The sequence below is a fragment of the Paraburkholderia sediminicola genome (assembly GCF_046030555.1).
GTDB classification, from domain to species: Bacteria; Pseudomonadota; Gammaproteobacteria; order Burkholderiales; family Burkholderiaceae; genus Paraburkholderia; species Paraburkholderia sediminicola_E.
In genome coordinates this window covers 1-57,671 of record NZ_JAQQCH010000028.1, presented here as the reverse complement: position 1 = coordinate 57,671, position 57,671 = coordinate 1, and the positions used below count along the sequence as shown (strand labels likewise).

The 57,671-nt window shown below is 62.1% G+C and carries 49 protein-coding genes; 19 read left to right on the top strand and 30 right to left on the bottom strand.

From position 1 onward, the window contains the following. Positions 1-59 precede the first annotated feature (59 nt). A complete protein-coding gene (locus tag PQQ52_RS29570; protein WP_408219469.1) occupies positions 60-419 on the bottom strand; it encodes a hypothetical protein in 360 nt (119 codons plus the stop codon). A gap of 195 nt (positions 420-614) precedes the next feature. Here PQQ52_RS29570 and PQQ52_RS29565 point away from each other — a divergent pair, with 195 nt between their 5' ends. The 3 genes from PQQ52_RS29565 (at position 615) to PQQ52_RS29555 (ending at position 4,181) form a co-directional block, all read left to right on the top strand. Beyond that, entirely contained in the window at positions 615-1,259 is a 645-nt protein-coding gene (locus PQQ52_RS29565; RefSeq protein WP_408219466.1) for an HD domain-containing protein, read from the top strand. 114 nt (positions 1,260-1,373) lie between these two features. Continuing rightward, a complete protein-coding gene (locus PQQ52_RS29560; RefSeq protein ID WP_408219463.1) occupies positions 1,374-2,072 on the top strand; it encodes a hypothetical protein in 699 nt (232 codons plus the stop codon). A gap of 102 nt (positions 2,073-2,174) precedes the next feature. Next, positions 2,175-4,181, top strand: coding sequence for a bifunctional DedA family/phosphatase PAP2 family protein (locus PQQ52_RS29555; RefSeq protein WP_408219460.1), 2,007 nt, complete (start codon positions 2,175-2,177; stop codon positions 4,179-4,181). A gap of 246 nt (positions 4,182-4,427) precedes the next feature. Here PQQ52_RS29555 and PQQ52_RS29550 read toward each other — a convergent pair whose 3' ends face one another. The 3 genes from PQQ52_RS29550 to PQQ52_RS29540 are packed head-to-tail and all read right to left on the bottom strand — an operon-like array spanning position 4,428 to position 8,657. After that, on the bottom strand, positions 4,428-5,894 hold the full coding sequence (locus PQQ52_RS29550) for an efflux transporter outer membrane subunit (RefSeq protein WP_408219457.1): 1,467 nt from the start codon (positions 5,892-5,894) through the stop codon (positions 4,428-4,430). Positions 5,895-5,911: 17 nt separating this feature from the next. Further along, positions 5,912-7,522: an MDR family MFS transporter gene (locus tag PQQ52_RS29545; protein ID WP_408219454.1), complete on the bottom strand. Its 1,611-nt coding sequence runs from the start codon at positions 7,520-7,522 to the stop codon at positions 5,912-5,914. Next, a complete protein-coding gene (locus PQQ52_RS29540; RefSeq protein ID WP_408219451.1) occupies positions 7,515-8,657 on the bottom strand; it encodes an HlyD family secretion protein in 1,143 nt (380 codons plus the stop codon). Before PQQ52_RS29540 ends, PQQ52_RS29545 begins: the two co-directional genes overlap by 8 nt. Before the next feature lie 204 nt (positions 8,658-8,861). Between PQQ52_RS29540 and PQQ52_RS29535 the strand changes: the two genes are divergently transcribed. The 3 genes from PQQ52_RS29535 to PQQ52_RS29525 all read left to right on the top strand — a co-directional run bounded on the left by PQQ52_RS29535 (position 8,862) and on the right by PQQ52_RS29525 (position 11,307). Continuing rightward, the gene (locus PQQ52_RS29535; RefSeq protein ID WP_408219448.1) at positions 8,862-9,623 is read left to right on the top strand and encodes a CerR family C-terminal domain-containing protein; all 762 of its coding nucleotides are present in this window, start codon (positions 8,862-8,864) and stop codon (positions 9,621-9,623) included. Positions 9,624-9,856: 233 nt separating this feature from the next. Further along, complete coding sequence (locus tag PQQ52_RS29530; RefSeq protein ID WP_408219445.1) at positions 9,857-10,159, top strand: ArsR/SmtB family transcription factor; 303 nt, start codon at positions 9,857-9,859, stop codon at positions 10,157-10,159. A gap of 86 nt (positions 10,160-10,245) precedes the next feature. After that, entirely contained in the window at positions 10,246-11,307 is a 1,062-nt protein-coding gene (locus PQQ52_RS29525) for an alkene reductase (RefSeq protein WP_408219442.1), read from the top strand. 200 nt (positions 11,308-11,507) lie between these two features. On the opposite strand, the gene PQQ52_RS29520 is transcribed toward PQQ52_RS29525, so the two are convergent. Further along, complete coding sequence (locus PQQ52_RS29520) at positions 11,508-12,035, bottom strand: GNAT family N-acetyltransferase (protein WP_408219439.1); 528 nt, start codon at positions 12,033-12,035, stop codon at positions 11,508-11,510. A gap of 149 nt (positions 12,036-12,184) precedes the next feature. Here PQQ52_RS29520 and PQQ52_RS29515 point away from each other — a divergent pair, with 149 nt between their 5' ends. Continuing rightward, positions 12,185-12,832: a VTT domain-containing protein gene (locus tag PQQ52_RS29515; RefSeq protein ID WP_408219437.1), complete on the top strand. Its 648-nt coding sequence runs from the start codon at positions 12,185-12,187 to the stop codon at positions 12,830-12,832. Here PQQ52_RS29515 and PQQ52_RS29510 read toward each other — a convergent pair. The 7 genes from PQQ52_RS29510 to sauS all read right to left on the bottom strand — a co-directional run bounded on the left by PQQ52_RS29510 (position 12,826) and on the right by sauS (position 20,366). Then, positions 12,826-13,323, bottom strand: a complete 498-nt coding sequence (locus tag PQQ52_RS29510; protein ID WP_408219434.1) for an SRPBCC domain-containing protein — start codon at positions 13,321-13,323, stop codon at positions 12,826-12,828. The genes PQQ52_RS29515 and PQQ52_RS29510 overlap by 7 nt on opposite strands. Further along, a complete protein-coding gene (locus tag PQQ52_RS29505) occupies positions 13,320-13,658 on the bottom strand; it encodes an ArsR/SmtB family transcription factor (protein ID WP_408219432.1) in 339 nt (112 codons plus the stop codon). Before PQQ52_RS29505 ends, PQQ52_RS29510 begins: the two co-directional genes overlap by 4 nt. Positions 13,659-13,661: 3 nt before the next feature. Continuing rightward, entirely contained in the window at positions 13,662-14,123 is a 462-nt protein-coding gene (locus PQQ52_RS29500; RefSeq protein ID WP_408219430.1) for a VOC family protein, read from the bottom strand. Positions 14,124-14,248: 125 nt separating this feature from the next. Further along, a complete protein-coding gene (locus PQQ52_RS29495; protein WP_408219427.1) occupies positions 14,249-15,499 on the bottom strand; it encodes a phosphatidylserine decarboxylase family protein in 1,251 nt (416 codons plus the stop codon). Between the two features lie 218 nt (positions 15,500-15,717). Further along, complete coding sequence (locus PQQ52_RS29490; RefSeq protein WP_408219424.1) at positions 15,718-17,100, bottom strand: MFS transporter; 1,383 nt, start codon at positions 17,098-17,100, stop codon at positions 15,718-15,720. 141 nt (positions 17,101-17,241) lie between these two features. Further along, a complete protein-coding gene (locus PQQ52_RS29485; protein WP_408219421.1) occupies positions 17,242-18,924 on the bottom strand; it encodes an AMP-binding protein in 1,683 nt (560 codons plus the stop codon). Continuing rightward, complete coding sequence (gene sauS, locus PQQ52_RS29480; protein ID WP_408219418.1) at positions 18,921-20,366, bottom strand: acylating sulfoacetaldehyde dehydrogenase; 1,446 nt, start codon at positions 20,364-20,366, stop codon at positions 18,921-18,923. The genes PQQ52_RS29485 and sauS overlap by 4 nt, the downstream gene beginning before the upstream one ends. Before the next feature lie 201 nt (positions 20,367-20,567). Between sauS and PQQ52_RS29475 the strand changes: the two genes are divergently transcribed. Together PQQ52_RS29475 and PQQ52_RS29470 are read left to right on the top strand one after the other, a co-directional pair. Beyond that, positions 20,568-21,332: an IclR family transcriptional regulator gene (locus PQQ52_RS29475; protein WP_408219415.1), complete on the top strand. Its 765-nt coding sequence runs from the start codon at positions 20,568-20,570 to the stop codon at positions 21,330-21,332. A gap of 226 nt (positions 21,333-21,558) precedes the next feature. Beyond that, on the top strand, positions 21,559-22,311 hold the full coding sequence (locus tag PQQ52_RS29470; protein ID WP_408219412.1) for an IclR family transcriptional regulator: 753 nt from the start codon (positions 21,559-21,561) through the stop codon (positions 22,309-22,311). 113 nt (positions 22,312-22,424) lie between these two features. Here the strand turns inward: PQQ52_RS29470 and pdxR are convergent, their stop codons facing one another. After that, positions 22,425-23,951 carry a MocR-like pyridoxine biosynthesis transcription factor PdxR gene (pdxR, locus tag PQQ52_RS29465; protein ID WP_408219409.1) on the bottom strand — a complete coding sequence of 509 codons (1,527 nt, stop codon included), beginning with the start codon at positions 23,949-23,951 and terminating at the stop codon, positions 22,425-22,427. Positions 23,952-24,250: 299 nt separating this feature from the next. Between pdxR and tauA the strand changes: the two genes are divergently transcribed. The 6 genes from tauA (at position 24,251) to pta (ending at position 31,945) form a co-directional block, all read left to right on the top strand. After that, positions 24,251-25,309, top strand: a complete 1,059-nt coding sequence (gene tauA, locus PQQ52_RS29460) for a taurine ABC transporter substrate-binding protein (protein WP_408219406.1) — start codon at positions 24,251-24,253, stop codon at positions 25,307-25,309. A gap of 32 nt (positions 25,310-25,341) precedes the next feature. Beyond that, a complete protein-coding gene (locus tag PQQ52_RS29455; RefSeq protein WP_408219404.1) occupies positions 25,342-26,157 on the top strand; it encodes a taurine ABC transporter ATP-binding protein in 816 nt (271 codons plus the stop codon). Next, entirely contained in the window at positions 26,150-27,070 is a 921-nt protein-coding gene (locus PQQ52_RS29450) for an ABC transporter permease subunit (protein WP_408219401.1), read from the top strand. Before PQQ52_RS29455 ends, PQQ52_RS29450 begins: the two co-directional genes overlap by 8 nt. 230 nt (positions 27,071-27,300) lie before the next feature. Beyond that, a complete protein-coding gene (phnY, locus tag PQQ52_RS29445) occupies positions 27,301-28,758 on the top strand; it encodes a phosphonoacetaldehyde dehydrogenase (RefSeq protein WP_408219399.1) in 1,458 nt (485 codons plus the stop codon). A 171-nt stretch (positions 28,759-28,929) separates the two neighbouring features. Beyond that, on the top strand, positions 28,930-30,732 hold the full coding sequence (gene xsc / locus PQQ52_RS29440) for a sulfoacetaldehyde acetyltransferase (RefSeq protein ID WP_408219396.1): 1,803 nt from the start codon (positions 28,930-28,932) through the stop codon (positions 30,730-30,732). 172 nt (positions 30,733-30,904) lie between these two features. Beyond that, a complete protein-coding gene (gene pta / locus PQQ52_RS29435) occupies positions 30,905-31,945 on the top strand; it encodes a phosphate acetyltransferase (protein WP_408219393.1) in 1,041 nt (346 codons plus the stop codon). A gap of 106 nt (positions 31,946-32,051) precedes the next feature. Here the strand turns inward: pta and PQQ52_RS29430 are convergent, their stop codons facing one another. The 4 genes from PQQ52_RS29430 to PQQ52_RS29415 form a co-directional block, all read right to left on the bottom strand. After that, positions 32,052-33,929 carry a cobaltochelatase CobT-related protein gene (locus tag PQQ52_RS29430; protein WP_408219391.1) on the bottom strand — a complete coding sequence of 626 codons (1,878 nt, stop codon included), beginning with the start codon at positions 33,927-33,929 and terminating at the stop codon, positions 32,052-32,054. Beyond that, on the bottom strand, positions 33,929-34,918 hold the full coding sequence (locus tag PQQ52_RS29425) for an AAA family ATPase (protein WP_408219388.1): 990 nt from the start codon (positions 34,916-34,918) through the stop codon (positions 33,929-33,931). The genes PQQ52_RS29430 and PQQ52_RS29425 overlap by 1 nt, the downstream gene beginning before the upstream one ends. 167 nt (positions 34,919-35,085) lie before the next feature. Then, on the bottom strand, positions 35,086-36,390 hold the full coding sequence (locus PQQ52_RS29420; RefSeq protein WP_408219385.1) for an MFS transporter: 1,305 nt from the start codon (positions 36,388-36,390) through the stop codon (positions 35,086-35,088). 184 nt (positions 36,391-36,574) lie between these two features. Further along, on the bottom strand, positions 36,575-38,236 hold the full coding sequence (locus PQQ52_RS29415; RefSeq protein WP_408219383.1) for a GMC family oxidoreductase: 1,662 nt from the start codon (positions 38,234-38,236) through the stop codon (positions 36,575-36,577). 220 nt (positions 38,237-38,456) lie between these two features. Between PQQ52_RS29415 and PQQ52_RS29410 the strand changes: the two genes are divergently transcribed. After that, positions 38,457-39,308, top strand: a complete 852-nt coding sequence (locus PQQ52_RS29410) for an IclR family transcriptional regulator (protein WP_408219381.1) — start codon at positions 38,457-38,459, stop codon at positions 39,306-39,308. Between the two features lie 99 nt (positions 39,309-39,407). Here PQQ52_RS29410 and PQQ52_RS29405 read toward each other — a convergent pair whose 3' ends face one another. The 8 genes from PQQ52_RS29405 to PQQ52_RS29370 form a co-directional block, all read right to left on the bottom strand. Next, positions 39,408-40,835, bottom strand: coding sequence for an amino acid permease (locus PQQ52_RS29405; protein ID WP_408219378.1), 1,428 nt, complete (start codon positions 40,833-40,835; stop codon positions 39,408-39,410). 241 nt (positions 40,836-41,076) lie between these two features. Then, on the bottom strand, positions 41,077-42,492 hold the full coding sequence (locus PQQ52_RS29400; RefSeq protein ID WP_408219376.1) for an NAD(P)/FAD-dependent oxidoreductase: 1,416 nt from the start codon (positions 42,490-42,492) through the stop codon (positions 41,077-41,079). 19 nt (positions 42,493-42,511) lie between these two features. Beyond that, entirely contained in the window at positions 42,512-42,916 is a 405-nt protein-coding gene (locus PQQ52_RS29395) for a nuclear transport factor 2 family protein (protein ID WP_325043974.1), read from the bottom strand. Between the two features lie 314 nt (positions 42,917-43,230). Beyond that, a complete protein-coding gene (locus PQQ52_RS29390; RefSeq protein ID WP_408219373.1) occupies positions 43,231-44,196 on the bottom strand; it encodes a CobW family GTP-binding protein in 966 nt (321 codons plus the stop codon). Then, on the bottom strand, positions 44,189-45,850 hold the full coding sequence (locus tag PQQ52_RS29385; RefSeq protein ID WP_408219370.1) for an amidohydrolase: 1,662 nt from the start codon (positions 45,848-45,850) through the stop codon (positions 44,189-44,191). The genes PQQ52_RS29390 and PQQ52_RS29385 overlap by 8 nt, the downstream gene beginning before the upstream one ends. A gap of 38 nt (positions 45,851-45,888) precedes the next feature. Beyond that, entirely contained in the window at positions 45,889-47,274 is a 1,386-nt protein-coding gene (locus tag PQQ52_RS29380; protein ID WP_408219367.1) for a sodium:solute symporter family protein, read from the bottom strand. 18 nt (positions 47,275-47,292) lie between these two features. Next, positions 47,293-47,502 (bottom strand): DUF3311 domain-containing protein, encoded by a 210-nt coding sequence (locus PQQ52_RS29375; RefSeq protein WP_408219364.1) that lies wholly within the window; start codon positions 47,500-47,502, stop codon positions 47,293-47,295. 256 nt (positions 47,503-47,758) lie between these two features. Beyond that, positions 47,759-48,490, bottom strand: a complete 732-nt coding sequence (locus PQQ52_RS29370; RefSeq protein WP_408219361.1) for a sulfite exporter TauE/SafE family protein — start codon at positions 48,488-48,490, stop codon at positions 47,759-47,761. Positions 48,491-49,048: 558 nt separating this feature from the next. On the opposite strand from PQQ52_RS29370, the gene PQQ52_RS29365 reads away from it, so the two are divergent. Next, complete coding sequence (locus PQQ52_RS29365) at positions 49,049-49,594, top strand: transcriptional regulator (protein WP_408219358.1); 546 nt, start codon at positions 49,049-49,051, stop codon at positions 49,592-49,594. A gap of 127 nt (positions 49,595-49,721) precedes the next feature. Next, the gene (locus tag PQQ52_RS29360) at positions 49,722-51,260 is read left to right on the top strand and encodes a tetratricopeptide repeat protein (RefSeq protein WP_408219355.1); all 1,539 of its coding nucleotides are present in this window, start codon (positions 49,722-49,724) and stop codon (positions 51,258-51,260) included. Between the two features lie 37 nt (positions 51,261-51,297). Here PQQ52_RS29360 and PQQ52_RS29355 read toward each other — a convergent pair whose 3' ends face one another. From PQQ52_RS29355 to PQQ52_RS29335, 5 genes are all read right to left on the bottom strand, one after another. Continuing rightward, a complete protein-coding gene (locus tag PQQ52_RS29355; protein ID WP_408219352.1) occupies positions 51,298-52,131 on the bottom strand; it encodes a quaternary amine ABC transporter ATP-binding protein in 834 nt (277 codons plus the stop codon). Between the two features lie 30 nt (positions 52,132-52,161). Beyond that, entirely contained in the window at positions 52,162-53,130 is a 969-nt protein-coding gene (locus PQQ52_RS29350; protein WP_408219349.1) for an ABC transporter permease, read from the bottom strand. Between the two features lie 104 nt (positions 53,131-53,234). Further along, positions 53,235-54,272, bottom strand: a complete 1,038-nt coding sequence (locus PQQ52_RS29345) for an ABC transporter substrate-binding protein (protein ID WP_408219346.1) — start codon at positions 54,270-54,272, stop codon at positions 53,235-53,237. A 94-nt stretch (positions 54,273-54,366) separates the two neighbouring features. Further along, positions 54,367-55,593, bottom strand: a complete 1,227-nt coding sequence (locus PQQ52_RS29340) for a M24 family metallopeptidase (RefSeq protein ID WP_408219343.1) — start codon at positions 55,591-55,593, stop codon at positions 54,367-54,369. A gap of 39 nt (positions 55,594-55,632) precedes the next feature. Continuing rightward, complete coding sequence (locus PQQ52_RS29335; RefSeq protein ID WP_408219340.1) at positions 55,633-56,520, bottom strand: HalD/BesD family halogenase; 888 nt, start codon at positions 56,518-56,520, stop codon at positions 55,633-55,635. Between the two features lie 121 nt (positions 56,521-56,641). Between PQQ52_RS29335 and PQQ52_RS29330 the strand changes: the two genes are divergently transcribed. Beyond that, positions 56,642-57,556, top strand: coding sequence for a LysR substrate-binding domain-containing protein (locus PQQ52_RS29330; RefSeq protein WP_408219337.1), 915 nt, complete (start codon positions 56,642-56,644; stop codon positions 57,554-57,556). Positions 57,557-57,671: the final 115 nt, after the last annotated feature.

The window sequence follows — 57,671 nt, the reverse complement described above, 5'->3', positions numbered from 1 at the left end:
AACCAACTTTGGAACCACCTGACTTTAATCTTCAGCGCGCCATCCGCACTACTCGCGAACTATCGCGGTGCGGGTGCTGTACCTGAGACGTTCGGCGCTCGGGGATTCGGGTTCATATTCAGGCTGGTGCCGTTCGCTCGCATGTTGTTGAGCACAGGTCCCGATCCAATGCCGCCGCCTCCGCCAGTCACAGGAGAGCCACCCACCATGCCCGCGCCCGGCAGTGGGCTCGGGCTTGCCGCGCCCGTGCCCAAACCTGTTCCCGGCCCTGTTCCCAGCCCCATTCCCGCACTATTGGCCCCGCCCGCCTGCAAGCCGTTCGTACCATTGGCGCCAAGGTTTGCCGACTGGGCATACGCCATACCCGTCAGACCTATCATCAGCGCCGAAGTAAAAATCACCTTAGTCACGATTTTCATAGCCCACTCCGTCATGCCGTCGAATTGCCCGACCGAAGCACTCACACCATCGTAGCGATGTCGAGCGAACGACGCTCATCAAGGCACCCGGTCAAACAGTAAGACTGGTTGCCAGCCGCATTTGTTCACCACTGACAATCAGGGATTGATCGACAATCGGCGATAATCTGCGGCTTCTTTGCTCGCCTGACACTCATGATGAAACCCGCCTTCGCCCCCTTTCAAGACCTGGCCACAACCTTGTTGCCCCACGCGTACGACGACAACGGCGACGGCTCCCATGACACCTCACATCTGCAGCGTGTCTGGAAAAACGCGGCGGCCATCCAGGCAGAAGACGGCGGTGATCCAGAGGTACTGTTCGCGTCGACACTACTGCATGACTGCGTGGCAGTAGAAAAGAATTCGCCCCTGCGTGCGCAGGCTTCGCGCCTGTCGGCGGAAAAAGCCACGCGCCTGTTGACGTCGCTTGGCTGGCCGGACGCAAAAGTTCAGGCCGTGGCGCACGCAGTCGAGGCACATAGTTTTTCAGCCGGCGTTGCGCCGACCACGCTGGAAGCAAAAACGCTGCAGGACGCCGACCGCCTCGATGCGATCGGCATGCTGGGCGTCGCGCGTTGCTTCTACGTGGCCGGCCGCATGGGCCGCGCCTTGTACGATCCGGCCGACCCACACGCGGCGCATCGTCCTTTGGACGATACGGCGTACACGCTCGACCATTTCCACACCAAACTGCTGAAGCTGGCGTCCGGTTTCCGGACGGTGACCGGCGCGCGGCTGGCAAAGATCCGCCACGACCGCTTACAGCGTTTCCTCGACGAATTTACCGACGAAATCTGAGCAGGCCAATCCCAATCGGCAAGTTGTACAAATGCTTACAAAGCAGCGTGCGTCTGACGTGCACCGCCCGCGCTGCTGCGGCGTTATTGCAGGCATCTACCCGCGGAGCCCGCAATGAACAACACGAACCTCACTTCCAGCAATCCGCAACGCAACCGCATTCACCCCCTGGTTGCCGGCGCGGCAGTGGCTGTCATTCTTGCGAGCGCCACCGGCATCGCGGCGATGACAGGCCTTCTGCCGACCTCGCACGCGATTACGGCGCCCGCACTCCCCGCCACGACGGTCGCGGCGCAGGTCGCGAGCGCGCCGGTCGTCGTGCCCCAGGCGAGCCCGGTTCAGCAAACCGTTCAGCAGGCAGCCCCGCCACGGCCACGCGCATATCACACGCATAGCGCGCCCGCAGCGGAGTCGCCGAGGTACGCAAACAATCAGGGATACCAGGCACCGTATGAATCCGCGCAGAGAAGGCCGGTCGCCGACCCTTATGCGGGTGAGGTCGTCGCCATCAACGCGGTCCAGGCGCCTGAGCCGACCACCGGACTCGGGGCACTGGGTGGCGCGGTCGCGGGTGGTCTCGTCGGCAATCAGATTGGCGGCGGACGCGGCAAGATTTTCACCACCATCGCGGGCGTTGTCGGCGGCGGGCTCGCCGGCAATGGAATCGAGCACGCAGTGCGCAAGCAGACCACCTATCAGGTCCAGGTGCGCATGCAGGACGGCAGCTACCGCAACTTCAGCTACCCGACGCAGCCGGATGTGCAGATCGGCGAGCGGGTCCACGTAGCTGGCGATTCGCTGACGGCTTCGTGAGATCTTGCGCCGGCATCTCGCCCGATGCCGGTTTGCGAAAATGTGAGGCAACGCCGTGCGCGTTATGATCAACCGTTACGCCAGAACGGCTGATCGCGCACGATGGAGCACGCCTACATTCACCTTTTGCATCTGCTTGCCGGCCATTCGGCGTGGACGCTCACGGTCATCTTTCTTGCGGCCTTCCTCGAGGCCATCGCCGTCATCGGCACCTTCGTCCCAGGCAGCACGGCGATGTTCCTCGCCGGCGCGCTGGCCGGCACCGGCTCGCTGAGCCTCGGCTGGGTGTTCCTGTGGGCGATCGCGGGCGCCATCGCCGGGGACGGCATGAGCTTCTGGATCGGCCGTCGCTACAAGGCCAGGATCATCCAGCTCTGGCCGTTCCGCACGCACCCGCAGATACTCGACGCCGGTCAGCGCTTCTTTCAGAAACATGGCGCCAAGAGCGTCGTGTTCGCCCGCTTCATCGGACCATTGAGAGCGATCGTGCCGGTGGTGGCAGGCATGCTGGGTATGACGCCGTTGCGTTTCTACGCGATGAACGTCCTGTCGGCGCTGCTATGGGCACCCGCGCATATCCTGCCGGGCGTGGTATTCGGCGCCTCGGTGCTGCTGGCCGGCGCCGTGTCGTTCCGCCTCGTTGTCATCATCGCGTTGCTGGTGGGGATCATCTGGCTAAGCTATCGCACGATGCGTTTCCTGCTTTCGCATGCCAGCGCATGGTCGAGCGCGGCGGGCCGCTATCTGGGCGGCTGGGCTTGCCGCCACCCGGGGCCGTTCGGCCGTCTCGCGCGGCGGCTGCTCGACCCCGAACAGCCGGATGCCAGCAGCATCGTGGTGACGTCGCTGATCGTGCTGGTGGCGGGTGCGCTCTTCTTCGGGGTCCTCGACGACGTCATCAGCGGCAATCCACTGGTCAGCGTCGATCTATCCGTCTATCACTTCCTGCGATCGGTGCGCACGCCCTGGAGTGATACCGTTCTCGCAGGACTGGCGACCCTCGGCAGCGTCGCCACGCTGACAGCGCTGATCGTGACGGTGGTGGTGTGGATGCTGCTGGAACGGCGTTGGCGCACCATCGGCTACTGGCTCGCCGCGGTCGTGTTTTCGCAATTGCTGATCTTCGCCCTGCAGTTCGCCATGCATCGCGCGCCGCCCAATGAACTCATATCCGGCGCCTACGTGTTTCCGAGCAATCACGTCGCCGCGACGGTGATCGTCTACGGCTTCCTCGCGTTTCTGCTCGCGCGCCGGGTCGGCATGCTGGAAGGTTTGCTGGTGGCGACCGTGAGTACGGTTGTCGTGATCGTGGTCGCGCTGGCGGGACTCTACTTCGGCAGGTACTGGGTCTCCGACGCGATCGGCGGCGCCGCGCTCGCGTACATCTGGGTGGCGATCGTTGCGCTGACGGCGATGTTGCGGCATCCGGAAGTGCCGCCCGCGCGCCGCCTCATGCCCGTTGTCGTTCTGGTGGTGATGCTCGGGAGCGTAGGCGTGCAACTGGGCATCAATCCACCGGCGCCGCCACCGGACAGCACGTTGCGCCCGCTGCCCGTGCTGGTCACGCAGGCAGAGTGGACCGCGTCGCTGTGGAAGCGACTGCCATGCTATCGCTCGGATATGGGCGGCGACTACAAGGAGCCGCTTACCCTGCAATGGGTGTCGAACCTCGATTCGATCAGAGGACAACTGCGTGCCCAGGGATGGGTCGAGGGCACGGACCTGTCCGCACACAGCCTGCTCTCGCTTGCCTCGCCGAACGTCGCGGCGACATCGCTGCCGGTATTGCCGAAGCTGAACAACGGTGTGCCTTCGTCGCTGGTCTTCATGCGTCCTGGCGACACCCGCGACGAACGCGATGTCCTGCGCTTCTGGCCGAGCGGCTATGCCGTGGAGAATGGCGTATCAGCCGCGCCGCTGTGGGTCGGCGCCTTCGCACACGAACGGCTCTCCCGGAGATCCTGGCCAATCAACATTCTGCGCGTCGACAGGGAGGTGTCCTCGTTCGAGGCTCACACCACGATGAGCACCGGCCTCGGCGCCGCGCTCGTGGCGAGGGTGAGTTGCCATGGCGTCCCGGTGTCGCTGCTGGCCGCTCCAGTGGAATGAGCGGCGCATTGACAGCGGTCTGCCTGGATGCGCGCGTTCGCCGCATCAATCAGGAAATCGCTCTGCGCTCAATCACTTGGCGGGTTTGGCCAGGACTTGTCCACAAGGATATGAACATTTTCTGTGGATAAGCTTGGCGATGCGATCCGCACTTTCCTCGGGAAGCACCAGGCGCCCTCGCATCCCGGTCACACTGAAACGCACTGCGCGGCCAGGCCGTGCTTTGACAATGCCCGCGTCCGAGCGCTAACCTTGCTGCGTTTGCCAGCCAGTGCCAAGGCTCTTCTGCAGCGACACAAAGTCTTTCAGCAACTCAGCCCGACCCGCAACGACATTCTGCTGCGCGGTGAATTCCTGGCGCTGCGTGTCGAGCAAATCGATCAGTGTGGCGACACCGGCGGAATAGCGCTGCCGCATCAGCGTGGCCGAGTGAGTGGCTGACGCTTCCACCTTTTGCAACGTCACGACATGCTCGCGCTGATGGCCATAGCGCGAGAGCGATGAATTCGCGTCCTGCAGCGCGCCGAGCACGGCCTTCGTATAACGGGCCTCGGCCTCGTCACGCGACGCCTCCGCAGCATGGACAGTACCCAGCGTGCGACCGAAATCGAACACATTCCATTGCAGGTACGGCGCGCCGATCCAGCTGAAATTGCTCTTGCGCACCAGATGACCCGGATCGCTCGCGCTGAAGCCGATATCGCCAAGCAGCGTCACCTTCGGGAAAAAGTCCGCAATGTGTTCGCCGATCTGCGCATTGCTCGACGCGAGCCGCCGTTCCGCTGCACGAATATCGGGGCGCTGCTGCAACATCGCCGACGGATCGCCGATCGCCACGGTCTCAGGCAATGCCGGCAACGGTCGCGTGCCGGCGAGCTGTTCGTCCAGCGCGCCGGGCTCACGACCGGTCAGCACGGCGAGGCGGTCGAGCGAATCGGTCAGTTGCGCGTCGAGTGGAATCAGCGTGGCGCGGGTGTTCTCGACCTGCGTGTTCAGGCGTTCGACGTCGATATCCGCTGCCGTGCCGCGCTCGCGGCGCTGTTGCGTGAGCGTCAACATTTTCTGTTCGGTCTCCGCCTGACGCTGCGCGAGTTCAAGCCGCGTCTGCTGGTCGCGCAGTTCGATGTAGGTCTGCGCCACCTCGGCTGCGAGCGATACCTGCGTGTCCGCGAGATCGGCGTCGACGGCCTCCGCATCCGCCGAGGCCGCTTCGATGGCGCGCCGCGTGCCGCCAAACAGGTCGATTTCCCACGTGGCGTCGAAGCCCGCGGTATAGAGTTGCAGCGGGCCGCGACCCGACGATGCGCTGCTGCCCGACGCGCTTCCCGAACTGAGCGAACTCAGATCAGGCTCGCGCATGCGCAGCGCGGCTGCATCCCCCGACACCTTCGGCAACGCGTTCGCGCGTTGCTGCTGCAATTGCGAACGCGATTCCCGCAGCCGCGCCTGCGCGATATGCACATCGGGACTGTGTGCAAAGGCGGCGGCGATGAGGTCGTTCAACTGCGAGTCGTTCAATGCGAGCCACCACTGGCTCGGCGCAGGCGTTGCAGTCGTGCCGGCGGCCGGCGCACGCACGAAAGTCGCGTTGCTGTGAGCGTCCTGCGCAAGCGGCGGCGCGCCGTGATAATCCGGGCCGACCGTGCAACCCGACAGGGCAAACAGAAGCGCGGCGGCGGCCAGTGCGAAACACGAGGGACGGTTGGACATCATGGTGAGATCAAAAGACATTAGTGTCCAGCGGACGAAGGCGGCGGCGCATTCCTGCGCGGCGTTTTCAGAAACAACGCAAGCGGAATGCAGGCGAGCAGCGCGATGCCGAGCAGATAGAAGGTTTCCGAATAGGTCATCACGATGGCCTGTTGCGTAATCTGCGCGCCGAGTTGCCCGAGCGCGCGCATCTGCGAATAGGCCATGTCTCCGGTATGGGCGAACCAGTTCCCAGCGTTTGCCGCAAGACTCTCCTGGCCGATCAGCGAATTGGCGCTAACCGACTCGCGGATCATCGCGGTATGAAACGTCGTGCGCCGATCGATTACGGTACCGATGATCGCAAGGCCAATCGACCCGCCGAGGTTGCGCGCCATGTTGTAGAGACCGGCGGCGTCGCCGGAATCTTCGCGCGACACGGCCGCCATCGACGCCTGATTAAGCGGCATCATCGCCAGCATCTGTGCAGTGCCGCGGATCAGTTGCGACCACATGAAATCGTGCCCGACGCTCTGCGCCGTCAGGTTAATGTCGATCATGCAACTGATCGCATACAACAGAAGCCCGGTGATCACCAGCACGCGGAAATCGAATTTGCCAAGCAGGCGCGGCAGCACCGGCATGATCAGGAAAGCGGGCAGCCCGGAAAGCAGCATGATCGCGCCGGACTGTTCCGCGTTGTAGCCCGCGACAATCCCGAGAAACTGCGGCAACAGATACGACACGCCATACAGCGCTGCGCCGACTGCGGACACGATCACGATCACGCTCGCGTAATTCGGGTTGCGCATCAGGCTCAGGCGCACGATCGGCTTCTTCGCGGTCATCTGCGAGGCGGCGATCAGGAGCATGCCGAAGACCGACACGCAGGTGAGCGTCACGATCATCGGCGATTCGAACCAGCGCTCGCGCTGCCCCTCCTCGAGCACTACTGTGAGCGAACTGAGGCCGATCGCGAGACCGACGATGCCGAGCCAGTCCGCCTTGAAAAACGCCTCCCAGTGCGGCCGGTCCGACGGCAGGCCGACAATCAGCAGGGTCATCAGCGCAAGGCAGATCGGCAAGTTCATGAAGAAGCACCAGCTCCAGCTGATGTTCTCCGCGAGCCAGCCGCCGACAACCGGTCCAAGCAGCGGCCCGAGCAACACGATCAGACCGAACATGGTCATGCCGACCGGCAACTGCGATAGCGGCAGGCGCGTGCGGATGATGGTCTGCGCTGTGGGGATCAGCGCGCCGCCCGTGAAGCCCTGCCCGATGCGGCCGGCGATCATCATGGGCAACGTGTGCGACCAGCCGCACATCATCGAAAATGCAATGAAAAGCGCTGAGTTAGTCAGCAGGAAATTGCGCAGGCCGAATACGCGCGTGAGCCATGCCGCCAGCGGAATCATCACGATTTCCGACATCAGATAGCCGGTCGAAATCCAGGTGCCCTCAGTACCGGTGGCGCCGATTTCGCCCTGAATCTGCGGCAGCGCGGAGTTCGTGATCGAGATGTCGAGCGTTGCCATCAAGGCGCCGAGCGCGCCTGCCGCGACGGCGATCCAGTCGCCGACACTGGCACGCTCCTCACCACGCGGCGCGGCCGGCGCCGCAGCAGCGGGCGTAGTGGTTCCCGGTTCAGCCACGATGGTTCTCGGTGTCGATGCGCGCGTCACGATCGCGGGCGGAACGCGTGTCGACATCCACGGTCACCGACAGCCCCGGCAACAGCACACTACGCGTCTCCGCTCCCGTGTTGATCCGGATCCGCACGGGCACCCGCTGCACGATCTTCGTGAAATTGCCGGTGGCATTTTCCGGCGGCAGCAGCGCGAATTGCGAGCCCGTGCCGGGCGAGAAACTGTCGATCACGCCGTGCAGCGTATGACCGGGCAACGCGTCGACCTGCATGTCCACTGTCTGACCAACGCGCATCCGACCCACTTGCGTTTCCTTGAAATTGGCCAGCAAATAGGTACTTTGGACCGGCACGACGGTCAGCATCCGCGTGCCGGGTTGCACGTACTGACCGACGCGCACGGTACGATCGCCGACCTTGCCGCCGAGGACGCTGCGCACCACGGTGTTGTCGAGATCGAGTTGCGATTGCTGTGCGCTTGCCTCGGCCGCTTCGAGTTGTGCGCGCGCCTGCGCGAGCTGCGCGGTGGCCGAGCCGATCTGCGAGCGTGCTGCATCAACCGCCGCCGAGTTCGCGGCGAGCGTGGCATTTGCCTGATCGCGACTGCTGGTCAATTCCGCCAGCCTCTCACTGCTTTCAGCACCGGTTGCGACGAGCGGCGCATAGCGCCGCACTTCGTCGCTCGCATGCTGTGCGCTCACGCGCGCCACCTGCTGCTGCGCCTGGGATTGCGCAATGTTGGACTGCTGCTGTTTGATATCGGCCTGCGCGCGTTCGATGTCGGCCTTGCGCGCATCGATTGTGGCCCGCGCCTGGTTGAGCGCGACCTGATACTGACGGGCGTCGAGATGGACAAGCGGATCACCGGGCTTCACGACCTGATTGTCCACGACGTAAACTTCCGTGACGTAACCGGCGATCTTGGGAGCGACCGTGACGCTGTCAGCCTGCAGATAGGCATCGTCTGTACTTTCGATGAAGCGTCCCACCGTCCACCAGCGGGTGAACCAGACCGCGCCGACAATCAGCGCGACGATGCCGAGTGCGATCAGCACCGTTCGCCGGGTAGGACGCCTCGTGCCTGACGCAGGCGCGTCTTCGGCGGGTATCGGGCGGGAGGGAGAGCCTGCGGTTGCTGACATCGTATGGGTCCAATTGTTTCCGGTTGGCACAATTATTCCACCCGATACAATTGTGTCAAGTGATATATTTCGGAAGATATCCCCAAAGTGGATTTCCTTCGGGCGTCGCTTCCCCAAAGTGGACTTCTTGCGGGGGCGTCCCCCAGAGGACTTCCTTCGGGGCGTAATGAAGAGAAATGCGAAGAGAAATGCGGAGAGAAATGCATGAACACCGCAAAGAGGCTGCGCCGTCCGCCGGAGGGCGGTTATGCACGCGGCGACGAGACGCGTCTCCGGATCATCGAGGCGGCGGTCGAACTGTTTGGCGAACACGGTTTTGATGGTGCGTCGACGCGCGACATCGCGGCTCACGCCGGCGTCAACGCGCCCGCGCTGCAGTACTACTTCGAGAATAAGGAAGGTGTGTATCGCGCGTGTGTCGAAATGCTCGCCGACGATGCATGGAAAACATTCGGGCCGCCCGTCGAGCATGCGCAGGCAGTGCTGCGCGAAAACGCCGATACCCCGACGTTGATCGATGCCTTTATCCGCATTCAGGAAGCGATCGCGGACAGCGCCTTCGCGAAAGCGAACAATCCGGGCCGGCGGCTTTTCTTCGCGCGCGAGCAGGCCGGTTACGAACCCGAAAGTGCGACGCGGATTCTGAGCTGCCGGATCCGCGAACCGCTAAACGATGCGAGCGCGGCGCTGGTGGCACGAATTTCCGGACGTGCCACCGACGATCCCGTCACGCGAATCCGCACCTTCAGTCTGCATGGGCAACTGGTGATTTTTCACGTCGCGCACCGCTCGACGTTGTCGCTGCTCGGCTGGAAAAACATCGACGCAGAGAAGGCCGAACAGATCAAGTCGACCATCCGTGGACAGACGCGCATGCTGCTTGAACAATGGAACCGGGAACGTGACGGCGGGGACACACCCGAAGTGCAAACCGCGGGCAGAGGAAAGTCACGCAAGCAGCCGTGATTTCGTCACCATAACGAGGCGATCACGGGGACGCGCGCCCGGCCTTGCCTCGCCGCGAGCGACGCATTGGCGGCCTCCTCCTCGATCAACAACGCCTATCGACCCCATAGACAGTAATGGTTTCAGGCATATCGTCAAAATCCGATATATGATTCGTCTTGTAGCGATGCAGATGCGTGGCCGCTAACTGGCGCTACGCCTGCCTGTTGTCGATGACCTGAAAACTGACTCACATGACGCTCGATATCGACGCGATTCACAAAGCGCTTGCCAACCCTGTACGGCGGGAGATTCTCGGCTGGCTGCGCGAGCCGTATGCGCATTTCTCCGACCAGGACCTGCCGCTCGACTATGGCGTGTGCGCCGGCAAGATCGACGCCCGCTGCGGCCTGTCGCAGTCCACCGTGTCGGCGCACCTCGCCGCTTTGCAGCGGGCGGGTCTCATCACGTCGAAGCGGGTCGGCCAATGGGTGTTCTTCAAACGCAACGAAGCCGTCATTCAGGCGTTTATCGAGCACATGAACACCGGGCTCTGAACGTGTCATCCGCATCGCCGCGCTTCTTTCATCACGCAGTTTTTTTAAGGCTCGGGCCACGTGCCCGCCACCCAAGGTGAACTCATATGCCGACTCTTTTTGACCCGCTCCAGATTGGCGACATTACGTTGTCGAACCGCATCATCATGGCGCCGCTCACGCGTCAACGCGCTGAAGAAATCCGCGTGCCGAACGCGCTGATGGCGAAGTACTACGCCGAACGCGCCACGGCAGGGCTGATCATCAGCGAAGCCACTTCCGTCACGCCGCAAGGTGTCGGTTACGCCGACACCCCGGGCATCTGGTCGCAAGAACAGGTCGAAGGCTGGAAGGTCGTTACCAACGCCGTGCACGCAGCCGGCGGCAAGATATTCCTGCAACTGTGGCACGTCGGCCGTATTTCGGACCCGCTGTTCCTGAACGGCGAACTGCCGGTCGCGCCGAGCGCCATCGCAGCTCAGGGTCACGTGAGCCTGGTGCGTCCGGAGCGTCCGTACGTGACGCCGCGCGCACTCGAACTCGACGAGATCGCCGGTGTGGTCGACGCGTTCCGCAAGGGCGCCGAAAACGCAAAAGCGGCAGGTTTTGACGGTGTGGAAGTACACGGCGCGAACGGCTATCTGCTCGACCAGTTCCTGCAGGACAGCACCAACAAACGTACCGACGCCTACGGCGGCCCGATCGAAAACCGCGCCCGCCTGCTGCTTGAAATCACGGACGCCTGTATCGACGTCTGGGGTGCAAACCGTGTCGGCGTCCACCTCGCGCCGCGCCGCGACGCGCACGCCATGGGCGATTCGGATCCGGCGGCCACCTTCGGTTACGTGGCACGCGAACTCGGCAAACGCAAGATTGCGTTTATCGCCGCTCGTGAAGCGCTCGGCGACGACCGCCTCGGCCCGCAATTGAAGAAGGCGTTCGGCGGCCCGTACATCGCGAACGAAAAGTTCACCAGGGAAACCGCGCAGCACGTGCTCGACGCGGGTGAAGCGGACGCAGTGGCGTGGGGTCAACTGTTCATCGCGAATCCGGACCTGGTGCGCCGCTTCGAGACGAACGCACCGCTGAACAAGCCGAATCCGGCGACATACTATGCGCGCGGCGAAACCGGCTACGTGGATTATCCGACGCTGGAAACCGTCGAATAAGGACTTGAGGCTAGCGGAGCATCAGCCGCCTCGTTAAAGCGGCAAGCTATCCGTAGTACGCTGCAAGACCACGCGGCGGGTGTGGCCGGGACGTTATCCGGTCACACCCGCCGCACTTTTTTATGCGCTGAACCCTGCGCGCGGCGCACATGGCCCGCGCCATACCGCACCACAAGCAAGCCAGGCCATCGCGCCCGCCGTCATGCCAGATCACGCCGCATGAACACGCGCTTCGATTCGTCGAGTCCTCGTGCGATATGCGCGGCGCGCCGAGCGATCAATGCTTCATCGAGATCGGCCTCTTCGATATCGCGAAAGCCGAGCCGCCGATAGTACGGCGCGTTCCACGGCACCTCGCGAAACGTCGACAGCGTGAGTTGCGTGACCTGTTGCGCAAGCGCGCGTTGTGCGACCTGCTCGATTAGTGCCGCACCGATGCGTTGCCCGGCATGCGACCTCAACACATCGACCTCCTGAACGTAGAAGCGCGCGGGCTGCGGCTCGAACATCACGAACCCCACACAGGTCGCATCCGCATCCACGGCGACGACGATCTGCTGCGCCCCGATCTTGTGGTAGACGAGTTCCAGCTCCATCGGCGGGGCATCGGCGATACCGGTCATGCCAACGCTGACGAAGCGCTGGCCTGCCTCGAATTCGATCGCGCGGATGGCGTCGGCATCGTGAGGCTCGGCGAGGCGGAATGCGAGGTTAGAAGCGTATTGCATAAGCGTTTCGTAGAGATTTTTCAGACGGGATTCTGGAACGTGGTTCGGACAGACAGGCCCCGATCTTGACATCACCACCGCGAAATAAACAAGTGCCCGCGCCGCTACGGGACTAAACTCCTGAACACCTAAATCCCTTTCGAACCAAGATGGATCTCATGCATGTGCTGCAGGTCGCCCTGCACTTCGACCAGCACCTGAGCGGTTTGATCGTGCAATATGGCACGGCCGTCTACGCGATGCTGTTTCTCGTCGTGTTCGTCGAGATCGGCTTCCTGCCGCTATTCTTTTTACCGGGCGATCCACTGATTTTCATTTGCGGGGGGCTGGCCGCAACCGGTGCGCTGAATGTGTGGCTCGTAGTCCCCGTTCTGTTCGCCGCCACCGTGGCCGGCAGCATCGTCGACTATGCGATCGGCCGCGCGATTGGCGACAAAGTCTATACCGCCGACTACCGCTGGCTCGACAAGAATGCATTGCGTAAGGCGCACGCGTTTTACGAAGCGCGCGGCGGTCTGACCTTTCTGCTGTCGCCGTTCATTGCCGTCGTGCGTACATTCGCGCCGTTCGTCGCCGGCGTTTCGCGCATGACGTTTGCACGTTTCGTGTCATTCGTCACGGCGGGCGCGGCGCTGTGGATTGGGTCGCTGGTGGCGGCCGGCTATCTGTTCGGCAATGTGCCGCTGGTGCGCGATCATATGAGTTCGATCGTGCTGCTGGGGGTCTCGCTCGGTGTAGGATCGTTGCTGGTGAGCGCCGTGTGGCGCTTCGTCAACCGAAGGTTGCGCGCTCATTGAAGCGGTGCAGCGGCTTGCACCTCTGAACGTAGAGACGCCAGCAAAGCCTGCCACCACTCGCCGTGCCGCAACAGAAACACGCGCTCGGGAAAATGGTGGCGCGCCACATGCTCCTGTGGCACCGTATCCCAACCGCGATGCTCGACCGTCACGCGCGTTTCGTCGCCCACCGCTTCGAAACGCACCTCGACATCCGTATGCTGCGCATCGGTGAAACTGGCCTGACGCCAGCCAAATGCCAAACGCTCACCCGGCTCCCAGGCTGTGACTCTGCCGATCTCGAACACACTGCCGTCCGGTTGCGTTTCGACGAGGCGCCTGTGTTCGCCAGGCGCTGACGACGATTCGAACGACAGCATGCCCGCGCCTTGCGGCGTGAACTGAAACAACCCGTTCGGCCGCCACCATCTGCCGATCTCGCGCGTGAACACATCGAATGCGCGCAGCGGCGTTGCCGCGACGCGTAGCGACACCTGCACGCGCGAACTCATTCCTGCTGCTCCAGATGCGCCTTGAACGACAGTAGTTGCTCGGACCATAGGGCTTCGGTCTGTTCGAGCCATGCCTTCAGTTCGCTCATCGGCGCCGATCGCAGCACGTAGAGACGCACGCGTGCGTCGAGACCGTCATGCGATTCTTCGATCAACTCGCTCGAACGCAGCACGCGCAAATGCCGGCTCATGGCCTGCGGTGAAAGGCCAGTGGCTTGCGCGAGTTCACCCGCGCGCATCGGCTGCTGGCTGAGCAGGTCGATCACCTGACGCCGGTTCGGATCGGCTAGCGCGGCCAACGTGCGGTCGAGCGAGACGCTGGCTGGCAATCCCATTGGCTATCCCCACCCTTCGATTTTCAGGCCGCTCACGCGCTCGGCTTCTTCGCGCGACACCTTGCGAACCGTCTGACCGAAGCTCCAGACGTGCCCTTCCGGATCGCTTGCCGCATACACGCGGTCGCCGTAAAACTGGTCCGCCGGCTCGCGCGTAATCACGGCGCCCGCGGCGCGCGCGCGGGCGCAATGTTCGTCGATACCCTCGCGCAGCTGCACGTGCACCGATTGCGTATTCTTGCCACCGATCGAAGCCGGGCTCGCCGCGTCTTCCGACCATTCGCGGCAGATCATCACGTAGCTGTCGCCGAAACGCATTTCCGAGTGGCCCAACTGGCCGTCGCTATCCGTGATCACCATCTGACGCTCGAAGCCGAACGCTTTCTCGAGCCAGTCGAGCGCGGCAAATGGGTCCTTGTAGTACACCGACGCACCCAGCGAAGGACGATGAAGCGGCTCACTCATGATTGCCTCCTTTTTATAAACCTTTCGGTTGATATTTAACATTGTAGTTAAATAAATTGGAAAAGCAAGGAGGGATTTTCGTGTCAGCGGTTGTTTTCCATCGTTAGCCAGAAATCTGCCTGCGATTATCGTGCCGTTGCGAGTTGCGCATTCACCTTGAGCGGGGGCGCCTCGTCGTTAAACGGCGCGTGCGGCACAAAGCTTCGAACCACATCTGGCCGGAAGACAAGGCAGTAGGTCGAGCCCCCGTACTGAAAGTAGCCGAGTTCATCGCCTTTTCTGACCCATTGTCCCGGGAGCGCGTCGATGACACATGAGGAGACATCGGCCATGCCGACGAATATGCAGCCAACAAGCCCAATTTCGGGGTCATCACAGTCGATGACAATAACCGCTCGCGCAGCGACCGCCGTGGTGTAACCCTGTGAATCGTTGAGTCCGCCCGGGTCGATGCCCTCCGATTCGGCGTCAGAGTAGTAGCTGCCACCGACGTGGTATGCCTTCACAATTCTGCCGCTAACCGGCGCGTGCCAGCGATGGTAGTTGAATGCGCTGAGGAAGGCCTGGTACACACTCCCACCGACGAATTTCTCTGCCAGTTCACGTTGGCTCGCAGTGAACATTTCCTGCAGCGAATAAGGCTGGGACTTGATCCAGAACGCGTCACGAAGCTTAACGTCATGCTGGATGTTGTACGGGGAAGCCTCACATGCGCTGACTATGACCTTGCTGTTATTGGGCTCTGCGACCGGCCGGGCACCGGAACGGAAGTGCCGCGTGAAAAAGCCGTTCCACGATGAGAATCCCCAATAGGGCTTGTCCGGATCGCAGACAAACTGGGATATGTCCAGCTGTTTCTGTGCTTCAGGAGAGAACCAACCTTCGGGGGCAGATGTGTTCAGGTGCGCGCGTGAGTGAGGGCCGTTCAGAAATCCGCACCAGACGTTAAGCACTCGCTTGAGTTGAGCGTTAAGCGCGGGGTCACGAAATAGCGCATAGCCGGACGGCATGCACATTGGCCAGTCAAGCACTGCATTCAAGGGGCAGTGAATCAAACTCGCCTCGCTGAAGCGCGGGGCGTAGGTCATCAGATAGTCGACGATATCCATTAACTCGTCGATGGTGGAATAGCCAAGTTCGTACCCGGCTTCGATAGCGTCACCAATGGCCCGGGTCAGGTCCATGCGAAGGACCGGGTCGCCGTTAATCAGCGCCGCCAGTTCCTCCACGGCGCTAACCCGCGGAGCCTGGCCAGACCGTTCCTGCGCCTGCTTCGCCAGGTCCTTTCTGAACGCCACCAGTTCGGCTTCTTTGCGCGGCAACCAGCCACCAAGTCGACGGCGCTCTTCGAGAGGATTTTTCAGGTTATCAGCCATGCACTGCTCCTTGAGTCTTCGACTAAAGAGCTGTCAGCAAGATACCTGCCCGGAAGTGCGTTGACGCGCAGATTCCCGGCCCAGGCTAGATGACTGTCGCCATCAGTAACGCGGTTATGCCAACCAGATCACAATCCGCGAGCGCGGCGGCATTGGGCAAGGTTCCCTTCTGGCCGAACTCGGGCTCACGAGCGCGGAGCCCGCCCCTTAAGCCCACCCTATCTGCGCCAGCGCAACGGTCGGCGCAGATGGTGCCGCTCCAGCCGCACCCCGGCGCTCGCCGGAATAAATGCGGGCATGCCGTTCATCTGGCCGCCTTCGAGCCGCTCGCGCTCCTCGTCGGCCTCGACCGTCCTCGCCGGATCGATGAAAAGCGCGGCCACGATCCCCACCGCCAGCAGACATGCGGAAATCGTGAACGGCACGTTATAACTGCCGGTTGTCTCAATCAGATAACCGAACACCACCGGCGATATCATGCCGGCGACGCCGAAGCCCGTGTTCATCATGCCGCCCGCCGTACCCGCGTAGCGACCGCCGATGTCGAGCGGCAAGGTCCACAACACGGGATTCGTGATCTCGAGAAAGAAGAACGACGCCGACAGGAACACCACTGCCATTAACGGATTGGTCGCGGACACCATCGGCAACAGGAACGCGAGCGAGCCGCCCATGCCCACCACCAGCACTGCACAGCGCGCAAAGCGCAGCCGGCCGGTGCGCTTGTAAAGACGGTCCGAGACGACGCCACCCAAGGTATCGCCAATCACGCCCGCGAGCAGCGGCAACGCCGTGAACAGCGCGAGTTGCTTGAGATCGAAGCCGCGGGCCTCCTTCAGGTACGAAGGCAGCCAGGTCAGATAGACCCACAGCAGCCAGCCGTAACAGAAGTCGACGAACGTGACGAGCCACATACGACGAATCAGTTTTCGCCACGGCGTGGCCGCACGCTTGGCGCGTTCGCAGTCGCCGGCACGATAGCCGATTTCCGCCGTTTCCTCGGGCGTCACGCGCCGGTTCTGCTCCGGCGAGTTCGTAAAGACGCAGAGGTACAGCACGGTCCACGCAAGACTCGCTACGCCAAGCAGAATGAACGCGTCGCGCCAGCCGCCCGCCACGACCACCGCGAGCACGAGCGGTGGCGTCACCGCGCCGCCGAGGCGGGCGAAGCTATGGGTGATGCCTTGAGCGAAGCCCCGCTCCGCCACCGGCATCCAGTAGGTAAATGCACGCGTCGCCGTCGGGAACGCGCCGCCCTCGCCGATGCCCAACGCGAACCGCAGCGCGACGAGCATCGCCACACTGCCGGCGAAGCCGGTGGCGAGCGTCGCCGCCCCCCAGATCAGCGACAGCACCGTTAGCACCAGCTTCGGCCCGTACTTGTCGGACAGCCAGCCGCCGATGACCTGCATGAACGCGTACGGATAGGCAAAGGCCGAGAACACGAGGCCGAGCTGGACCGTCGTCAGTCCCATTTCATGGCGGATGATGGGGCCGGCCACGGCGATGTTCACACGGTCGATGTATGAGATGAAATACATCAGACACATGACGGCCAGGATGATGTGGCGCGTCTTCACACGCCGCTTGTGCGTTTGCATGCTGTCTCCTGTCTCTCTTATGTGACGCCGATGGCGTCTGCAGTCGTTCGATCCGTACGTCGTACTGCGTCGAGTCGTGCGCGTCGACGCGCGCCCTCCTGGCCCTGCCGGCGCAAACCGGCCACGCCGATGCACGCGCCGTCAGGTGGGCACGAGCTTCAGGCGCTGCACCTTGCCAGAGGGTCCGCGAGGCAGTTCCGCGACGAAGCGAAACTCCTTCGGCGTCTTGTAGCGGCCCAGTTCGCGCAGACAGTGCTCATGCAGATCCTCGATGTCGAGCGCGCCCTGCCCGTGCGCCACACGAGGCACGATGAACGCAACGATCTCCTGCCCGTACGCGGCATCCGGCATGCCCACCGCCGCCGCATCCAGCACGCCGGGGTGTTTGAGCAACACTTCATCGATCTCGCGCGGGGCGATGTTTTCGCCACCCTTGATGATCAGTTCCTTCGCGCGGCCATTGATGTAGAAATAACCGTCGCTGTCGCGATAGCCGAGGTCACCGGTGCGCAGCCAGCCGTCGGCGGTGAAGGCCGCACGCGTTTCCTCAGCGCGCTTGTAATAGCCGCGCATGACCTGCTCGCCACGCAACACCAGTTCGCCGCACTCGTTGGGTGCGCATTCACGTCCATCACGGTCGATCACTTTCGCCTCGCTGCCCGATGGCAGGCCGATACTGCCAATTCTTCGACGCTCTGACTCGTATGGATTGCTGAACACGGGCGCGGCGGTTTCGGTCATCCCCATCGTTTCGATGATGCCGACGCCGAAGCGCGCCTCGAACGCGCGATGATGATCAACGGGGAGCGCTGCCGACGCGCTGCGACAAAATCTCAGCGCGGACAGGTCGAACGTGCAGGCTTCATCGTTGTTGAGCAGATAGGCGACGATCGTCGGCACCACGTTGATCCATGTGCAACCGTGCCGCGCGACATCGCGCCAGTAGGTGCGGGCGGAAAAGCGCGGTGTCATGACAACCGAGCCGCCATGAAAGAGCGGTGCAAGCAGCGTCACGACGAGACCATTGATGTGATACAGCGGCAACGCGGCGAAGACCCGGTCGCCGGTGCCGAGCCGGTGTTCGTGCGAGATGTTGCGAGCATTGGCCAGCAGGTTCCGGTGGTCCAGCAGGACGCCTTTCGGTGCACCCGTGGTGCCGGATGTGTACATCAGCAGCGCCACATCGCCTGCATCGGGCTCACCGCTTGACGACACTTTGGAATCCCAGGCGGTGACAGATGGCCCATAGCGCGAATCATTGGCCGATTCCGATTCCGGTTCCGCTTGCGCAGCGGCAACACCCGCCGTTTCCACCAGCGCGGGTTCGGCGCAAGCCGGCACTGAAGCCAGCACAGACGCAACGGTCGCATCGGGCTCTGTACGAATCAGCGCGACAGTGCGTGTGATGCCTTGCTCGCGCAACCCGGCGATCGCGCTCGACATAGCCGCGTGCGTATCGGCGCAAACAAAGACCATGCGCGTGTCCGAATGCTCCACGATGTAGCGCAACTGCGACGGCTGGCACAGCAGATTGAGTGGGTTGGCAACGAGCCCGCTGTACATCGCCGCGAGCAGCAACCTTGCGGTATGGATACCGTTGCCCATGAAGACCGAAACAACATCGCCGGCCCGCAAGCCCGCTTCGTGAAAGACCGTCTCAAGCGCGCGGCAGTCGTCGCGCAACGCCGCGAATGTCAGCGCTTCGGCAGGCGCAGAAGCGCCACCGTTCTCATCGCATTCAGCGGCAGCCAGCAGGAACGGCTTGTCGGGATATTGTGCGGCGCGCGCGTCGATCAGCGCGCGGATCGTATGCAGCGCCTTCATTTTCCATACCTCCCGAAGAAATCCCCGAGTACGTCGTCCAGTTCGGGAACGCGCTCCTCGATCGGGTAGGCCACGCGCGTGATGTTCAGGTAATGATGAAAGTTGAGATTGCTCGAGAAATTGTTGCGGCCCCACGTTCCGCATCCCATCGAAAGCGAGAATGGCAGGCCGTTATCGAAGTTGCCGCCGGTCGCGAGGCAATGCGCCTGATTCACGATCACGCGCGCAACCGGCAGCGTCGAACCGAGTTGCACCGCCTGCCCCGAGTCGGCGGAATGCAGGCCGACCGAGTGCCCGGCGCCCATGTATGCGTAGATGCCGCGCACGATGTCGGCCGCGGCATCGAAAGTTTCCGCGCGATAAACGGTCAGCACCGGCGCGAGCTTCTCACCCGAGAATGGGTAGTCGGCGCCAAAGCCGGTTTCCTCCACCATCAGAAACGCAGGCTCACGGGCGGCTATGTCGTCGAGGCCCGCTGCACGTGCAATCGACGCGGCCGAGCGTGCGGTGCAGTGTGCCGACAGCTTGCCGTTCGACCACAGGGCGGCCTGCAGTCGCGCTTTTTGCGCGGCGTCGAGCATCACGCCACCGCAATCCGTCAGTTCCGCCAGCACCTCTGCATAGACCGCGCCTTCGATAACGACGCTGTTTTCCGATGAACAGCTCGTGGCGTTGTCGAACGTTTTCGAGCGTGCAATCTTGTGCGCTGCATCGTGCAAATCGGCCGACGCCGTGACGATCGAAGCAACGTTCCCCGCGCCCACGCCGAACGCGGGCGTCCCGCTTGCGTAGGCCATCCGCACATTCGCCTGAGACCCGGTCGCCACGACCAGATCGCACTGCCGCATCAGTTCAGCAGTGGCCGCCTTGCTGATCGGCGCGGGCAACATCTGGACGAGATCGGCCGGGAGCCCGACTTTGGCGAATTGCGCATGGATAAACTCGATCAGCAGCGCGCACGACGAATAGCCCTTGGGAGAAGGCGCCACGATGACGGCGTTGCCGCATTTGAGGGCGTTGACGATCTTGTTGATCGGCGTGGCCGCCGGATTGGTGGACGGCGTGATCGCCGCCACCACGCCGACTGCTCGCGCGATCTCGACAATGCCCGTGGCGTCATTGCGCTCGATCACCCCCGTGGTCTTCTGCCCGCGCAGATCGCGCAACAACCCGAGCGTCTTGCGATAGTTCTTGCGGAACTTGTCGTCCGCATTGCCCAGACCCGTGTCGCGTACCGCCAGCTCGGCAAGCTGCCGGTTGCGCGCGGGCTCCATGATCGCCCACGCCGCGGCGTCGGCGGCGGCATCGAGCATGGCTTGTCCCGCCACCTCGAATCCGCGTTGCGCGGCGCGGGCACGCGCAACCGTCGACGCAACGACGCGTTCGACTTCACTCTGTGCCTTAGCGTGCGTGGCTTCCGCTTCTGTGGCCCTAACATTCATACGGTTCACTCCGGACTGGAAAGATTGGCGTTGGTACCAATCTAGTGAGCCGTGCCTGTTTCGGAGTCCCGTTTTTTGAACTATCCCTCGCGCTGAGCCGGCGAGAATCGAAAAGTGCGAAATTCGGGACTTTCCATAGTCCCGAAAACTAAACAGACCGATGCACAATCCAACTTATAACTACGACATTGAGGAGACAGTGTGTCGACTTCGAATCAATCGAATGCGGCGGCCGTGCGCGCATTTCGCGTACTCGAAACCTTGGCTGAGGCAAGCGGCCCGCTTTCGATGACGGATCTCGTCCATGCCCTCGAACTGCCCAAGCAGACGGTGCATCGCATCCTCGTGCAGTTGATGGATGCGTGGCTTGTCACGCGCAGCGCCGGTGACCGGCTCTACGAGTGCTCGCCGCGCGTACGGATGCTGGCGGTCAATGTGCTGATGCATGCGGGTCCGGCAGCTGCCCGGCATGTGCTGCTTGAACAACTGGTGGCCAAAATCGGCGAGACCTGCAATCTCACGATGCTGGCCGGCAATGACGTGGTCTATGTGGACCGGGTGGAAACCGAGTGGCCGCTGCGCATGCACCTGCAACCCGGCTCGCACGTGCCGCTGCACTGTTCGGCGAGCGGCAAGCTATTGCTCAGCTTTCTTCCCAAAGACAGGCGCGAACGGGTCATCGAAACCTTGCCGCTGCGTGCTTATTCCGAGCGGACGATTACGGATCGCGGCGAATTACGCAAGGAATTGACCGCGACGCGGCGGCGCCAGCTCGCAATCAATAATCAGGAACATTTGCAGGGACTCATCGCGATCGCGGTGCCAGTCATGCTGGATCGCAATCGCGCCTGCGCGGCCATTGCCGTGCAGGCGCCGGTTGGACGGGTCGTACTCGACGATCTGCTGGCCTTCCTGCCCGATCTGCGCCTCGCCGCCGAGGAGACAGCCAAAACGTTCAGGCAGTAGTACAGACGAAAAATCAGCAGTGGCCCGGGACGCGCGGACCGAAAACGGGTCCGCCATCAGTTCGAACGGGCATTCACGTCCTCCTGACGCAGCGCAGGATAGCATTCCGAAAAACGGGATGATCTGCACTGAAATTGCGCACCGAAAGCACCACAAACCCGCCAAAACCTCGACAAACAAAGGCGCACGTTACAATGATGCCGATCCATTTTCCGGAACGGCACACATGACTAAGGCGGATACTCCCACCCTGCGCGCGTTCGCGCTACTGGAACATCTCGTGCGTGCGGAAGGTCCGGTGTCGCTGGCCGACATTGCCCAGGACGTCGACCTGCCGAAGGCTTCGCTGCACCGCATGCTGGCTTCGCTCGAAGCCGGTGGTCTCGTGATCCGCGAGCCGGGACAAAAAAACGCCTACGTGATCGGCCCGCGCCTCGCGCAACTCGGTCTTGGCGTCATGATGCATTCGGGTGCCCGCCGGCTGCGGCATGCGATCCTGGCCCACCTGGTCGCCGATCTCGGCGAGACCTGCAACCTCACGATGCTGCACGAAACCGAGGTGCTCTATCTCGACAGGCTCGAAGCGCCCTGGCCGTTGCGACTCGATCTCAAGCCCGGCTCGCACGTGCCGGCGCATTGCAGCGCGAGCGGCAAACTGCTGCTGGCCATGCTGCCGCGCGAACAACGCGCTGCCCTCGTCCGCACGCTGAAGCTCGAACGCTTCACGCCGAATACCATCACCGATCCCGAACTGCTCGAAGCGGAACTCGACCGCACCGCGCACAAGCGCATCGCCATCGACAACGAGGAATTTGTCGCCGGCATTGCGTGCGTGGCCGCGCCGGTGATGGATGAGAACAACACCTGTATCGCGGCAATCGCCGTTCATGCGCCGGTTTCACGGGCGCCGCTGTCGCGCGCGCTCGAGTTCGTGCCACGCCTGCAGGAAGCCGCTCAACAGCTCGCCAAAACGTTCTAGCGCGCTTTGGTGGTCGCTTATGCCGTCGCTTGTGCCGTCGCGGGCGGCACCGCTTCTGCCAGCGGTTATGCCGTCGCCTATGGCACCGCTTGTGACATCGCCTGGCCCGCCGCCTAGTCCTCGGGCTGCTGCGCGCGCACGAGCTCCGCGAGCAGCCGCACGCCCTCATCGATCTTTTCGAGCTTGATGGCCGAAAAGCCCATCCGGAAGCAGCGGTTCTGCTCCAGCCCGGTCATGAAGAAGACCCGCCCCAGTTCGATCAGAATGCCGTGTGCCTGCGCATCCGCGGCAAGGCGTGTCGCATCGAGCCACGGCGGCCCCTCGACCCAGCACGACGCGCCGCCGCCCACCGGCAAATAGCGCGCTTCGGGAAGATGCGTGTCGAGCGCAGTCATCAATACCTGCGCGCGTTCCCGATAGGCGTGGGCGAGCCGCCGCAACAATGCATCGTGGTGCCCGAGCGCCAGAAAGGTGGCAAACGCCCGCTGAATATAGGCTGCAGGGTGGCGCACCATCAGACGCCGCAGCGCGCGCAATTCGCGGACCAGTTCACGCGGCCCGACGATATAACCCAGCCGCAAACCAGGCGCGAAGGTCTTCGACAGGCTGCCGATGTAGATCACCCGGTCCGCTGTATCCAGACTCTTCAACGCAGGATGCGGCGTGCCCGAGAAGTTGTTTTCACTCTCGTAGTCGTCTTCGATCAGGACGAAGTCGTGGGCCTGCGCCTGTTCCAGCAGCGCATGGCGCCGCTCGATCGGCATGGTGGCCGTGGTCGGGCACTGGTGGCTCGGCGTCACATAGACATAGTCGCATTGTGCGAGCAGATCGGCGTCCTCGACCGGGCGCACGCCGCCGCCATCGACAGGCAGCGGCTGCAACCGCGCATTGCGGTTCTCGAAGATATTGCGGGCATCCGGATAGCCGGGATTTTCAAAGCCAATCGTGGTCCGCTCGCTCGCCAGCAGGTCCGCGATCAGATAGAGCGCCTGCTGACAACCGATCGTCACGACGATCTCGTCCGGCATGGCAAACACGCCGCGCCGCGGCAGCACGCGGGTGCGGATCTGCTGGATCAGCGTATCGTCGTCGCGCTCGATCAGGTCGGGCGCCCAGTTGCGAATCTCCATGACCGACAGCGCTTTCATGCAGCATTCGCGCCAGTCGTTGGTCGGAAACAGCGACTGGTCGAACTGCCCGTAGATAAAAGGGTATTCGTAGCTCAGCCAGTTGCCCGGCTTGACGATGTTGCGCTGCGACGACGGCCTTCTTCTGACACGCTGGTCCCAATCCGGCCGCGCGAGAGCTTCGTTGGCGGCCTGCGTCGGGACCGTTTGCAGCGGCGAAAATGCATGTCTCCCTTCGAGGATGGCCGGATTGACGAAATGCCCGCTGCGCTCGCGCGAGATCAGATAGCCCTCCTCCACCAGCTGCTGATAAGCGAGTACGACCGTATTACGGGCAACGCTCAACTGGTCGGCCAGCTCGCGGCTCGATGGCAACGCGTGATGCGGCAGTAGCTGACCGTCGAGAATCGCGGCCACCAGCATCTGGCGAATCTGGCCCTGGAGGCTCATATTCGACTCGGGTGAACGCTGGAATCGCTGGCTCCAAAGAGCCACCGAGGTGCGACTTGCCATGCTTTCTCCTGATTTTTGTAGGCGGAGCCCGCCCGCGCGAAGGCGGACACCGGCATTGTGGATGCGCAAAAAAACGCCTGCCAGCCGCCCCGGGGCGGCTGCCGGCGGGACCGGCGCGACAGCCCATGCTGATGCAGCGGTGTGGACTCAACGATCAGCCACGTCTGGCCCTAACCCGCATTATTTTTTACTGACGATACTCGCATCACCCCATTGTCGGCGATTGGGACAAGCCCCCGTCGGCGGGCGTTGGATTCACGTGTACTCGCGTACCCACAAGGCCATTCTGGAGACCTACAATGAAAAGCGACAAACAACCGAAGTTGTCCCGCTGGTTCGGCGCTTTGACACGCCGCGTGACAGTGGCGGCATTCGCTGCGCTCGCCTGCATGGTGGCGCAACCCGGCTACGCGCAGGACAAGGAGGTCACGATAGCCTATCAGCAGATCGTCGACCCATGGGTCGTGGCGATCGCCAACGGCTCCATCGAGAAAGAGACGGGCTACAAGATCAACTGGCGACAATTCGAATCCGGCGCGAAGGTCGCGACCGCCATGGCCTCGGGCGACGTGAAGGTCGGCGTGATCGGCTCGAGCCCGCTCGCAGCGGCGGTCAGCCAGGGGCTCGACCTGCAGCTCTTCTGGATTCTGGACAACATCAACCAGGCCGAAGCCATGGTGGTACGCAATGGCTCCGGCATCACCAAACCGGCTGATCTGAAGGGCAAGACGATCGGTGTGCCGTTCGTGTCGACCACGCACTATCACACCATGTTCGCGCTGCAGCATTGGGGCATCAATCCGTCCGAGGTGAAGATCCTCAACATGCAGCCGAACCAGCTGGTCGCGGCATGGGAGCGCGGCGACATCGACGCCGCCTACGTCTGGGACCCGGCGCTTGCGCAATTGAAGAAGAGCGGCAAGGTCCTGATTACCTCCGGTGACCTGTCGAAGCTCGGCAAACCGACATTCGACGGAATCGCCGTCGATCGCCAATGGGGCGAGGCGCATAAGGACTTCATGGCAAAACTCGTGAAAGCCATCGCCGATGCGGACGATCAGTACCGCAAGAATACGGCGCAGTGGAATGGCACCTCGCCGCAGGCCGCAGCCATCGCCAAGATGATCGGCGGCTCGCCGGCCGACGTACCCGACTCGCTCTCGCTTTACGCGTTCCCGACGCTCCCGGAACAGGCCTCCTCGCAATGGCTGGGCGGCGGCAGTGCGGGCCGCGCGACTTTCGCACTGAAGGACACGGCCAACTTTCTGAAGGATCAGAAACAGATCAGCGCGGTGTTGCCCGATTACTCGAAGTTCGTGACCCCGGCTTATGCCGAAGCGGCAATGAAACTCAAATGACGTAGTCCGGCTCCGTTGAATCAGGAGGCAGCATGGAAAGCATGAGAGTCAAGAATGTGAGCGTGGTCTTTCCAGGGCGCAAGCCGGGCCAGACGGTGCACGCGCTCGACAACATCAATCTGACGGTCAACTCGGGCGACTTCGTGGTCGCGCTCGGTGCGTCGGGTTGTGGCAAGACCACCTTGCTCTCGCTCATGGCGGGCTTCATTGCGCCGACCAGCGGCGAATTGCTGCTCGGCGGCACACCGATCGCGGGACCGGGTTCGGACCGTGGCGTCGTGTTCCAGAAGCATGCCCTGTTGCCGTGGCTCAACGTGATCGACAACGCCGAGTTCGGGCTGAAGCTTCAGGGTGTGCCGAAAGCGCGGCGGCGCGAGATCGCCGCGCGCAATCTTGAGCTGGTCGGCTTGCAGGACTTTCACAAGCACATGATCTATCAGCTCTCCGGCGGGATGCAGCAGCGTGTGGGCATCGCCCGCGCGCTGACCTGCGACCCCGCCATGCTGCTGATGGACGAGCCGATGGCCGCGCTCGACGCGCTGACCCGCGAAACCATTCAGGAACTCCTGCTCGACGTCTGGACGAAGACCAGCAAGATGTTCTTCTTCATCACGCACAGCGTCGAGGAAGCGCTCTTTCTGGCCAGCCATCTGATCGTGATGTCGCCGCGTCCCGGGCGCATCACGCACACCTATGAGCTGGATTTCAATCGACGCTTTCTCGAAACGCGCGACGCGCGCGCCATCAAATCGAGTCCCGATTTCATCGAAATGCGCGAACGCGTGCTCAGCATCATTTACGGCGACGAGAAAATGCACGGCGCCGAAGCCGAGGTGACACATGTTTAGTTCAAAACGGGCTCATGCCCTGGCGCACGGCCAGCAGACCTCGCTCGAATCCGACACGCCGATGGAGCCGCCGCGCACACCCGGTCGACGACCACGCATTCTCGCCAAGAAACCCGCGAAACCAGGCGACACGTTCGGCGTGCCCGGCCAGGGCAGCAGTGTCGTCACGAGCCTCGTAACGGTCGGCCTGATCATCGGGCTGTGGTTTGTCGCGACCAATCTTCACTGGATCAAGCCGCTCTTTCTGCCATCGCCGCAAGCGGTGTACGCAAAGTTCATCTATGTCGCCACGGAAGGCTTCGCCAATTCCACGCTCGCGCAGCATACCGGCATCAGCTTGCTACGCGTATTCGGCGCCTTCGCGCTCGCCTGCGTGACCGCGATTCCAATTGGCGTGATGATGGGTGTATCGCGTTTTGCGCGGGGCATCTTCGATCCGCCTATCGAGTTCTATCGCCCGCTTCCGCCGCTCGCCTATTTGCCGCTCATCATCATCTGGTTCGGCATTGGTGAATTCTCCAAAGTCTTTCTCATCTACCTCGCCATCTTCGCGCCGCTCGCCATCGCCGCGCGATCCGGCGTGCGTTCCGTGTCGATCGAGCAGATTCATGCGGCCTATTCGATGGGTGCCTCGCGCACGCAAGTGGTGTTGTATGTGATTCTGAAATCCGCGCTGCCGGAGATTTTTACGGGCATGCGGATCGGAATCGGCGTCGGCTGGACAACCCTGGTCGCCGCGGAAATGGTGGCCTCGACGAGTGGCCTCGGCTTTATGGTACTCAACGCCGCGGAGTTCCTCGCCAGCGACGTGGTGATCATGGGCATTATCGTCATCGGCTTCTTTGCCCTGTGCTTTGACCTGTTGATGCGCCACCTCGAGCGCGTGCTGGTGCCGTGGAAAGGCCGGGTGTAATCAGCGAGCACGATCGTTTCAACGCGGCCCGATAGCGGCCGCTTTTGCCGCATGGTGCGAGATGTCTGCCAGTTGTCAGGGTTCGAGGCGCAAAACGCGACGCGGAATTAGCGTCAGCACCGTCCAGCGCCCCACGCCGGCGTGGACTCAGCGATTGGCGGCGGCTGGCACTACTCCGATGGCGGCGCCCTCCGCAATACTTCAGCTATCCGTTATCGCTGGAGTGCAGCATGAATTCGATCGCGAAAGTCTGGTCGCCGCCGCAGGTTCGTCATGAAGCGCTGCGCATCGGCGGAGAAGAAGTCCGGCGCGCGGAGATCATCGAAGTCTTCAATCCCTATACCAACGAACTGGTGGGCACGGTGCCCAAGGCGACACTCGCCGACGTGCGGCACGCCTTTGCCTGGGCACACCGGTATCGTGCACGGCTGACGCGCTACGAGCGCTCACAGATCCTGCTGCGCGCCGCGGACATGGTCCGTCGGCGGACTGAAGAAATTGCCGACCTGATCACCGCCGAGTCCGGCCTGTGCAAGAAGGATTCGCTCTACGAAGCGGGCCGCGTCGCCGACGTCATGACATTCGGCGCCAGCGAAGCGCTGAAGGACGATGGCCAGGTGTTTTCCTGCGATCTAACACCGCACGGCAAGAAGCGCCGCGTCTACACGCAGCGTGATCCGTTGCTCGGTATCATCTCCGCGATCACCCCGTTCAACCATCCGATGAATCAGGTCGCGCACAAGATCGTGCCGTCCATCGCGACCAACAACGGCATCGTCGTCAAACCGTCTGAGAAGGTGCCGCTGTCCACGTACCTGCTCGCGGATATCTTTTACGCGGCCGGCCTGCCGCAAGAAATGCTGCAGGTCATCACCGGCGACCCGAAAGACATCGCCGACGAACTGATCACGAACGAGCACGTCGATCTGATCACCTTCACGGGCGGCGTGCAGATCGGCAAAACCATCGCCAGCAAGATGGGCTATCGGCGCGCGGTGCTCGAACTCGGCGGCAACGATCCGATCATCGTGATGGAAGACGCCGACCTGGAAGAAGCCAGCGCGCTCGCTGTCTCCGGCTCCTACAAGAACTCCGGCCAGCGGTGTACCGCGATCAAGCGAATCCTGGTGCATGAGGCCGTGGCCGACCGTTTCGTCGAACTGCTCGTGGAGAAGACCCGAGCTATCCGTTACGGCGATCCCGCCGACCCGGCGACCGACATGGGCACCGTCATCGACGAAGCCGCAGCGAAATTCTTCGAAGCGCAGGTGAACGATGCGGTCAGCCGCGGCGCGACCTTGCTGCTCGGCAATCATCGCGACGGTGCGCTGTATTCGCCGACGGTTCTCGATCATGTCAGCCCGGACATGCCGCTCGTCAAATACGAAACCTTCGGACCCGTATCGCCGGTGATCCGCTTTCGCGATATCGACGACGCGATCCGGATTTCCAATTCGACTGACTACGGACTCTCGTCTTCGGTCTGCACGAATCGCCTCGACTACATCACGCGCTTTATCGCCGAACTGCAGGTGGGCAGTGTGAATGTGCGTGAGGTACCCGGTTACCGGCTCGAGTTGACGCCGTTCGGCGGCATCAAGGATTCGGGGCTTGGCTACAAGGAAGGCGTCCAGGAAGCGATGAAAAGCTTCACCAACGTGAAGACCTATTCGCTGCCGTGGGATTGAGCCGCGCCGCCCTCGTATTCAACTCAGCATCGCATTCATCAATTTTCGAGACAAATTGTAGCGTTTATTTTGCGCCGCCTATTGACCACCTCAGGTGCATGCTCTACATTTTATAAAACAACTTTTCGGAACGATTTGTTCCATTTTCACTAAACATCGGAGACAGCCCTCATGAGCGATCACACACCCGTCAGCGGCCCGCAGGCCATGACCCCGTCAGAAGCATTCGTCGAAACCCTTGCCGCGAACGGCGTGACCGACATGTTCGGCATCATGGGCTCGGCCTTCATGGACGCCATGGACATCTTCGCGCCCGCCGGCATCCGCCTCATCCCCGTGGTGCATGAACAGGGCGCCGGCCACATGGCCGACGGCTATGCCCGCGTATCGGGCCGCCACGGCGTGGTGATCGGCCAGAACGGCCCCGGCATCAGCAACTGCGTGACCGCCATCGCAGCGGCCTATTGGGCGCACAGCCCCGTGGTCATGATCACGCCCGAGGCGGGCACCATGGGCATCGGCCTGGGCGGTTTCCAGGAAGCGAAGCAGCTCCCCATGTTCCAGGAGTTCACCAAGTATCAGGGCCACGTCACCCATCCCGCGCGCATGGCTGAATTCACCGGCCGCTGCTTCGACCGCGCAATGGCCGAGATGGGCCCGACCCAGCTCAACATTCCGCGCGACTACTTCTACGGCCAGATCAAGGCCGAGATTCCTCAGCCGCAGCGCCTCGACCGCGGCCCCGGCGGCGATCAACGCCTGAACGAAGCGGCCGAACTGCTCGCTCAAGCCAAGTTCCCCGTCATCATCTCCGGCGGCGGCGTGGTCATGGCCGATGCGATCGAGGAGTGCAAGGCGCTTGCCGAACGGCTGGGCGCACCGGTCGTCAACAGCTACCTGCATAACGACTCCTTCCCCGCCGACCACCCGCTGTGGTGCGGCCCGCTCGGCTATCAGGGCTCCAAGGCGGCGATGAAGCTGATCCAGCGCGCCGACGTCGTGGTTGCACTCGGTTCGCGTCTGGGACCGTTCGGCATGCTGCCGCAGCACGGCATGGACTACTGGCCGCAGAACGCCAAAATCATCCAGATCGATGCCGACCACAAGATGCTCGGTCTGGTGAAGAAGATTTCCGTGGGCATCTGCGGCGACGCCAAGGCCGCTGCGGTTGCACTCACGCAGCGCCTCGCCGGCCGCACGCTCGTTTGCGACGCCTCGCGTGAAGAGCGCGCCGGCCAGATCGCCGCCGAGAAGGCCGCATGGGAGAAAGAGCTCGACGGCTGGACCCACGAGCGCGACCCCTACAGCATGGACATGATCGAGGAGCAGAAAGACGAGCGCACGCCCGGCGGCGGCAATTATCTGCACCCGCGCCAGGTGTTGCGCGAACTCGAAAAGGCCATGCCAGAAGACGTGATGGTCTCGACCGACATCGGCAACATCAATTCCGTGGCCAATAGCTACCTGCGCTTTACCAAGCCGCGCAGCTTCTTCGCCGCGATGAGCTGGGGCAACTGCGGCTACGCATTCCCAACCATCATCGGCGCCAAGGTTGCGGCACCGCATCGCCCCGCTGTCTCCTACGCCGGCGACGGCGCGTGGGGCATGAGCCTGATGGAAACCATGACCTGCGTGCGGCACAACATTCCGGTCACCGCCGTGGTCTTCCACAACCGGCAATGGGGCGCGGAGAAGAAGAACCAGGTCGACTTCTACAACCGCCGCTTTGTCGCCGGTGAACTCGATAACCAGAGCTTTGCCGGCATCGCGCGCGCGATGGGCGCCGAAGGTGTCACGGTGGACCGGCTCGAGGACGTCGGCCCCGCGCTCAAGCATGCGATCGATATGCAGATGAATCACGGCAAGACCACGATCATCGAGATCATGTGCACCCGCGAACTCGGCGACCCGTTCCGTCGCGATGCGCTGGCCAAGCCTGTGCGTTTGCTCGACAAGTACAAGGACTATGTCTGACCCGTCCGTGGTCTGAAGGTCCGGGCACGAGAGGTACACATCGCCTCGTGTCCGGCAGGCCGGAAACGGGATTTACCCTGCCGTTTCCGGTTTCTTTGTTTCTGGTTTCTTTCGTTTCCGGCCTTTTTCGTTTGCTGTTCCCGTTCTTCAACCGTGACCGCCGCCCAGTGCCATGAAAGCCATCAACCGCATCATCGAGCGTGCCCGCACTTCGCCGAGACGCATCGTGCTCTGCGAGGCGGAAGATCCCCGCATGCTGGAAGCGGCACAACGCGCCACGCGTGAGGGCATTGCCCGCATCGTGCTGGTGGGTGCGAGTGCGCGCATCCGTGCAGCCGCTGCCGAACAAAACATCGAACTGTCCGGCATGGAGTTAGTGGATCCCGCGACCTCGCCGCTCGGCCCTTCGTTTGCCGAGGCACTCTTCGCACTGCGCGGCAAAAAAGGCATGACGTTTGACGAAGCGAAGCAGGAAATCCTCAAACCCCTCTGCTTTGCCAACCTGATGGTGCGGCTCGGCCACGCCGACGGCTCGGTGGCCGGTTCCGTTCACACGACCGCCGACGTGGTCCGCACGGCGATCCAGATCATCGGTCTCGATCCGTCGTTCAAACTGGTGTCGAGCTTCTTTCTGATGATGCTGTGCGAGCCCTTCCATACGCTCAAAGGCGGCCTGATTTTCTCCGACTGCGGACTGGTGGTGGACCCCGATGCCGGTGAATTAGCCCAGATTGCGATGGCCGCGGCCGACAGCGCACAAAGCCTGCTGATGGAGGAGCCGCGCGTGGCCATGCTGTCATTCTCGACCAGCGGCAGCGCCCGGCATGCGGCAGTCGACAAGGTCGTGGAAGCGACGCGCCAGGTGAGAGCCGCGCGCCCGCATCTGGCGATCGACGGCGACGTGCAACTTGACGCGGCACTCGTCTCCGAAATCGCCCTGCGCAAAATCGATCATTCACAGGTGCAGGGGCATGCCAACGTGCTGATTTTCCCCAGTCTGGAGGCCGGCAATATCGGCTACAAACTGGCTGAGCGGATCGGCGATGCGAAGGCGATCGGCCCCTTGCTGCAAGGCCTGAAAAAGCCGGCCAACGATCTTTCGCGCGGCTGCAGTGCCGACGACATCTACTACGTGATCGCGGTGACGGCCGTGCAGGCACAAACCGCTGCTGAGCCGGCGACCGCGCACGCCATCCCGCACGACGCATCATGACCACTGGGAAGATCCCGGTCCCACTCGCATTGACAGGCGCCGCAATATCCACGTGAAGCCGTCGATGCAACGCCGCGAATGTGACGCCGTAAGCCCGCTATCCCCACTATCCTTTGCCAGGCCGCCCACGCGCACCCATCCAACCGACAATCTCCGCAAATAGCTTCATGTCAGGCGGCACGGAAAGGTCCACGGCGAGACAGCGGCGGTAATACGGACTGAGATCGAGTCCGACACCCAAGCCCAGCACCTCCACGTCGCGCGAGGCTTCATGGCGCGCTACAACGCTCTTGAGATGGTTGTCGAGGTAGAAAGCGTCGTTGGCCTGGCCCGTCGCGCTATCCATCGGGCTGCCATCCGAAATCACGATCAGAATCCGTCTCGCCTCAGGACGGGCGACCAGACGCGCGCAGGCCCAGTCGACCGCTTCGCCATCCACGCCCTCACGAAACAGATCTGCCTTGAAGAGCGCGGCAATGTCGGCGCGGGCGCGTCGCCAGCTCCGGTCGGCGTCCTTGAACACCAGGTGAGACAGTTCGTTGAGCCGGCCCGGATGATGAGGCCGCCCCTGCGCCAGCCAGTCGAGCCGTGGCCGGCCGCCGTTCCAGGCGCCGGTGGTAAAGCCCAGGACCTCGGTGGTCACGCCGGCCTGATCGAGCGCGCGGGTGAGGATGTCCACCATGATCGCCACCGGCTCGATATGCGCTTTCATCGAGCCCGAGCAGTCGATCAGGAAGCCGACCACGCAGTCGGCAATGAGCGTGTTTCGTTCCAGGCGGAACAGGCGTCGTTCAGCGGGAGAGCTGACCAGTTGCGCGAGACGTCGGCCGTCGATACGGCCATGCTCTTCACCGAACGACCAGCCATCGCGTTGGCGTATCGCCAGCGCCGCCTTCAGCGCGTGCGCGAGCCGCGCCACGTTGATGCCCTGCGCGGCGACGCGCTCGTCGAGCCGTTCGCGAAACTCGCTGAGTAACGCCTTGCGGATCAGCGTACCGGCCACAAGCTCGCGGTCATAGCGCGTGGTGTACGCACGATAGCCCTGCTCCGATGCTTCGAGCACGCGGCTTCTGCCGCTGAGCGCAACGGCCATGTCCTTGTATTCGTCGTCCTCGACATCGAACCAGAGCGAGAACGCCGTGCGCGGAGCTTTGTCGTCGCTCTCCTCCGGGTGGTCTTGCGCGTCGTCCAGCGCGTCCGCACGGGCGGCACGGATCATCTCTGCCACCCACCGCGCCAGCGCCAGCGCATGGACAGCGAACGCGCCCTGCTCGGCCCGATGCCGGCGCAAACCCGCCAACGATACGCCCAGGGCCGGCACGATGGCCGCACGCGTAGCTTCGATCAAGCCTTCGATCTGTTCGAGCACAGGCCAGCCGGTCAGACGCGACCACGCAATCTGCGCCACCGTGAATAACAAAATGCCGAGATGGTCCTCAGCGAGCCCTGCGTGATGGAAGGCCCGCGACCAGGCCTCGAAACGCTCGCGCAGATTCTGCACAAGGCCTGGCATGCCGGGCGGCGTCCGCGTTTCGCACCGTAGCTGTTCGAGCAGTTCGAACACCAGGCGCTCGACGGGATCGGTGGGACATAGGCTACTGTGCAAGGCCGTGTCGGAGTGCACGAGTCGCAAGGCCGCGCCGTCGGCGGCGCCGCGCAGGGACGCGAAGTCGTCTTGCTGCGGGTCGGTGCGCAGATGCGGCGCGTGCAAGGGCAAAGGCCGCAGGTCGCGGCACAAACGGCCGTCGCGGTAGTGCAAGGCGGCGTCGCCGGTGAGGGCACGCACGGTCGCCGCGCAGAGCGCCTCGCGATGTTCCGCGCGGAGGGTCGCTTGCCGCTCGGTTGGCTGTTCGTGAGCCGCCTGGCTCGGGGGCACCTGGCTCGGACCCGCTTGCCGCAAGGGCGCCTCGTTTTGGGCCGCCTGGCGCAGTGCCGCGTCGCCCGAGTCCGATTGCGGCAAGGCCGCCTGCGTGTCCGACTTCATCAACGGGTGCTCGCTGCGTGGCCTTCAGCGTTGGCGTCGGGCTCGAGTTCAGTGCCGAAGCAACGCTGAAAATACTCCGCCACGATCGACCGCTCAGCCTCATCACACTTGTTCAAAAAGGTCAGGCGAAACGCCATCGCGGGATCGTGGAAGATCTGGCAGTTCTCCGCCCAGTTGATCACCGTGCGCGGCGACATCAGCGTCGACAGGTCGCCACTGGCGAAGCCCTTGCGCGTGAGTTCCGCCACGCTCACCATCGATTCGATCAGCGCGCGTCCGGCCTCGTCAGCGAGTTCCGGCACGCGCGCCAGCACGATGCCGGCCTCCTCCGCGCGCGGCAGATAGTTGAGCGTGGCCACCACGTTCCAGCGGTCCATCTGCGCGTGATTCAGCACCTGCGTGCCGTGATACAAACCGTTCAGATTGCCCAGCCCGACCGTATTGGTGGTGGCGAACATACGAAAGTACGGATGCGGATGAATCACGCGATTCTGGTCGAGCAGAGTGAACTTGCCGTCGCGCTCAAGAATGCGCTGGATCACGAACATCACATCCGGACGCCCCGCATCGTATTCGTCGAAGATCAGCGCAACGGGGCGCTGCAACGCCCATGGCACGATCCCTTCCTGAAACTCGGTGACCTGCAGATCGTCGCGCACCACGATCGCGTCTTTGCCGACCAGGTCGAGGCGGCTGATATGGCCGTCGAGATTGACGCGCACGCACGGCCAGTTGAGACGCGCCGCCACCTGTTCGATATGCGTCGACTTGCCGGTCCCGTGCAAGCCCTGCACCATCACCCGGCGGTCACGGCTGAAGCCGGCCAGAATCGCCAGCGTCACCTCGGGATTGAAACGGTAGACCTCGTCGATCTCCGGTACGTGGTCGTCACGCTCGCTGAACGCGGGCACCATCAGGCTGGAATCGATGCCAAACACGGTTCGTACCGCGACCATTGTGTCGGGTTTGCAAGTCACGATATCAGTCACTTCACTCTCCTCCCCGCTCTGGGGATATTCATTCGGCGCCGCCAGGGAATTTGGTTTTTTGGTACGATTTGTTCCATTTTTTATTATAAACAGAATCTCGCACCTCGAGCGGCGCTTCGACCGCTTTAGTCCGCTTTGGTCCGCATCGCCCCCGGCGGGCCGTGTCGTCAACGCACGGTCGCCATTTCATCGAAGGGTTTCGCACGCCGCTCCATCGCGCGCGCCGACCATGCCGAGAGCAGCGCCGACAAAATCACGTAGCCGCACACGTACCAGGGCTTGCCGCCATCCAGTCGCAGCAGCGCGGTCGCGATGATCGGCGTGAGGCCGCTCGCGAAGATGCCCGAGAACTGATACACGAACGAGATGCCGGTATAACGCACCTCCGGATCGAACAGCTCGGCGAAAAGCGCGGCTTCCGGACCGTAGACCATGGCGTAGAAGATGCCGAACGGAATCACCACGCCGAGCCAGACGGCCAAGGTATTGCCGGCCTGAGTCTCCATCAGCCAGAACGCCGGCAGCACCGAGGCGCCGCAGATCAGCGAGCCCCAGCGATACACGCGCGCGCGTCCCATCAGGTCCGACATCCTGCCGAAGAAAGGAATGAAAAAGCACATCACCATCGCCGCGATCATCACACCGGTGAGGGCTTCCGTGCGGCTCATCGAAAGACGCTGGGTAAGGTAGCCGATCATGAACACCGCGAAGATGTTGAAAAACACCCCGTCGATCCAGCGCGCGCCCATGCCGAGCAGCACCGAACTGCGATAGCGCGTGAGCATGTCGACGAACGGGATTTTCACGGCGCGGCGGTTACGCTTGAGCGCGAGGAACTCGGGCGTCTCCATCACCTTGACGCGGATGTAGAGGCCGAGCACCACCAGCAGCACCGAAGCGGCAAACGCGACTCGCCAGCCCCACGAGAGGAACGCCGCTTCCGGCAACAGCCGGGAAATGCCCGCGACGATCCCCGACGCGAGGCACAAGCCAATCGACAAACCGATCTGCGGCAAACTTGCGTACAGACCGCGCCGGTTCGGCGGCGCATATTCATAGGCCATCAGCACCGCGCCGCCCCATTCACCACCGAGCCCGATGCCTTGCAAAACACGCAAGGCGAGCAGCAGAATCGGCGCCCAGATGCCGATCTGATTGAAGGTCGGCACGAAGGCGACGCCCGCCGTCGAAATCCCCATGATGACGAGCGTGCAGATCAACGCGGATTTGCGTCCGATCTTGTCGCCGAAGTGACCGAAAATCACACCGCCGAGCGGCCGCGTCACGAAGCCGACGGCGAACGTGCCGTAGGCCAGCATCGTCGAGACGAGCGGATCGTGAGCGGGAAAGTAAAGCTTGTTGAACACAATGCCCGCGACGACGCCGTACAGAAAAAAGTCATACCATTCGACCGTCGCTCCAATCACGCTCGCGAATGCAACGCGGCGGATCACCCGCTTATCGATTGCCATAGCGCCTCCTCCAATGGATGGCCGCGTGCCGTCGCGGCAACGCAGCACTTTTGAGCCCCCTGCCTGTCTCCTCCTGGGGGCGCGAATATCGTTACCTGCAGGCTGCTTTATGTCGACCTCGAATGCAGCGAGTCAGATAGCGTTCGTTGTACTTCTTGCGGTTACTTCTACGTCCGCTTCTACGTCAATACTGCGCTTCCATGCTGCGCGATTGCACTTGCCCAACTGGCTGGTCACCGGCGCGGGCGTCCTCGAGGATCATGCTGGACGCCTTTTCCGCGACCATCACAATCGGTACATTGGTATTGCCGGAAACGAGGGTCGGCATGATCGAGCAATCGACCACTCGCAATCCTTGCGTGCCATACACGCGCAATCGTTCGTCGACCACCGCGCCCGGATCGCTCGCAACACCCATCTTCGCCGTGCCGGACGGATGAAAAATCGTCTGGCCATACTCGCGGCAAAAGTCGAGCAATTCGTCGTCGCTTTGCGCTTCCCGGCCGGGACGCACTTCACGCTTCATCAACGATGCCATCGGCTCCATGGCGGCGACGCGGCGCGCGAAACGCACGCCCGCGACCGTCGTGCGGCGGTCAAGATCGGTCGCCAGATAATTCGGCTGGATCGACGGGGCGTCGCGCATGTCGCTCGTGCGAATCCGCACGCTTCCGCGCGACTCCGGCCGCAACTGGCAGATCGAATAGGTGCAGCCTGGAAACGCGTGGACATCGCCACCCGCGGTGTCGGCCGAGAGTGTGGAGAAGTGGAACTGGATGTCGGGCGTTTTCGCCTCATCAGGCAATGCGCGGCAGAACATGCCGCCCTGATTGATGCCGACGGAAAGCGGTCCTTCGCGAAACAGCGCCCATTGCAGACCCATCCTGGCGCGGCCCGTCCAGGAGTGCAGCAAGTCGTTCGTTGTGATCGGCCGCGTTACTTCATAAGTCAGGCGCACTTGCAAATGGTCCTGCAGATTTTCGCCGACGCCGGCTCGATTGGCGACCACCGGAATACCCAGGTCATTGAGCAATTTAGCCGGCCCGACGCCCGACGCCTGCAGCAATTGCGGCGACTGCAGCGCGCCTGCCGTCAGCACCACCTCACGGTGCGCACGCACTTCGTGCACCTTGCCATGCTGCACATAGCGAATACCCGTAGCACGTGTGCCTTCGAAGAGAATCTTCGACGCCAGCGCGTCGGTTTCGATCTGCAGATTTGGACGGCGACGCGCGGGTTTGAGGTAAGCCACGGCCGTCGAGCAACGCCAGCCGCGCCGCGTGGTCAGCTGATAGTAGCCGACCCCTTCCTGATCGCCCTGATTGAAGTCGTCGACCGTTTGGACGCCCAAGCGATTCGACGCGGCGATGAACGCATCCACAAGTTCGTGGCGCTGCTTGATCGTGGAGGCCCACAACGGGCCGCCCACGCCACGTGTCGGCGACTCGCCGAGCTCGTTATGTTCGAGCCGGCGGAAGTAAGGTAAGCATTCCTTCCAGCTCCAGCCACGATTGCCGAGCGCGGCCCAGTGGTCGTAATCCTCTTTTTGTCCGCGAATATAGATCAGCCCGTTGATGGAACTGCAACCGCCCAACGTGCGCCCGCGCGGCCAGTAGAGCTTGCGATCGTGCATGTTCGGATCCGGGTCGGTGTAAAACCCCCAGTTGTAGACCGGATGAAACATGGTCTTGCCGTAACCGATCGGAATATGGATCCACAGAAAGCGGTCGGGCGGCCCGGCTTCGAGCAGGCATACCGAGTAGCGGCCGTTCTCCGAGAGGCGGTTGGCCAGTACACAGCCGGCCGATCCCGCGCCGACGACCACGTAGTCGAAACTCCGTACCATTGATGTCTCCGTGCTGATGCCTTTGTTTTTTAAAAACGGATCAATTCGTCTCAATTTATTGGATGGGAGTTTCGACTTCAAGCGAATCCGGTTACGATTGAATAATCCGGTACGAAAACCGACTTTTTCGTTTCACTATTCAGTCTGTCCGCACGCATTCATCCGGGTTGTCACTGATCCGTTCGGGCCGCATTCACCGTCATCCGCTTCGGGAAGGACAATGAGAGACACCACGCACCTCCCCTCACCTGCTCACGAGCCCGCCGACGACACCCGCGTCCTGCGCGCGCTCAGCGTGCTGGAACAACTTGCGTCCGCCGGACAACCGTCTTCGCTTTCCCAGTTGTCCTCACGTCTGCAGATTCCCAAGGCGACCTTGATGCGCCTGATCGAGTCGCTCGAAGCACGCGGTTACGTCACGCATATGCCGGACTCGCGCGGGGCCGATCGCGCCATTGCGCTCGGGCCACGCGCCGCGCAGCTCGCCCTGACCACGCTGGCGAACAGCACCTTTACGCGCGCGTGCCGCTCGCTGCTGCGCACACTCGTGGATGCGCTCGGCGAGACCTGCAATCTCACCGTGCTCGACGGCGATACCGTGCTGTATGTCGAACGTGTCGAGACAAGCGAACCCTTGCGTCTGCATATGCAACCGGGCACGCGCGTCCCGCTGCATTGCACCGCCAGCGGCAAGCTGTTTCTGTCGCAGATGACGTCAGCCGAGCGCGGACTCGTCATCCGGCGCCTGCCGCTCAAATCGATGACGTATCGCACCCTGACCGACATCGATCTGCTCGAAGCGGAACTCGACCGCCTCGCCATGCGTGGCATCGGCGTCGACAACGAGGAGTTCGTGCGCGGGATGGTGGCGGTCGCGGTGCCGGTGCGCAACGTCGAAGACGGCCGTGTGCTCGCGGCGCTGGCTGTTCATTCGCCCACGGCGCGTTCCAGTCTGGAGGATCTGTTGAAAGCGGTGCCGAAGCTCAAGGAGATCGCCGTGCGCATCGGACCGCTGCTGCAACCCGCAGCGGCGAATACGGCGGCTACCTCCGCCGTGGCCGTGTCCAAGTAGTAAGACCGCTGCGGCGCGAGCCGGTAATGTGTCGCTGCAGCGCAGCGATTATCGCGAGCGACACCTGCGGCACTACTCACAACCCGCGCAAGACAGACCTCAATGCGTGTGGGGTCGATATTCCACGAATTCCGGCTCAGTTGAAGCTGAGCCGCGTTTCCGGGCCCGCCATGCATACGCCACGAGCAACACGCCGAGACTCACCACGCCGAGCCACAGCGGCGTGCGCTGATCCGGTATGAACGCCATGGCCACCAGAATGCCGATCATGCCGACGATCGCGAAACAGGTCAGATACGGGTAGCACCACATCCTCACGCGCAGCATCTCCGGCGCCTCGCGTTCGAGTCGGGCGCGCAGCTTCAGTTGCGACACGGCGATCAATACGTAGACGAAAATCGCCACCGTGCCGTACGAATTGACGAGGAATGCGAACACCGTGTCGGGCGATACATAAGACATGACGACCGAGACATAACCAAACAAGGTGCCGATCAGAATCGCGCGAACCGGAACACCGCGGCGATTGACCTTGGCGAGCGCAGCCGGCGCATCGCCGTGACGGGTCAGCGCGAACATCATCCGCGAAGCCGCATAGAGGCCGGAATTAAGTGCGGAGAGCACTGCCGTCAACACGATCGCATTCATGACGTTCGCGGCGGCCGGAATACCCATCGCGTCGAGTGCACTCACATACGGCGTCGCCATTTTCGGTGAATCCCAAGGCACCAGCGCCACCACGAGCAGGATCGAGCCGACATAGAAAATCAGCACACGGGTGATCACCGAGTTGGTGGCTTTGGCGACCGCCTTGACCGGCTCATGGGCTTCGGCTGCTGCGATCGTGACGATCTCCGCGCCGAAGTAAAAACCTGTCGCCGCGACCGCGCCGCTCAACACCGGTCCAATCCCCTTCGGCATCAGCCCGCCGTGCGAGAGGAGCGTGGGCATCACGGAGGTAGTGTGCATCGACGCGGGCCACAGGCCCAGCACATACAGACCGCCGAGGAACAGAAACACGACGATCGCCGCGACCTTGATGGACGCAAACCAGAATTCGAATTCGCCGTAGCTGCCCACCGAGATCAGGTTGGTCGCGGTCAATACCACCAGCAGCACAAGACTGATCGCCCACGCCGGCGTATCCGGCAGCCAGAATTGAACCAGTTTCGCACCGGCCACCGCCTCGACCGCCACGACGATGACCCAGAAATACCAGTACATCCATCCGGTCAGAAAGCCGGCCAGTTTGCCCGGGCCGCGCTTGCCGGTAAAAGCAAGACGCGCGTATTCGTAAAACGACCCCACCGCAGGCATCGCACACGCCATTTCGCCGAGCATGCGCATGACGAGCACGATCAGGCCGCCTGTAATCAGAAACGACAGGACTGCTGCTGGGCCGGCCTGCTGGACCACCACGCCACTGCCGACAAACAGACCCGCGCCGATCACGCCGCCCAGCGCGATCATGGTCATGTGGCGCTCCTTGAGGCCGGTCTTCAGTTCATTTTGATTCGATACTTGCATGTCACCTCCACATCCTGTTGATGCCGGCGCCGGTCATACGAGGCTGCGTGCGAAGCTGCACACATTCCCGCAACCTGAGCGCCGGCAATTCGGATCGAGCGAGGACGCTTGCGCGTCTCGCTGCATCGTGTCTTTTCTTATGATTTAACGCGCAGACCTGTCTGGCTGCGCAACGCCATGCGCGTGAAGCACAACGGCTGGCGAATGACGTGCCGCGGGTGACGCGGCACGCAGTCCGCGCTCAAGGTTTCTCGTCGCGCCGGAAATACAACTGGTAGAGCATCCGTTGTCCGATGCGACGGAACGGTGCGAACGGATGGCCGGGCAACGGGGACGTGAAGATCGGCAGTGTCTGTTTCGACCCTTTCCCGGCGATCCGTTCTGCGAGCCGGCGACCGGCCTGCTGGGAATATGACACGCCGTTGCCGCCGTAGCCCAGTGCATAAAACACCGATTGTTTCGGATCCGGCTGACACACGCGCGGCATCATGTCGTGGCTCACATCCACCCAGCCCCACCATGAATAGTCGATCTGGACCCCGCGCAACGCCGGGAACTTGCGGCCCATTCCTTCGATGAGCAACGCGTAATGGCGGGGATTCGGCGCATCCGCTCCGGTGATCGCGCTACGGCTGCCGATCTGCAACCGGTTGTCCGGCAGGAAGCGGTAGTAGAAACGCAAGGTGCGCGTATCGGTGAGCACCTGCGTCGTTCGAAAATTGCAGGCGGCGATTTCCTGCTGCGTGAGCGGCCGCGTCACCATCGAATTCGACAGGATCGGCATGACGCGGCTCGTCAGCGAAGGATGGAGATCCGGCGCCGTATACGCGCCAGTCGCGATACCCACGGACCGGGCCCGCACGATGCCACCCGGCGTGCGCAGATGATGAATGCCGTTGATGGTCTCCCAGCCGATCACCGGACTCGCCGGATGAACGCGCGCACCCGCTTCACGCGCCAGCCGCAGATAGCCATACGCGAGTTTCAACGCGTGGATGCCGATACCCTCGGGTTCATGGAGTGCGCCGGCTGCTTCACTATCGTTGACGTACTCCCGGCGAAACGTGGCCTGGTCGATGAGCTCGGACGGATAACCGAAAACGTCTTTCCAGACTTTGGCTTCCGCGGCGAGTTTAGCCATCATGCGCGGCCGGTGCGCAATCAGGAAGTGGCCGCCTGGCTGCGGATCGCAATCGATCTCGGCCACCAGCGACTTGAAGTTGTCGAACCCTTCCTGGATCTCATCGTGCATTTTCAACGCGACGTCTTTGCCCCAACGTTCGATCCATTGTGAACGCGACAGACGTCCCGATGCATTCTGCCCTTGTCCGCCATTGCGGCTGCTGCAACCCCAACTGGTTTTATTGGCCTCGAGCACCACGGCCTTGATGCCATGTTCGCGCGCGAGACAAAGCGCCGTCGCGAGTCCCGTGTACCCGCCGCCGATGATCGCCACGTCCACGTCGATGTCTTTCGTGATTGGACCATCGTCAGGCGGCGGCGTGCCGGCGGTCGCGGCCCAATAGGTAGGCGCGTATTGCTTGCCGTGCCCGGGTCCCGGCGAGACTAGCGGGTCGTATCTCGGGTCATATTGTGTTGCGCTGTCCCGCCCCGCAGACAGACCTTCGCCGACCCGTGTGATGACACTTTGCTCCATGTGAAGCTCCTCGTCGGCGTCAAACGTTCTGCTTCGGGCGTTCTTTGCGGAACGCGCGCTTGACTGCGATCAGACCATCGCGGAACTCGAAGAGATCGCAGCCTTCGGCTTCAATGCGCCAGCCTTCCGCGTGCGTCCCCGTGAACACCCATTCGGACACGCCGCGCTCGCCGATGACGTAGTGACGGCCCTTGCCCCAGTGCGCATCCGGGAAAGTCTTGAAGACCGCTTCGAACGCTGCACGCACTGCATCGCGACCGACGAAGCGCGCACCGTAGACCTCACTTCCGCCGGCGGCGTCGAACACGCAGTCTTCGGTCATGAAGCCCATCAACGCATTCGCATCGTGACGATTGAACGCGGCGGAAAATGCGGCGAGCGTATCCGCGGTGACCCTGGATGCGGACGTTTCTGTTGTGGCCATGCATGTCTCCTGCTTGGTTAATTGGGTGAGACTCGTGAGCTTGCCTAAGCGGCGATCTCCTGGGGAAAAGTGTAAGTTTCGTGTCCGCTCGACGGTAGGGCCAGTGCGCTGCTTTCGCCTGGTGCAGCGTGTGTCGGGGAGACGTGGGTTGACTGGCCTGGCACCGTGGATTCGGATTCGGGCAGTTGGTGGGATTCATGGGATTGATGTGCCAGGTGTGCTGCGTACTTTGCGTGCCTGGCGTGCCTGGCGTGCCTGGCGTGCCTGGCGTGCCTGGCGCAATGATTGTGGCTCGCTGACGCGAAGCTGGGGCGTTAGTTCAGCGCTTGCGTGCCTTCGAGGCAGCGCCTCACGATGCGCTCGTCTTCGTCGGTAAAACGCCCGATCAGAACGATCGTCGACTCACCCGCGGCGTGACCCACAAAAGGTGTAATCAGAATGCGGCCGCCGACCACATGAAGTTCCTGCGGAGAAGCATCCTGGTCGAGCCAGACGATGCCCTTCGCTCGTAATAGCGGAACAGCCAGGCTGCGAAACACGTCCCTGAGTTTCTTCCTATCGAGGCGGAAGTCCGAGCGAAAGGAAAAACTGCAGATTTCCTGATGGCTATTGAGACGCCCGGTCGCCGCGAGAGCCAGTCCACCGGCGCGAGGGCGCGGCGCGACACTGGCATCGAAGATCAACTCCAGCGGAATGGATCCGTTTGTCGATTCGAGCAGGATCGACGTGGCCGCGAGCGACGACACCGCTGCTGTCGCCACCGCTTTTTCATGCTCAGTCACAAGGTCTGTCTTGGTGAGCACGAGAGCCGTCGCGCCCGCGATCTGCCTGCGCACAATATCGCCGACGTACGGGTCGAGCAGGGTTGCGCCGATCTGCTCGGTATCCACGGCCACGATGATCCCAACCAGCCTGAATGCGCGGTCAAGCAGCCCGATCTGCGCGATCTTCACCGGATCGGAAACACCGCTGGCTTCGATGATCAACAACTCGGGACGCTCAGGCCGTGCGCTGATTTTCACGAGCGCATCGACGAGGCGGCCCCCGATCGAGCAGCAGACGCAGCCGTTCTCCAGATTGATGACGTCGTCCGTGCGTTCGCGGATCAGCGCGGCGTCGATATTGATATCGCCGAAATCGTTGACTAGCACCGCCACCCGGCGCTGCCCCGCATTCGAAAGCACGTGGTTAAGCAAGGTGGTCTTGCCGGCGCCCAGATAGCCGCCGAGCACGACCAGCGGAATGGATGGCCGCGCGCTCGCGGCCGCAGCATCATTCATTTTTTGCCGGCGACTGAAACACACGACCGCCCAGCACCGTGCCCCACACCTCGACGTCTTTCAACTGCTCGGCAGGGACCTCGCTCGGGTCGTCCGCCAGCACCGCGAAGTCCGCGAATTTACCCACCTCGATACTGCCGATCAGATGGTCCATCCTGAGCGTATAGGCTGCACCCAGCGTGATCGCGCGCAACGCGTCGGCCACAGGAATGCACTCGCTCGCGCCCAGCACGCGTCCCGATGCGGTCTGGCGTTGCACCGCGCACCAGGCGGTAAACAACGGGCTCAACTGCGTGATCGGCGCATCCGAATGAAAAGCAAAGGGAATACCCAGACGCCGCGCCGTTCCCGCCGCGTTCATGCGATTCGCCCGATCGGGGCCCATGGTCTGCGCGTAGTGGGCGTCGCCCCAGTAGTAGATATGGTTGGAGAAAAAGTTGATACACATGCCGAGTTTCGCTGCGCGGGCCAATTGGCTCGCGTCGGCCATCTGACAGTGCTGCAGCGTATGACGATGATCGCTGCGCGGACAGGCGTCGAGCATCTTCTCGATGGCGTTCAATACGACCTCGGTGGCCTCATCTCCATTGGTATGAATATGGAGTTGCAGCCCGGCACGATGAAACGGCGTGAACACCTCTTCCAGCTGACTGGGTGGAATCAGCCACAATCCGTTCGGCTGCCCGCCGACATAACCCGGCCATTTCAACCGCGCCGTGAAGCCCTGAATCGACCCATCGACGATGAACTTAACCGGGCCGAACGTCAATTTCTCCGTGCTGTCGCGAATGGCCGACAGCACTTTTTCGACACCGTTGTCCGGGCTTCGCTGCGGAGCAAACGCGGGCACGATCCTCACCGGATATTGCGGGTCGGCAGTGACTTCGCGAAGGTTGCGATTGCCCAGCGCCGACAGATCGTTGACCAGATCCGTCGCGGTGGTCACGCCGGCGAGTTGTGCGACCTTGCCGAAATTCCAGATCGCCTCTTTCTTTTCACTCGCCGCGATGGAAAGCTGGCTGCCGATCACCTGATACACCGGGAACATCGCCGCGAATTCCTGCAGCTCGCCGGTCGGCTGACCCTCCTGATCCTTATCGATACCGTCGATGTCCGTGTCGCCGTCGATACCGGCAAGCGCCAGCATCGCGCTGTTGACGTTCATCAGATGCACGCTGGCGTGTAGCACGACAATGGGGCGGCTCGTGGAAACGGTATCGAGTTCTCTGACCGACAGGCGGCTCGCGCCAAAGAAAATCGGATCGAAGCCCCATGCGAGCAGCGGCGCCGCCGCGTCGGTCATTGCGCGTTGCGCTTCACCGAGCCGCTCGATCACCTCGTCCAGCGTTTTCAAGCCTCGCCACAGTTTGCCGTCGGGACCGCGCCGGTCGTAGTAGCCGAGATAAACGGCGTCCCACATGGCGCCTTCCATCAGATGGCAATGCCCTTCGACGAGACCCGGCATCAACACCTTGTCCTGGAACGTGTCGACAATCTCGGCCTCGCCCCACTGACTGACCTCCTCCAGATTGCCAACGGAGAGAATTCTGCCGTCTCGCACGGCGACATGCGTGGCGTATGGCTGGGCCGGATTCATCGTCAGAATCTTTCTGGCGACGAAGACTGTGATGGGACCTCGTTCAATCGAATTCATAAATAGGATTTCTTTGATGTAGGACGCGGACCGGACGGTCACGACAACGCATGCACCGCCTTACGCTTCCAGCCATAGTTCAGCACGGCGGTCACCGCGATATTGATCACGAGACACAGCAGGCCCAGGTTAAATCCACCGAGATCGGCATGAAGGATGTAAAGGATGATCGCGAGTATCTGGCCCGTCAGAATACCCGTTGCAACGGCGGACGGTTTGACGCGAAGCGAAAACAGAATGATCATCACGCCCGGGAAAAACTGGGTCACGCCGTAGTACGCGGTATTGATCAGTGTGAGCATCAGATTCGGGGTCAGCAAGGTCATCACGATCGAGACCAGCAGGTAGACGACGATCACCGTTTTCGCAGTAGCTTTCTGCTTGCTCTCGGGCATCTTCGGCAGCAAATTACGTGTCACGAGCGGACCGATGGCGAGACAGATACCCGTCAGCACCAATAGGCCGGATAGCGCGGCGCCGGCCGCGACCAAACCTAGCAACCAGCCCGGCAGCAGCCGGATTGCCGCCGCAAAGAACGCTTCATTGGGCGACGCGAGATGCAGGTTCTGACTGATCGCATAGTACGAAGCAATGACCAGGAACGGATACATCAGCATGTACAACGGCATCGCAACCTGGGTGCGCCGGATCGTGTTCGGACTCGCGGCCGTGAAGAAAACCTGCACGGCGAACGGCATCACGTAGAACCCTAACGACTGGAACAGCATGGTGCTCATCGAAAACGTCAGTTGACTGGCGTTCATGCTATTGCTGACGTGCAGGCTCGCGGCGTGAAAAACTTCCGTGACGCCGGCTTGCCACGAGACCGCCAGCCCGGTGATCACAATCGCCGCGACCATCAGTATGTCTTTCAGGACCGCAATGTACGCCGATGCTCGCACCCCCGAAATGGCGATGTAGGTGAAGGCCAGCATCGCTGAAATCAGAATCAGATAGAGCGGTTGAAAATTCCAGCCGAGGCCCTTGAACGCGGCAACGAGCCCCGTGAATTGCAATTCGCCCCAAGGCAGCAGAAACAGGATTGCCGACCCGGCAACGATTACTTCCAGCGCGCGGCTGCCGTAATGGCCCTTGAACAGATCGGGCAGCGTAATAGCGTTATACCGCTTCCCCGCTTCCCAGATTTTCGGTCCGATGAAATAGCCGACGGGATACGCCAGCAGGATATAACCCAGGAACCAGACCCCATAAGTGGGCCCCTTGGCATAGATGCCGCCCGGAAAGCCAACCATCGTGCCGATACTGTAGATTTCGCCCGCGGCGAGGAAGAAAACCAGATACGCGCCAAACTGCCGGGACGCGACAAAGAAGTCATGAACGCTTTGCGCGCCATGTCCTTTTCTGGATCGAATCGCCAGATACAGCGAGAAGAGAATCAAACCGAGAAAGACAACGCTGGACATCCTGGCTCTCCTGCTGCTTCAGTGGATTTGCGAAGGTGCATCGTCCGCGCGGCGATCGAACAGACGCCAGCACACCTGCAGGCAGAGCGACGTCAGTACGAACCACGCGAAGATCCACGCATAGATGAACGGCACGCCCAGGACATATCTATCCACTGAAGCGACCCAGGGCAGCAGCCCTATCACCCCGACATAGGGGATGCCGATCCCAATCAAGAACTTGAGCATGAAGTCTCCGTCTGCTTTTTGTGATCGATGAAATCATGTCTGCTGATTCCGCCTGCCATTTAAAAACCGCACCGGGTGGTAGCGGTCCGCGGCGAGCGGATGCGGCACGGCAGCCATAGCAGACGATTTCAGTATCGGTGGCCGAAAATGCACCTGACTAGTACCAGCGATAATAAATCGCCTGGTCCACATGAGGGACCACGAGCGGGCATTGCACCCGCTCGCCTGGATGTGGCAACGTCGTTTTTATGCGCTTTTATGTGACCAGGGCGACCAGCCCGGAACACAGCAGCAAAGCGCTCACCAGATGTTCGAGCCGACGCACAGGCACCTTTGGACCCAGGCGCTCCCCCACGGAGACACCGAGCACGAACACCGGCACGAGCAGCACCAGTGAACTGAGCTGTGGCCTGTGGACCTGGTGCCCGGCGACAAAAAGGGCCACCACCCCCACATAGAGCACCGCAAAATAAGCGAGAAGATTGGCGCGCAGCGCTGAACCCTGGCCGATGCCGTTGAGGTAGTAGACGGCCGGCGGACCGCCGATGCCGCCCAGCGCGGTCAGCGCGCCGCTCATGGCGCCTGCTGTGAAGGTCGGCCGCCAGCCGCTATCGTGAAGCCAGCGCCAGCCCCGCATGTGCATCACTGTGGATGCAAGGACGGCGAGCGCGACGAGGCGGCGAAGCTCGACTGCGCTCTCGCTTGCCATCCACCATGTCGTGACGGCGGTGCAAGCCATTGCGACCAGCGCGAGTGGAATCACGGTGCGCCAGCGCACCGCGCTCGCCCAGCTGCGCACGCCTTGCAGCGAGGTCGCAAAGTGGATCAGGACGATCAGCACGCCGGCTTCGGGTGCGGGCATCAGCAGCCCGAACAACGGCGCCATAACGAGCGCGCCGCCGAATCCGGTCAAACCTTTTGCCATGCCCGCAACCAGAGTCACCAGGGTCAGACATCCCAGTACGAAAGGGGTATCGGCAACATTCATGAGTCGTTTGTTCGCTATAAACGGGGAATCGAAGGTCCAATCGATTGCTGCGTTCCGCGCACGACGACATCTTCAGGAGAGGGCCGGTATCGTCGCAGGATTCCGAACGCCCGCGTAGTGCCAACAGAGTCCTTTCGATGGTGCCAGCGGGGCTGGGGCGCGAAGCGCCCCGTTTCGCCGTCGCCGGCAGCGATGGCCGTACCGCCGTCAGAAGCCGTCGCAAGGGCCGCTCACGCACGAGACTTTGCGGTCGAACCCGCTTACCAGGCATCACTTGCCGCGTAACGCGTCGCCACTGCTAACACGGTGCTCCAGACCAGCGCAGCCAGCAGCGACAGACCGATCGCCAGATAGACGGCGCCTTGTCCACCTCCGTCATCAAGGCGGCGGTCGCCGCCGGCGTAATCACACCCGCCCCGAAACCGACTGCCGGAAAGCACAGTGCAATACGCCAATACGGCGCGTCGTCTGCGAGTGCGAGGAGTCCGGCGAAAGCAGGAAAAACAAGCCGTAGAAAACCAGACCAGAAATCAGCGAAGCGAACGCCGATGCGACACCTTGCTCGACGGCGGCTTGCTGAGCGTGGAAAGCAAGGGCCGGCATCGCTATTCCCGGCTCGCCGGCGCGCACGTTTCGCACGTGCTTGAAAGCCTCGCGTCGGTTGGGCCGGTCACCCCGGCCTGGCGCACTATGCCGAATCGCTCGGCGCAGGCGCTGCGTTTCGCGCGCTGCTGCTACGACCATCTGGCGGGTCAGCTCAGCGTCGCGGTGACGCAAAGCATGCTCACGCGGGCCTTCATCGTCGAGACGGGCGAGCGCCAATACGCACTCACCGCACCCGGTTGCGAACGGCTGCAGCAACTCGGCATCGACATGGGAGATGCGGGGTTCGATCACGCTGACCATGCGCGCCGATGTCTTGACTGGACCGAGCGGCGGTATCACGTCGCGAGGCCGTTAGGCGCCCGGCTGATGGACGTTTTCCTTGCATTGGGCTGGATGCGGCGATCGCCCACTGCGCGGTCGGTGACCGTCACGGCGCTCGGCTGGGATGGACTCAAGAAACATCCCGGCATCGCGCGCGACGCTTGCGGACCTGATTAAAAGCCCCAGACCACGCTGGCCGCCCAATTGTTAAATCCTCGCCTCGCAGCTTCGTTTTGTTGAAGCCGGCTCATCGAGGGGAGGCAGCGTGCACGCACAGAGACATCATCGCGGAGCTCATGGCCCCATGCATCTGAAAGCGGTCAAGCCAACCGATCAGCCGCATTCGGGACCCGACCCCAAGCCACAACAGAAGCCTGGGGCGACGCCCAGAAAAGCGAGCCCCCCGCACGAAGACCGCCTTGCGAGGCTCGCAACCTTCACGACCAATCTGCGCATGGTTTCGTTGAACCTGCTGCTTCTGATCGGCGCCTGTCTTGTCGGGGCCGTGATGTGGAAGCTCGTATTCGCACGCGAGACCCTCATCGAAAATATCTACGTGCCCGAGGCGTTCGCCAAAATCGGCTATTCCAGCGACGCGTTCCAGTCATTTGTTGCGGGCCATCTGATCGCGCTCGAAGAACGCGCGGCAGACGTGATACCCGCCTCCGCGAAAGAAGAAATCAAGCTCGATTCCGACATGCCGGACTTCTCGGTGCCCGGCACCTCCATTTCCGCGAAGACGATCCTGCAGTACGTGCGCGAGGCGCTGCCACTTCCGGTCTCGACGATCTCGGGCAGCGTAACCGGCACCCCGGACCACTACGTTCTGCATCTGGTCCTGGTGGAGCGCGGCCAGGTGTATCGTTTCGCCACGCCCGAAGGCGCAATCGCCGATCTGGAGAAAAATCTCTCCAATCTCTCCCTCGACGTGCTGAAGAAGCACAGCCCTTATATCTACGCCTCGTATCAGTCGGCCGAAGCGCAGGCGCGCTGCTACGCCGGCAAGGGCGCCTGCGATTTCTCCGAGTCTGAACGAGTATTTTCGAGCATCGTTGACGCTGGAGACGGACAGCCGAATTACAAATGGGCCCTCCTCGCACTCTCGAAGATCGACGAGGCGTACCACGATTACAAAGGCGAAATCAAGGCAGTCAGCCGCCTTTCCGCTGAATACCCGTCGTCCTGGAGCTTTTATAACTGGGGCGTCGCTCTCAGCGAAATGGGTTGCAACAAGATGGCGATCAGTGCGTTCGAACGATCCATTGCCTTGCACTCGTCCCGCGAGTCTGCGTTCAATGCGATTGGGCGCGCCTGGCTGGCACTCGCCAGACAGGCGCCGGAGCGTCATTCCACGGGAGCCAAAATCGATCTGCAAAACGCGCGCGACGATTTCCGTATAGCCGTTTATCTGAAACCGGACTACCAGGAGGCACACGTCAATCTGGCGGAGTCGCTCAAGCTGCTCGACGACGTCAATGGCGCGCGCCGCGAATACGTGAGCGCGATCGAGATGGATCCGACGCACGCGGGTCTCGCCTATGCCAGGTATGCCGAACTGTTTGGGGATCAGAAAGAGCGGAACGAGCTCCTCGGCTTTGCGAACTGGGCCGACAATTTGCACAAGGAGTGCCGCGCCACTAACTCAACCTCGCTGCTCGAGGCGAGCGGATGCAGCATCGCAATGCAAACTGAAACGAGTCCCGTCGTCAACACGCTTGGTCATGCCGGAATCGAGACCGTTGCAACGACGGTGGCTCCAGCACAGGATTGCCGCGGCCTCGCTGTTGATGACAGACTCGCGTCTGAAGAGGGCTTGCCCGACTTCGCGGAGAGTGCGCCGTGAAACCGGGCTCACTATCCGCGCGCATGCGAGCAGTGCATCAATGGCTGGCCGTGCCGCGATCCGGGCGGCGCTCGACAAAGCGCCTCACATAGTCATCCGCGGGGCGCGTCAGGATCTCATTGGGCGTCCCCTCCTGCACCAGTTTGCCGTCGCGCAGAATCGCGATGCGGTTACCGATCCGCAGTGCTTCATCGAGATCGTGCGTGATGAACACGATGGTCTTCTTCAGCGTAGCCTGCAGTTGTAGCAACTGGTCCTGCATTTCCGTGCGAATCAGCGGGTCGAGCGCGGAGAATGCTTCGTCCATCAGCAACACGTCCGTATCCGCGGCAAGCGCACGCGCCAACCCGACACGCTGGCGCATGCCGCCCGATAGCTCGTCCGGATAGTGCTCGTCGTAGCCGTTCAGACCGACCTTGCCGAGCCAGACACGGGCTTTCTCATTGGCTGCCGACTTGCTTTCTCCACGCACACGCAACGCATATGCCGTATTGTCGAGTACCGTCTGATGCGGCAGCAGTCCGAAATTCTGGAACACCATGCTGACCTTGTAGCGGCGCAGCTCACGCAAGCCTTGCGCGCCGAGCTTGATGACATCTGAACCGTCGATCACGATCTCGCCCGACGTCGGCTCGATCAGCCGGTTGAAATGCCGTACCAGAGTCGACTTTCCGGAGCCGGACAGTCCCATGATCACGAAAATCTCGCCCGCGCCGATATTCAGGCTGACGTCATTCAGACCGACATTGCAACCGGTCTGGGCCAGCACATCGGCTTTGCCCTTGCCGCTTCGCAACAGATCGAGCACGCGCGCGTGACTGCCTGGCGGCCCGAAAAGCTTATATACGTGGTTGACTTCAATCGCTGCCATGCCGCTCTCCTTGCTTTCCTCGTTTTCCTGCTACTTGGCCGCGCGGGTTTCGAGCCCGCCTTCAGCCGCAGACGTTTCATCCGTATTCGTGCTGCTCGTGCGATAAGGAATGCGCGAAGCCGCTTTGGCCTTTCTGCGTTGCGAGAACAGGCGTCGCGCGCGGCGGTCCTGGCCATAGCCCTGGCTGATGCGGTCGATCACGATCGCGAGAATCACGATGGCAATGCCCGCCTGCGTCCCTTTGCCCACATCGAGCGTCTGAATGCCGGCGAGCACATCTTCGCCAAGGCCGCGCGAACCGATCATCGACGCGATCACCACCATCGAGAGCGCCATCATCGTCGTCTGGTTGATGCCGGCCATGATGCTGGGCCGGGCCAGCGGCATCTGCACGTTGACCAGCAACTGCCAGCGCGTCGTGCCGAATGCGCGCGCCGCCTCGACCACCTCGCTATCCACGTGACGAATGCCGAGATCGGTCAGACGAATCAGCGGCGGCAACGCATAGATGATCGTGGCGAGGATCGCCGGCACCTTGCCGAGGCCAAACAGCATCAACACCGGAATCAGATAGACGAAGCTGGGCAGCGTTTGCATGACGTCGAGCGTCGGCAACAGCAAGCGCCGCAGCCATGCGCTGCGCGAAGTCAGAATGCCGAGCGGCACGCCAAGCGAGACCGATAGCACCGTCGCAACCAGCATCAACGCGAGGGTCTGCATCAGCTTTTCCCATAGCCCAAAGCAACCGATCGCATAGAGCAGCAGCATGAAGAAACCGGCAATACTCAGGCGCCGCGTCGCATTCCACGTCACCGCGCCGACCGCCAGCAGGATCAGCCATGGCGGCAAGGCCCGCAGTGCGCCTTCGAGCGGCACGAGCACATAGCGCAAGAGTGCGATGCTGAACTGGTGAAAGCTGTCGCCGTAGCGGGTAACGAACGATTGCACGGCGTCGTTCACCCAGTCGGCAATCGAAAGATGCAGAAAAAACGAATGCATGATCAAACCTCCACTGCAGGTGGACCGCAGGCTGCACGAACCTGCTGTCCGGCACGAGGTTGCAAGACCTCGTGCCGTCAAAATCTGCCTGACGTTACCGCCTGTCAGGCGCCAGCAAGTCCGGCCTGCACCTTCGACGCGACATCGGCAGGCACCCATTGCTTCCACATCTCCGGATGCTCGCGCAAGAATTGCGTGGCCATGGCCGAGCCGTCGAGTTTCTTCGTGCCCATTTCGAGGATCGTGCTGTTGAGGAAGTCCATCGGAAACCTGACCTTGCCGAGCATCGACATGAGCTGTGGGTCGGCTTCGTAGAACGGCGTGGATACGCCTACGGTGACATGCGAGACCATGTACGAGGAGGCGCACTGCGAGGTACTACTTTCATCGCGCAAGGTCTTCCAGCATGCGTCGTTATAGGCCGGCATCTTCAGTTCGACGAACCTGTACTTCGCCATCAACGCAGCCGGGCCCCAGTAATAGAACACGATCGGCGCGCCACGCTGATACGCCGAGGCGATAGCGGCATCGAGTGCGGCGCCCGTGCCCGGGTGGAAATTGGTGTAGCTCGCATCGAGATTCAGCACCTTCAGCAAGCGTGTATTGACCCGTTCGCAATCCCAACCCGTCGGGCAGTTGAGAAAACGGCCCTTGTCCGGTTCCTCATCGTCCGCGAATACGCTCTTGTACTTAGGCAGGTCCGTCACCGACACGAGGCCCGCTGCGACCGGCTTGATGCCGCGTTTTGGATCGCCCTTCACCACGTATTCGGGCACGAACCAGCCTTCCTTCGTGCCACCCGGCAAGGTGTCGCCGACCAGTTTGACGCTGCCCGAAGCCACGGCTTTCGCGGTGATCTCGCTGCGCCCGGTCCATTGTTCGGCCCACACCTGCACGTCGTTGTGCGCCAGCGCGGTTTCAGTGGCCGCCGTGCTGCCGGGCACGACATCCGTTTTGCAGCCGTAACCCTTCTCCAGAATCTGCCGCAGCACCTCGGTTGCGAAGGAGCCGCTTTCCCACGTAATGCCCGCGAAATGCACCGTCTTGCCCTGCGCGCACCAGCTATCCGCAGCGTGCGCACTAACGCCGGTCAAGGCCATGGCGGCGGCGCACAGCACCGCCCGAACTTGTCTGAATTGCATCGTCGATCACCCTTGGAACGTTGAATTGCATTGAGTCGGCACGCGCGAGAAGTCGAACCTCTGCCTCACATGCCGGTTAGGACCCGCCGTGCGCTCAGGCGAGCAGGCGCTTCTCGAACGGATAGTCAGACAGCAGTTCCACGCGGCCGTCGTCGCGCACATACACCTGCTCTTCCAGCTTGACGCCCTCACCGCCGTCTTCATGACCGATATAGCTTTCGACGCACAGCGTCATGCCAGGCTCGATCACACCGTCATAGCCCTTGGCGTCGTTGTCCTCGCGATGGACGATGTACGGATATTCGCCGGTCATGCCGACGCCATGCGCGAGCGCGAAATAACGGCGCGCCTGATAAGGGCCGGGAATCTTCCACGCTTTCGCGATGAACTCCTGGAAGGTCGTGCCGGCGCGCACGTTCTCCATGTTCGAATGGATCTGTTCATAGGCGAGCTTGTAGAGGTTTTTCTGCGCCGCCGTGGCGGGCGTGTCACCGCACAGGAAGGTGCGCGAGAAGTCGGCGTAATAGCCGAAGCGCCCCACGACGTCCGTATCGAGCCCGACCAGCTCGCCTGTCTGGATCTTGCGCGGGCTGCTCTCCTGGAACCACGGATTGGTGCGCGGCCCCGAACTGATCAGACGTGTCTCCACATAGTCGCCGTCCGTTTCGATGATGTGCTTGTGCAAATGCGACCACAGTTCGTTTTCACTGATGCCGGGCACGAGGGCCGCTTCGAGCTTGCGCACGCCCTCTTCGGCGGCACGCAGCGATGAGCGGATCATCTTGATCTCGTTGGGAACCTTGATCGACCGCGCCCGTTCGAGCGGTTCCTGTGCGTCGCTGATCTGATAGCCACGCGCCTGCAATGCAAAGGCAGCCGCCGACGTCGCACTTTCGATGGCGATGCGTTTGCCGCCGCCACTCTGCTTGACCAGTTCGTCGATTTCGTCGGCCCAGCGTTCGGTGACGCGGCCCAGCATGTCGTCGCAGAAATAATAGGAAATCGCGGTGGCTGGCCGCACTTCATCGACCGTATCGAGTCCGTCGGCGAGAAAATCGCAGCCTGCGTATTCGAACAGCACCACCTTGCCTTCGGCCGGCACGAACAGATAGCGCGCCGGATTGCGCATCGAATAGACCTGCATATTGCGCGAGCCGGTCGCATAACGCATATGCGTGGGGTCGAACAGGATCGCAGCGGTCAGATCGCGTTTTTTCAGTTCGCGGCGCACCGCGGCGAGCCGGTCCCGCTGGATCTGCGCGATTTCTTCCGCGGTCGGTTCGCAATCTTCGGGGCGGTGAGTCGGGCGAATAATCGTCATATTTTTGAAGGGGATGTGGGATGGTTTTAGAAAAAAGCTTCAATCGACGAGGTTGTCGGCCCGCACGAGACGTTGCTCGGCTTCCAGATGCATTTCGGACACGCGTCCATACAGTTGGCGCGTGCGTTCGAGCCGGCCGATCACACCCGGCTTCTGCGAGTACGCGAAGATCGCCGTATGCCGGTCGATTCCACCTTGCACCTGCGTGACGCGGTGCAGCGAAAAGCGTCCTTTGAACAGTTGCAGATCGCCGGGCTGCAACGTGATCACGTTGATCGGCGCGCGCGTCTCGCCGCGCACCACGCTGCCCACGTCGCCATAGTTCTCGCCCTGGGGCGAACGGATATTCGGGCAATACTCGAAATCGCCGCCCGCTTCCGGCTGTTGCGTCATCATCGAGACGATGAATTCGTTGGTGTCGTAATGCCACGGCTGTTCGGTGCCCGGCGGCATGACGTTTTGAACCAGTCCGGCATAGGGGTCCGCGTACTCCCAGACGCGCGCTTCACCGAGGCAGGCGGCAACGAAGCGTTTCATCGCCTGGGCTACATAGATGCGGTGCACGATCGCGTCCGCGGGGATGACATCACGGGTAACGAAGCCGCTGGTGCGGTCCATGAAGACGCGGCGCGGATCGTCGGCGGGCAGCGACGGATCGTCCGCAGTGAAGTAAGCGTTGACCTTACGCGTCGAAAAGTAGGTCTTGGCCGCGAGCGCCACGCCTTCGGCCCGTGCCTGGGCGAGCGCTTCGGGCCGCAGGAAGCCGTGCAGCACCGCGCTGCCGTTGCCCGCCAGGTGGGCGCGGCAGCTCGCGATCAGCTCGCGCATACGGGGATGGTCCGGATCGTGCAACGGATAACGTCCGGTATCGACGATGTCGCTCAAATCGTTGCATTCGGCGTCGGCAAGAGGAAGACTGACTGACACGGAGAGACTCCAGATTAGGGGTTCAGACTGATTTGTGAAGCGAATTGTTTTCGACAACAATCACCTCACTGACGCCCCCATGTTTTGATCGCCAAATTTCTTTGGAAAGCGAGTAATTCCGATGGCTTCCATCAGCGGACCCGATTGGTCAAAACTGAGTTCTCTGGACCCCGAACTGGTACGGGCATTCGTTACCGTGGTCGACAGCGGTGGGTTTACCGCAGCGGCCAAACTGCTGCACCGCACACAGTCGACCATCAGTCTGCGAATCCGCACGCTGGAGGAGCGGTTGGAAACTCATATGTTTCTGCGTAACAGCCGCCGACTGGCTTTGTCGCGTGATGGCGAGAATTTTCTGATTCACGCCCGGCGCATCATTCAGGTGCAGAACGAGGCAATCGCCGCACTGAACCGGAGTAATAGCGATGGGGTGATCCGCTTTGGCCTGCCCGAGGACTATGCGGAGTTATGGCTGCCTGAGCTGCTCAAGAAGTTTTATGCGCTAAGGCCGGGCGCGCGGCCACATATTCATTGCCGGATGTCGCTCGAGTTGCTGGAGCGGTTGCAGGCAGGGGAGCTGGATCTGGCTTTGGTGGTGCGGCACGGGTCGCAGACCAGTGGGCGGCATCTCGGGCGTGAGGAAGTGGTGTGGGCCGCGCACCGGGATTTTGTTCTGGAGGCCGGGGCGCCGGTGCCGCTTGCCTTGTTTCCTGAGACCTGCTGCTATCGGCAGCGGGGGCTTGAAGCGCTTGCCGCGGTTGAGCGGCATTATCAGGTTGTGTATACGAGTCAGAGTCCTACCGGGATTAAGGTTGCGGTTAACCACGGCGTGGCCGTTACTATTATCGATCGGTGTACGTTGCCGGAGAACTGGCGGGTGCTAGGGGTTCAGGAGGGGTTGCCCGCCTTGCCCGCGGCTGATCTGGAGTTGCATCGAGCTTCTGTTAATCGGGACCCTGCTGTGGATGTGCTGGCTGGGTTGATTGAGGAGATGGTGGTTGAGAGGCGCAATTTGGCGGTTGCTTTTGCCGCTTAGGTTTGTTGGTTGCCTCTCGGCGGTTGGTTTTTCTTGATCTGGCTTCTTGGGCTTTTCTTGATCTGGCTTTTTGGCCTTTCCTTGATTTCTCGGTGGTCTATTGGCGTTGCCCCTC

What these genes read in the sequence shown, in the direction of transcription:
- PQQ52_RS29570 (WP_408219469.1), bottom strand. Translation starts at nt 419, where the DNA reads ATGAAAATCGTGACTAAGGTGATTTTTACTTCGGCGCTGATGATAGGT.
- PQQ52_RS29565 (WP_408219466.1), top strand. Translation starts at nt 615, where the DNA reads ATGATGAAACCCGCCTTCGCCCCCTTTCAAGACCTGGCCACAACCTTG.
- PQQ52_RS29560 (WP_408219463.1), top strand. Translation starts at nt 1,374, where the DNA reads ATGAACAACACGAACCTCACTTCCAGCAATCCGCAACGCAACCGCATT.
- PQQ52_RS29555 (WP_408219460.1), top strand. Translation starts at nt 2,175, where the DNA reads ATGGAGCACGCCTACATTCACCTTTTGCATCTGCTTGCCGGCCATTCG.
- PQQ52_RS29550 (WP_408219457.1), bottom strand. Translation starts at nt 5,894, where the DNA reads ATGATGTCCAACCGTCCCTCGTGTTTCGCACTGGCCGCCGCCGCGCTT.
- PQQ52_RS29540 (WP_408219451.1), bottom strand. Translation starts at nt 8,657, where the DNA reads ATGTCAGCAACCGCAGGCTCTCCCTCCCGCCCGATACCCGCCGAAGAC.
- PQQ52_RS29535 (WP_408219448.1), top strand. Translation starts at nt 8,862, where the DNA reads ATGAACACCGCAAAGAGGCTGCGCCGTCCGCCGGAGGGCGGTTATGCA.
- PQQ52_RS29530 (WP_408219445.1), top strand. Translation starts at nt 9,857, where the DNA reads ATGACGCTCGATATCGACGCGATTCACAAAGCGCTTGCCAACCCTGTA.
- PQQ52_RS29525 (WP_408219442.1), top strand. Translation starts at nt 10,246, where the DNA reads ATGCCGACTCTTTTTGACCCGCTCCAGATTGGCGACATTACGTTGTCG.
- PQQ52_RS29520 (WP_408219439.1), bottom strand. Translation starts at nt 12,035, where the DNA reads ATGCAATACGCTTCTAACCTCGCATTCCGCCTCGCCGAGCCTCACGAT.
- PQQ52_RS29515 (WP_408219437.1), top strand. Translation starts at nt 12,185, where the DNA reads ATGGATCTCATGCATGTGCTGCAGGTCGCCCTGCACTTCGACCAGCAC.
- PQQ52_RS29510 (WP_408219434.1), bottom strand. Translation starts at nt 13,323, where the DNA reads ATGAGTTCGCGCGTGCAGGTGTCGCTACGCGTCGCGGCAACGCCGCTG.
- PQQ52_RS29505 (WP_408219432.1), bottom strand. Translation starts at nt 13,658, where the DNA reads ATGGGATTGCCAGCCAGCGTCTCGCTCGACCGCACGTTGGCCGCGCTA.
- PQQ52_RS29500 (WP_408219430.1), bottom strand. Translation starts at nt 14,123, where the DNA reads ATGAGTGAGCCGCTTCATCGTCCTTCGCTGGGTGCGTCGGTGTACTAC.
- PQQ52_RS29495 (WP_408219427.1), bottom strand. Translation starts at nt 15,499, where the DNA reads ATGGCTGATAACCTGAAAAATCCTCTCGAAGAGCGCCGTCGACTTGGT.
- PQQ52_RS29490 (WP_408219424.1), bottom strand. Translation starts at nt 17,100, where the DNA reads ATGCAAACGCACAAGCGGCGTGTGAAGACGCGCCACATCATCCTGGCC.
- PQQ52_RS29485 (WP_408219421.1), bottom strand. Translation starts at nt 18,924, where the DNA reads ATGAAGGCGCTGCATACGATCCGCGCGCTGATCGACGCGCGCGCCGCA.
- sauS (WP_408219418.1), bottom strand. Translation starts at nt 20,366, where the DNA reads ATGAATGTTAGGGCCACAGAAGCGGAAGCCACGCACGCTAAGGCACAG.
- PQQ52_RS29470 (WP_408219412.1), top strand. Translation starts at nt 21,559, where the DNA reads ATGACTAAGGCGGATACTCCCACCCTGCGCGCGTTCGCGCTACTGGAA.
- pdxR (WP_408219409.1), bottom strand. Translation starts at nt 23,951, where the DNA reads ATGGCAAGTCGCACCTCGGTGGCTCTTTGGAGCCAGCGATTCCAGCGT.
- tauA (WP_408219406.1), top strand. Translation starts at nt 24,251, where the DNA reads ATGAAAAGCGACAAACAACCGAAGTTGTCCCGCTGGTTCGGCGCTTTG.
- PQQ52_RS29455 (WP_408219404.1), top strand. Translation starts at nt 25,342, where the DNA reads ATGGAAAGCATGAGAGTCAAGAATGTGAGCGTGGTCTTTCCAGGGCGC.
- PQQ52_RS29450 (WP_408219401.1), top strand. Translation starts at nt 26,150, where the DNA reads ATGTTTAGTTCAAAACGGGCTCATGCCCTGGCGCACGGCCAGCAGACC.
- phnY (WP_408219399.1), top strand. Translation starts at nt 27,301, where the DNA reads ATGAATTCGATCGCGAAAGTCTGGTCGCCGCCGCAGGTTCGTCATGAA.
- xsc (WP_408219396.1), top strand. Translation starts at nt 28,930, where the DNA reads ATGAGCGATCACACACCCGTCAGCGGCCCGCAGGCCATGACCCCGTCA.
- pta (WP_408219393.1), top strand. Translation starts at nt 30,905, where the DNA reads ATGAAAGCCATCAACCGCATCATCGAGCGTGCCCGCACTTCGCCGAGA.
- PQQ52_RS29430 (WP_408219391.1), bottom strand. Translation starts at nt 33,929, where the DNA reads ATGAAGTCGGACACGCAGGCGGCCTTGCCGCAATCGGACTCGGGCGAC.
- PQQ52_RS29420 (WP_408219385.1), bottom strand. Translation starts at nt 36,390, where the DNA reads ATGGCAATCGATAAGCGGGTGATCCGCCGCGTTGCATTCGCGAGCGTG.
- PQQ52_RS29415 (WP_408219383.1), bottom strand. Translation starts at nt 38,236, where the DNA reads ATGGTACGGAGTTTCGACTACGTGGTCGTCGGCGCGGGATCGGCCGGC.
- PQQ52_RS29410 (WP_408219381.1), top strand. Translation starts at nt 38,457, where the DNA reads ATGAGAGACACCACGCACCTCCCCTCACCTGCTCACGAGCCCGCCGAC.
- PQQ52_RS29405 (WP_408219378.1), bottom strand. Translation starts at nt 40,835, where the DNA reads ATGCAAGTATCGAATCAAAATGAACTGAAGACCGGCCTCAAGGAGCGC.
- PQQ52_RS29400 (WP_408219376.1), bottom strand. Translation starts at nt 42,492, where the DNA reads ATGGAGCAAAGTGTCATCACACGGGTCGGCGAAGGTCTGTCTGCGGGG.
- PQQ52_RS29395 (WP_325043974.1), bottom strand. Translation starts at nt 42,916, where the DNA reads ATGGCCACAACAGAAACGTCCGCATCCAGGGTCACCGCGGATACGCTC.
- PQQ52_RS29390 (WP_408219373.1), bottom strand. Translation starts at nt 44,196, where the DNA reads ATGAATGATGCTGCGGCCGCGAGCGCGCGGCCATCCATTCCGCTGGTC.
- PQQ52_RS29385 (WP_408219370.1), bottom strand. Translation starts at nt 45,850, where the DNA reads ATGAATTCGATTGAACGAGGTCCCATCACAGTCTTCGTCGCCAGAAAG.
- PQQ52_RS29380 (WP_408219367.1), bottom strand. Translation starts at nt 47,274, where the DNA reads ATGTCCAGCGTTGTCTTTCTCGGTTTGATTCTCTTCTCGCTGTATCTG.
- PQQ52_RS29375 (WP_408219364.1), bottom strand. Translation starts at nt 47,502, where the DNA reads ATGCTCAAGTTCTTGATTGGGATCGGCATCCCCTATGTCGGGGTGATA.
- PQQ52_RS29370 (WP_408219361.1), bottom strand. Translation starts at nt 48,490, where the DNA reads ATGAATGTTGCCGATACCCCTTTCGTACTGGGATGTCTGACCCTGGTG.
- PQQ52_RS29360 (WP_408219355.1), top strand. Translation starts at nt 49,722, where the DNA reads ATGCATCTGAAAGCGGTCAAGCCAACCGATCAGCCGCATTCGGGACCC.
- PQQ52_RS29355 (WP_408219352.1), bottom strand. Translation starts at nt 52,131, where the DNA reads ATGGCAGCGATTGAAGTCAACCACGTATATAAGCTTTTCGGGCCGCCA.
- PQQ52_RS29350 (WP_408219349.1), bottom strand. Translation starts at nt 53,130, where the DNA reads ATGCATTCGTTTTTTCTGCATCTTTCGATTGCCGACTGGGTGAACGAC.
- PQQ52_RS29345 (WP_408219346.1), bottom strand. Translation starts at nt 54,272, where the DNA reads ATGCAATTCAGACAAGTTCGGGCGGTGCTGTGCGCCGCCGCCATGGCC.
- PQQ52_RS29340 (WP_408219343.1), bottom strand. Translation starts at nt 55,593, where the DNA reads ATGACGATTATTCGCCCGACTCACCGCCCCGAAGATTGCGAACCGACC.
- PQQ52_RS29330 (WP_408219337.1), top strand. Translation starts at nt 56,642, where the DNA reads ATGGCTTCCATCAGCGGACCCGATTGGTCAAAACTGAGTTCTCTGGAC.